We start from the raw sequence: 57,671 nt of genomic DNA on the forward strand, positions 1-57,671 counted from the left end.
GGGGCGGGAGGCCGGGAGCCGGGGGCACGGGCAACCCGGCCCCGGGCATCCGGTCACTCGAACGCGACGATGAGCTCCACCTCGACGGGCGAGTCGAGCGGCAGAACGGCGACACCCACAGCCGAACGAGCGTGGATGCCCGCCGCCCCGAACACGTCGACCAAGAACTCCGAGGCGCCATTGATCACGCCCGGCTGACCGGTGAACGACGGGTCTGACGCCACGAAACCGGTGACCTTGACCACCTGCGTCACCCGATCGAGCGAGCCGATCACGCTCTGCACCGCGGCCAGAGCGTTGATCGCGGCCGTCTGGGCGAACGCCTTCGCATCTGACGGGTCGACGAGACGCAGCGCGCCGCCCGACGACATGGCGCCGGCACCGGCACCGGCACCGGCACCGGCACCGGATGCTCCACTCGAGCCGCCCAGAACCCCGACCTTGCCGGTCTGGCTGAGCACCCCGTTCACAAACGGCAGCTGCCCGGCCGTGTAGACCATCGACCCCGCAATGACAGCGGGCGTGTACGCCCCGGCCGGCGGCGACACAGCCGGAATCTCGATTCCCAGCTCGGCGAGCCTCTCGCTCACAGTGCTCATGACGCGTCGCCTTCGGTCTTCCACGAGCCGGCCGCAGCGGCAGCCGACGCAGCGGCAGCGGCTGGCTCAGCACCCTGCAACGGCCGCTTCAGATAGGCCACAATGCCGCCCTGCTCATTGGTGACGATCTGAACGAGCTCCCACCCGTCAGAGCCCCAGTTGTTCAGAATGGCCGCCGTATTGTGAATCATCAGCGGTGTGGTCACGTATTCCCACGTAGTCACGGGGTCTCCTTCTGGCACTTTTTCAGGTTTGTCACCTAGGGTCGATCATATGTCTGCCCCCAAACGTAAGGTTAGCGGCGCGGTCGGAGCCTTACTGGGCCTTGTAGGCATTAGCGCCATCGCTGGTGTCTTGGTCACTGCTATGGTCACGCCCGCTCTCGCCGTCACCGGTCTCGCCGCGAACAACACCATCGGCGTCTTCGAGAACCTCCCGAGCTACATCAAGCCCGACGCTCTCTCACAGACCTCCAGCATCTATGCGAAGAACGCCGACGGCTCTGACGTGCTGCTCGCCTCGTTCTTCGACCAGAACCGCCAGACGGTCGGCTGGACCGACATCTCGCAGAACTTCAAAGACGCCATCGTGTCAACAGAAGACCCGCGTTTCTATGTGCACGGGGGCATGGATGTTCAGAGCACCGTTCGCGCACTCGTCGCGAACACCGTGTCGGGCGGTATCACCTCTGGCGCCTCGACCATCTCTCAGCAGTATGTGAAGAACATCCTGGTGCAACGCGCCGAGGCCATCTCCGACCCGGTCGCCCAGAAGGCCGCCTACGACGACGCCACGGCCACCACGACAGACCGCAAGCTCAAAGAGATGAAGCTTGCCATCGGTCTCGAGAAGGAGTATTCGAAAGACGACATCCTGCTCGGCTACATGAACATCGCACTCTTCGGAGGCCAGATCTACGGCATCCAGGCGGCTTCTCGGTACTTCTTCAACGTCAACGCCGACTCGCTCTCCATCGCGCAGGCCGCGAGCCTCGCCGCCATGGTCAACGAACCTGAGGGTCTTCGCATCGACGATCCCACCAAGATCCAGGCCAACAAAGACCGGCGAGACAAAGACGTTCTCGCGTCGATGCTCAAAGAGCACGCCATCTCGCAGACCGAGTTCGACGCTGCCGTCGCCACTCCTGTCGAGCCGCACATCACACCGCCTTCCACCGGCTGCCAGACCGCCTCGAACGGCGCCGGTTTCTTCTGCGACTACGTGAAGCGCATCATCGAGCAAGACCCCACCTTCGGTGCCACCCAAGATGAGCGTGACCACAATCTGAACACCGGTGGTTACAAGATCTATACGACCCTCGACACGAACCTTCAGGCTGCCGCCAACACAGCTGTCAGTGATTACGTGCCCCAGTCGATGAGCAGCGTCGACATCGGTGGCGCGTTCGTGACGGTTGAACCCGGTACCGGCAAGATTCTGGCTATGGCTCAGAACAAGACCTACAGCCAAGACCCATCGGCCGATCCTGCGACAAACACAGCGGTGAACTACAGCACCGACTCTGCTTTCGGTGGCTCAACGGGCTTTCAGAACGGCTCGACGAGTAAGCTCTTCGTCATCCTCGACTGGTTGAAAACCGGCCATTCACTGGGCGACATCGTCAACGGCGCCAATAACCAGAAGTTCACGACAGCCAATATCCACAACAGCTGCGGTGACACGGTGAACGGGGTATACACGGCAGGAAACGATGCTGGCGAAGCTGGCGGCCGCGCCTCCGTGCTGACCCAGTTCGACGACTCCGTCAACAATGCCTTCTTGAATATGGCAACACAGCTTGACTTGTGTGACATCAATGCAATCGCTTCTTCGTTCGGTATGCACCGGGCCAGCGGCAAGCCAATGGATACAGGGTTGTACGCCACGATTCTCGGTGGCAACGAGGTCGCACCTCTGACTATGGCCGCGGCTTACGCGGGTGTCGCCAACAAGGGAGCTTTCTGCACCCCCGTCGCTATTTCGAGCATCACTGACGCGACCGGTGCCGCCGTTGACGTTCCAAAGACGACCTGCACGCAGGCCATCGACCCGAAAATCGCCGCTGCTGCACTGTACGCAATGCAGAGCGTTGTGCAAAACGGCACGGCAACAACAGGAAACCCGAACGACGGCACCCCGCACTTCGGCAAGACTGGTACTACTGACATCGAGAAAGACGTTTGGATCGTCGGAGGCACCTCGAAACTCGTGTCTGCATCATGGGTCGGCAACGTCAATGGCTCGGTCTCGATCAGACACACCACCGTCACCGGCAACAACGGGCAAGCGGTCGGCAGCGGCTACTCGCGGCTCTATGTCTGGAAGCAGTTCTACAAGGGCACAGCAGACGCCTATGGCGGCGACAGCTTCCCACAGCCCGACTCGAGCCTCACCAAGACGGCAACGGCCACCGTTCCCGACGTCTCCGGCGGCACCATCGACCAAGCCCAGTCCAAACTCACATCAGCGGGCTTCGGCTTCAGTGACGGCGGCCAGGTCGACTCCGACAAACCCGCGGGTCAGGTCGCAAACACCAACCCGTCGGCCGGTTCCAGCGTGGCTAAGGGCTCCAGCGTCACCGCCTACACCAGCAACGGCAAGCTCACCCCCCTCGGTGACACCACCGGCCAATCCACGGCAGCCGCCGCCGCAGCCCTGGCCGGCTGGAACGTCACCACCACCGTGAGCCCAGACCCGAAGTGCACGAGTGACACCATCGTCAGCCAGAACCCCGGCGCGGGCTCCTACAACAAGTCGACGACCACCGTCGCTGTTGTGGTCTGCCCGAAGAAGTAAGGCTGCGGTGACGTCTGTCACCCGCGTGGCGCTGACCACCCTCGGGTGGTCAGCCGCCGCCGGGATGGGTGCGCTCGCATGGGGCACGCTTGTCGAACGTAACCTCTTCACACTACGAAGAGTGGATGCCCCCGTGCTCCCGCGCGGCGCGACACCGCTCACCGTGCTGCACCTCAGCGACCTGCACCTCGCCCCCTGGCAGCACGAGAAGCAGCGCTGGGTGCGCGCTCTCGCGGCCCTGGAGCCCGACCTCATCGTCAACACCGGCGACAACCTTGGGCACACCGACAGTTACGACGCCCTCACCCACACCCTCGCACCTTTCCACGGCATCCCCGGTGTCTTCGTGAACGGCAGCAACGACTACTGGGCACCCGGCTTTCGCAACCCGTTCCGGTACTTCATGGGCCCATCCAACTCGTCGCCGGAGCCGGTGAAGCTCGACCTCGAACGCGAGCAGGCCATCTTCGCCGCCCTTGGTTGGAAAGATCTCAACAACCAAGCGGCAACCCTCGACATCAACGGCACCCACATCGAGTTCTTCGGCGTCGACGACCCCCACCGGCAGTACGACAAGCTCGCCCTCATTCCCCGCGCCCTCGACGAGATGCGCGAAGAGAACGATGACGACTCGAACCGCAACGAGAACTCGCCCCGCCAGGGAACAGGCCAGACTCTCACCATCGGCGTGGCGCATGCCCCCTACCAGCGCGTACTGAACTCATTCGTCAACAACGGCGCCGAGCTCATGTTCGCCGGCCACACACACGGCGGCCAGGTCTGCGTGCCGGGTTTCGGTGCCCTGGTCACCAACTGCGATATTCCGCGCAGACAGGTGAAGGGGCTCAGCACGTGGCGAAACGGCCGCCGTTCGGCCTACCTGAACGTCTCAGCCGGGCTCGGAACATCCATCTATGCCCCCGTACGGTTTGCCTGCCTTCCTGAGGCAACCCTGCTGACCTTGACCCCCGTGCAATGAAGGTCAGAAAAATCAGCTATTCTAAATAGGTTGTTCGGGCCGGTAAAACAGCCCGGGTATCGATCGGGGTATGGCGCAGCTTGGTAGCGCGCGTCGTTCGGGACGACGAGGTCGCAGGTTCAAATCCTGTTACCCCGACAAATGTAAGGGCCGGGATCATTCCCGGCCCTTTTTCTTTGGCAACCAATCCGTTCCCACGCTTACTCCGAATTTCTTATCGTGGCCTTACAGAACCACCGTAATGAGAGCGTTTTCGATGAGCAATCACACACCCGACACCAAAACCCACGGTTCGAGCGCGAACCGCGAGAAGAAGGCTCACCGGCGCGGCCAGTTCTACCGCCCGGAGCTCAGCACCCCGTGGCAACGCTTCACGCACAATCTGGCCGTTAGGGTCGCCGCCGTCGTTCTGGTGGCCGGTGGTACCGCTGCACTGGTGGTGGCAGCCGTCACCCGCTAGCGCCGTCACACACCGTCGGGCAGGATGACCGTCACTCCGTGTCGCTGCAGCGCAGCCGCGATGTCGGCTGGCGGCTCCTTGTCGGTCACGAGGTAGTCGGCACTGCCGAGATCGGCTATGCGCGCGAACAGGGGCGCACCGAACTTCGACGAGTCAGCGAGAATGGCTACGCGGGATGCCCGTGAGATCATTTCGCCCATCATCACGGCCTCGCCCACATTGCTGGTCGAGTACCCCCCGTCGGCCGAGACCGCGCCGACCGAGATCAGCGCGAGGTCGCAGCGCAGCTCGAGGTCGCTGTCACGGCCAGCGACCCGAAAGCTGACGGGCCCGACGGTCGACTGGCCGGCCAACCGAACGGCGCCGCCGAACAGGTAGAGGTCATTCACCGCTTTGGGCGACACCTCCGCCGGAACCCGCAGGTTGTTGGTTGCGATGGTGAGTTCGCGATGGTTGCCGAGGTGCCGGGCCACGGCCAGGCACGTCGTGCCCGCGTTGATCATGATCACCGACGCATTGTCGACGAGGTTCGCAGCAAGCTCACCGATCTTCTCTTTTGCCGAGGTGTGCAGCTGCATGCGCACATCGAGCTTCTTCTCGGTGACGAGCATGGCCGACCGGCTCACCGCCCCGCCGTGGGTTCGCACCAGAATGCCATCAGCATCCAGGTGGTCAAGATCACGGCGAATCGTGTCTGACGACACACCGAAGCGTGCAGAGAGCATGGCAACGGTGACCTGGTCGACCTCCGTCACGAACGCGGCGATCTCGGCCTTGCGGCCCGCAGGCAGACGGACGGTTTGCGCACTCTTCTCAAATGCAAGACTCTCGCTCATACAGGTATGTCTAGCAGCTTGTTGCGCTCGTGCGCGTATTTATGCGTTTCTTGACACCCAAAGAACTCACACTCAGCATTCAGCATCCGATCGAGCCGACATTTGCTGTCTTTTGCTGCTATTTCCTTATTGACGCCGCATCAATCAGCGAATAACATCAGATTCTGCGCTAATCCGCATAAAACAGCAATAGTTCTTACCGCAACCGCAATCACCGAAGATTGGATGAACATGAGCAACGTCGCTCGAGGCCGTCGGGTCAAAATCGCAGGGGTAGCCCTCGCGACGATGACGGTACTACTCGCCACCGCATGCAGCAGCGGCGGCGGGGGGTCAACAAGTGCAGATGGCAAAGTATCCATCGATTTCTCCCAGTGGTGGGGCTCTGAGCTCCCCGACGGCGATCTGCAGAAGATCGTCACCAGTTTTGAGGCCGCGAACCCCAACATCACGGTCAACCTCCTTACCCAGCCGTACTCAACGCTGCAAGACCAGACCACAACTGCCGGCGTCTCTGGCACCCTGGCCGACGTTGTCGGCCTCGACGGTGCCTGGGTGAACAACCTCGTCAAACAGGGCGCCCTCGACAACCTCAGCACCGAGATGACGTCGACCAGCTACGACGCCAGCCAGCTTTCAAGCCAGGTGCAGATCAAAGGCTCCACGTACATGATCCCCGTGGTCAACTTCGTGTACCCCTTGTTCACGAACGACGCTCTGCTCGCACAGGCCGGGGTCACGACTCCGCCGGCGACGCGAGACGAGTTCCTGGCCGACGCCAAGGCGATTTCGGCCAAGACCTCAGCGAAGGGCTGGATCCTGCCGCTGGGAACAACGAACCCCAACGGTGTACAGAACGATGTCATGTCGTGGCTCTGGGCATCGGGCGGCAGCATGATGAAAGACGGTCAGCCCGACCTCACCAACGACGGCGTCTCGAGTGCCGTCAACTACGTGAAGTCGCTCTACGACGCGAAGGTTGTCGCTGACGGCACGTTCACGCTGCAGGAGCCCGACAAGGTCACCCAGTTCACGAACGGCCAGGTCGGCATGATGGTCGACTCGCTGGCGCACATCACGACCATTCAGAAGGCGAACCCGAACCTGAAGTTCAGCATCTCCGCCATTCCGGCGACAGATGGTTACACGGGCAAACGCGGCATTCCGTACGCATCCTGGGGCATCGGTGTCTCAGACAAGTCGGCTCACAAGGCTGAAGCGTGGAAGTTCGTGCAGTACCTGATGAGCAAAGACGTGAACGCCAACGTGTCGAGCCTGGCCCACGGCTTCCCCGGCAACAGCACGGCGACGCCCGACTTCACCGGGTCTGACCCGCTGTACGAACAGGCCTTCAAGATCTACCAGGCCGGCTACCCCGCCAATGAGTTCGTGGGCCTGCCCACCTCCGACCAGCTCATGCGCGACTTCGACACCGCTTTTCAGAAGACCCTGAATGGTGACGGCAGTGTGAGCGACATGCTCTCGGCAACCCAGGCGAGCTGGAAGAAAGCCTTCTAGCCCGCCGAGCCACACCGGTGCAGTTCGGTCGCGCCACAGGTCTCACAGATTCCGTGGCGCGACCGCCCCCTCTTGAAGAAAGAACGGTCATGACAGCTCTACGAACAGGGCGAGTATCGTCGCGGTTCGGATCGTCGCGGCTGGCGAGAAAAGCCACTCCCTACGGATTCGTCGCCCCCACCGCGATTCTCCTCATCGCACTGATGGTGGTGCCCATCGTCTTGGTGATCAGCTACTCGGTCTCGACCGGCTCGATCACCAGCAAAGATGCACCGTTCACCGGCATCACCAACTACGTCACACTCCTGACGAATCCAGACTTCTGGAACGCGGCCTTCAACACTCTCGTCTTCACCGTCTCGAGCGTTGTCGCCCATCTGCTCATCGGGTTGGGCTTCTCACTGATGCTCAACTCGCGGCTACTGGGTTCGGTGCCACGAGCCATCTTCAGGGTCATCTATATTCTGCCGTGGCTGTTCACAGCGGCGATCATCGCCGTCTTGTGGCGGTTGCTGCTCGACCCGCAGGGCGTCGTCAACTACCTGTTGCAGGCCGTTCACCTCGCCGGCAGCCCCATCGCCTGGTTCGGCGACCCGGGAGCAGCGTTGTTCGCCGTGACGGTCATGAACATCTGGGCGGGGTATCCGTTCTTCATGATCAGCCTTCTCGCAGGCCTGCAGGGCGTGCCCGCTGATCTGTATGAGGCGGCACGGGTCGACGGTGCATCCGGATTCCAACAGTTTCTGAGTGTCACGCTGCCGCAACTGCGGCCCATCATCATCTCGATGGCCATGCTCGATGTGCTCTGGACCACCCAGCAGTTCGCCCTCATCTGGCTCACCACCGGCGGCGGGCCCATCAGCGTCACCGAGATGCTGAGCACCTTCACCTACAAGCTCGCCTTCACGGGCTTCGACTTCTCGATGGCCGCAACGAGCGCCGTGATCGTGCTGATCTTCTCGCTCATCGTCGCCATCTTCTACGTGCGCTCACAACGATCGGAGAGCTGACATGGCTACCGTCACACCTCACCGCCGCCCGCGCAAGATCGGGCTGCGCATCGCGCTCGCCATCGGTCTGCTGGCCGGCGGTGTCTTTGCTGGCTTCCCGGTGTTCTGGATGCTCATCAGCTCGTTCAAGACGAACACCGAGATCTTCGCGTACCCGCCGAAACTCATCACCGAGGGGTTCAGCTTCGATGCCTACCTCGCCGTGCTGGGCGACCCCGAAGAGATTCGTTTCTTCATCAACAGCTACGTCGTCGCACTCTCGGTGACCGCGCTCACAGTGGTGTTCGCCATCCTGGCGGCATATGCGTTCAGTCGGTACGAGTTTCGTGGCAAGAAGGTGCTGAACGTCATCATCATCGGCACCCAGGCTGTGCCGCCGATCGCGCTCATCATCCCGTTCTTCGGGTTGATGGTCTCGCTCGGTCTGTACAACACCTATGCCGGCCTGATTCTCACCTACATCGTGTTCACGCTGCCCTACGCGATCATCATGATGACGGCGTACTTCAACACCCTGCCGAAAGAGCTCGACGAAGCTGTCAAGGTCGACGGGGCCGGTGCGTGGACAGCGCTGTGGCGCATCCTCGTACCCATCTCAGTGCCCGGCATCGTCTCTGTCGCGGTGTACACGTTCATGATCTCGTGGAACGAGTACCTGTTCGCACTGACCCTGACGCGCACCAACGACCTGCGTACGGTGCCCGTCGGAATCCAGCTGCTGATCGGCCAGAACACTTACCACTGGAACCAGATGATGGCCATCTCCATTCTCGGCAGCATCCCGGTTCTCATTCTCTTCCTCGTTTTTCAGCGCTACTTCATCGGTGGCCTCACCTCTGGCTCAGTCAAAAGCTGAGCTTCGCGGCATCCGTCGCACCATCCCCCACTAAGGAGCAATACCCGCAATGTTGATGAACGGTAAAGACCTACTCGCTGTCGCGAATGCCAACAACTTCGCCGTGCCGGCGTTCAATGTCAGCGATTACGCCATGATGAACGGCCTCTTCGAGATCAGCGAAGAAAAGAACGCCCCGATGATCATCGCCATTCACCCGGATGAGGTCAGCCACCTTGGCGTCGAGGCGATTCTCGCCATTCGCGAGCGTGCCCACAAGTCGAGCGTTCCCGTGGCCATCCACTGGGATCACGGCGGCTCGTACGAGCAGATGCTCACGGCGATTCAGGCCGGCTTCACGTCGGTGATGATCGACAAGTCGATGCTCCCGTTCGACGAGAACGTGGCCGTGACCAAGCGCGTCGTCGACACGGCGCACGACGTCGGCCTCTCGGTCGAGGGCGAACTGGGTACGATCGGTAAGCTCGACGAAGAGGCCGAAGAGGGCGGGGAGATCATCTACACCGTTCCCGCAGAAGCCGTCGACTTCGTCAAGCTGACCGGCGTCGACAGCCTGGCCATCGCCATCGGAACGAGCCACGGCCTGTACCCGCAAGACCTCGAGCCGAAGCTCCGCATCGACCTGTTGCAGCAGATCAAGGCTCTGCTGCCCATCCCCCTGGTGCTGCACGGCGGGTCGAACAACCCCGACTCCGAGATCGCCGAGGCCGTGAAATACGGCATCAACAAGATCAACATCTCGAGCGACATCAAGGCGGCATACCACGACGCCATGCGTCTTGAACTCGCTAACAAGAGCCTCCGCGAGCCGAATACCATTCAGCCGCCGGCCATCGCTGCCATGAAGAAGGTCGCCGCACACAAGATCGACCTCTTCAACGCCGCCGGCAAGGCTGAGCTGTACTAGCCGCCATGGTGAGCTCCGAAACCGTACTGGGCCTGGGCGGCACGGTCGACTACGAAATCGACTGGAACTCCGCTGTTCTCGAAGGCCTCGCCGCCGAGTACGGCGTCACGGTGTCGGAGCTCACCACCGATCATCCGATCATCACGGAACGCGACCTTCTGGTGTCGGTTCTCGCGATGCTCAAGACCGGTTCCGGAGGAGAGCGCTTCGTCGCCTCCTCCGGCATCGTCGAAACCTTCGCCGCCCGCTTCACCAGCCGAGTCACCCTCGGTGGCACCGGTGTGCGGGCGGCGCTGGCCATGAGGGTGCTCGGCGTCACCAGCACGCTGCACCTGGTCAGCATCGACGACCACGTGCGGCGCCTGCTGCCGCCGGGAATCGACTTCATCAGCAGCGCCGTCACCGACACCACAGACCCGCACCTGATCATCCAGTTTCCCGTCGGAGCCACCGTCTGCCTCGGCGGCACCCTGCTCACCGCGACCCATGCCAACCGACTCATCTACTCGAACGACCCGCCCAACCAGACCCTCTACCTCAGCGACGAACTGCCGTCGGCACTCAGCACCGCGACCCTCTTTCTCATCTCCGGCTTCAATTCGATGCAGGATGCCCAGGCCCTCGACGAGCGCCTCGACCAGCTGCGCTCAGCCCTGTCTCGCCTGGCCCCCGGCTCGACCGTGTTCTACGAAGACTCAGGCTTTCACCGCCCCGAATTCAGCCCGCGCGTGCGCGCCGCGCTGCTCGACGCCATCGACGTGTACTCGCTGAACGAAGACGAACTCGAGACCCACCTCGGCCACCCGGTCGACCTGCTCGACCCGCACGCCGTGCGCTCTGCGCTCGACGACGTTGCCCGCCTTATCCCCGCACGTCACCTGATTGTGCACACCAAATACTTCAGCGCCGCCATCGGCGAACGCCCCGAGCTCTACCGCGAGGCACTGCGTGGGGGCATCCTCATGGCGAGCACCCGCTACCGCTTCGGCGACGGCTTCACCCGCGCCGACTACGACGGCATGGCCGCCGAGCGCGTCAGCCCCGCCGGGGCTGCCGTCGCGGCAGCGCTCTCGCCTGACGTGCCTCCGGCTCTAGCCGGGGCCGCCACACCGGCGGTTTCGGCACCCGGCGGCCCGCCCGAGGCGGCCACGCCCGAGCCCGCCCTGCCCGACGCATCCGCGCCCTTGGGTGCTGCACGAACCATCGTCTGCATCCCCGCCTTTCAGCTCGACGACCCCACCCCCACCACCATCGGCCTCGGCGACTCCTTCGTGGGCGGCTTCATCGCGGCCCTTCGTCGCGGCCGCGCGCTGTAGCCCTCCTCGCGCACCCATGCCCTCGAGGCTTTTCGAAATGCGACTCAACGGTGGTTGAGTTGCGCCCTGCGGCTGCTTCTCGCGCCCAACTCGACACGTGGGCGCAACTCAACGTCGCGCAGAGCCGCCCGATCGCGGGGTGGCACGAGGAGAGCGCGCGCGGCGCCGAAGAATGCCGAAAGTAGCAATGGTGAGGCCTGCGACGACCGCGACGAGCCCGCCTGCCGCCACGGGCGCGACGTCGAGCCCCGTTTGAGCGAGGGCGCCCCCCGAGCCGCCCGCACCGCTGCCATCCGATCCGCTACCGCCAAGCCCACTACCACCAGACCCGCTACCGCCTGTTGCGCCGGAGCCCCCGCCCGTACCGCCACCCGGCACCGGAGGCTGAGACGTGGTCGTGGGAGTGGCCGTCTCAGTAGGAGTGGGCGTAGAAGGAGGCACCGCGACGGCCAGCGTACGTTCGAACACCTGCAGATGCGTCGACGGTTCACCCGTGAGTGGAGCGAAGCTTGTCATCGTAGCGTGCAGGCCGTCAGCAGACAGCGTGCCGATCACCGTGTCGAGAGCACCCGCAGCGCCAGCAGCGTCGACGCTGACCAGCTCCAGCGCGTGCGCAATCGCCGACCACCGGTACGCCTGTGACTTTCCCGAAGAGGGCTTCGTCGACAGGTTGCCTGCACCACTGAGAACCAGTACGTAATCGCCATTCACCGAGACCGATGTCGCAACCGCATCGGCATCGGCCGCCCTCGTACCCGCCGGATCCAGGCTGATCATCTGCGGTTCGCTGCTCGCCAGCCGTTCGAGATAGACCTCCGCGTGCCCGCCGTTTGCCGTGCTTGTAAGGTGCGCCCTCGACGTAAAAGCGACCGTTGTTCCGTCGGCTGAGATCACGGGCAGAACCGAATCGCCATCACCGGCAGTCGACGAGCTGCCGGGCGCCGTGCTCAGCAGTCTGGCCCGGCCGCCTGCCGCATCCGCCACGTAAACCTGCGACGACGCTCCCGGCGCGATGTTCGTCACATCGCTCGCGAGCGTGGCGAAGACCACAAGGCCCCCGTCACCCGAAATCGATGGTGCCCCATCCGCATCGGCATTCATGCCGGTCGCAGCCGCCGCAATGCTCGTTGACGCTAGTCGAGTCGAGCCCGATACGAGGTCACGCACAAACACTTGCGCATAGCCGCCCGTCGCGTCTGAGGTGAGGTCTGTAGCTTTCGAGTCGAAGACCAGATGGCTTCCATCGGCCGAGATCTCACCGAATTGCGAATCACCATTGGCTCCGGTGGGAGTCACAACGCCCACTCCCGCCACGCTGGCAAGGCTCGTCGTATTCAACACGGTGTCGCGCACATAGATCTGGCTGTGGCCACCGCTCGGCACCGCGGTCAGATCGGTCGCATCCGATTCGAAGACCACGTACCGACCGTCGGCCGAGATCGACGTGACCTCTGAATCGCTGTTTGCGCCGTCGACCGAGCCGGCGGCCGACGTCACGAGAATCGTCACACCGGTTGACTGGTCACGGAGGTAACCCTGCCGGTGGCTGGCGGTCGACACCACCACGAGGTCGGTCGCATTCGAGTTGAACGCGACGAAGCGACCGTTCTGAGATACGAAGCTCTGCACCGAGTCTGCGTTTCCGCCACCCGTCGCATTCGCCGCCTGGTCGGTGCTCATCATGACAGTGGTGCCGGTCGTGACCTTTTCGGCGTAAACCTGAAGGTACCCATTCGACGAAGTGGAGCTGACGTCGTTCGCCGCAGAAGTGAACGTCACCGTCGACCCGTCCGCTGACACCACGGCCCCGAACGAATTGTCGTCACCACCTGCTGCCGTCGAGCCCACCCGCCGGCTGAGCACGACGGGCGCTCCTGACAGGCCGGCAGAATAAATTTGAGCGTGGCCTGCCTGAGGCGGATCAGTGAGGTCGGTCGCAGTCGAGCTGAACGTGACGAGACCTCCGTCGTCAGAGATGCTGATGTCGATTCCGCCCGCATCAGAGTCGCCCCCGCTCGGTGTGGTTGCCGTCGAGCGGCTCAGCAGAGTGGTGGATCCGGCGCTCACGTCACGGCGATACACCTGCTGATGCCCGCCCGTGGCAATGGTGGTGAGATCGGTGGCTGACGAAGAGAACGACACGATTCCGTTCTCCGAGATCGCCACGCCCACCGAGTCGCCATCGGCTCCCGACGACCCGGTTCTGTCGAGGCTGACGAGAGTTGTGGCAGAGGCAGTTGTGTCTCGAACATAGATCTGCCGAAATTTGTGGGTGGCGAAAGGCGTCAGGTCTGTCGCGGCCGAGGCGAAGGCAATACGACTCCCGTCCTTCGAGATCGCCAGTCCGGCCGCGCAGTCGCCAGCGCCGCCCGACGGAATTCCAGCGTCACTCAGGCTGATCATCGAGGTGGCATGTGCTGTCACGTCGCGCTCGAAGACCTGCGAATAGCCATGTGTACTGACGCTCGTCAGATTGCTCGCGGCTGTCGTGAACGCGATGTCGTGTGCGTCTGCCGAGATCACGGCCTGCAGCACGTCATCTGAGGCACCTACCGGCGTGGCCGTCTGGCTCACGCTGGCCAAGATGGTGGTGGAGGTCGTCAGGTCTCTGACAAACGCTTGGATGTGACCCCCGGTATCTTCGGTGACGGCATCGGTGGCCGCTGTGAGATACGAGACGAATCGCCCGTCGGCTGAGATACTCGGCGACTGGGTGTCGTTGTTCACACCCGTACCGTCGGTGAGATTCACACTCACGAGCACTATTTCGCCCGTGAGTGTGTCGCGGCGAAAGATCTGTCGGTGGCCGTGGGAGTCAGACGAGGTCAGGGTCGTCGCGGTTGAACCGAACGCAACAAAGCGCCCGTTCGAAGAAATTGCGGAGACGGCTGAGTCGGCGTTGCCGCCCGCCGGCAGGTGAGCACTCACCAACGCTGTCGTGCCGATCGTGGGAACGGATGCCGCGGCGTTCATCGCCACTGCTGCAAGCGATCCGACCAGCGCGATCGACGCAATAGCAGCGACGGCGATCACATGCCCGAACGACCCAATGCGATGCGTAGACGAAGCAGACACGAGACTCCCAGCGTGGTGCGGCCCCCGGGCAGAGTGCCCCGAAGTGATGACCCCTCACCTTATGCCCAATACCAACTTATTCTCAACTTCATCCGACGTCAACGGTCACGCGGCGCGACGTCAGACGCTCACGTGGTCGCCGAGGCGACCGTCGCTCTCCTCGAGGTAGCAGGCGCCGCAGAGCGACTCGTAGGTCACGTGGTCACCGTCGATGGCGACCTGGTCGCCGTCGAAGACGAAGAAGCCGTTCACGAGGCGGGCGTTGAAGATGGCTTTGCGGCCGCAGCGGCAGATGGTCTTGAGTTCTTCGAGGCTGTGCGCGACTTCGAGCAGGCGCCGGCTGCCCGGGAATGCAGCGGTCAGAAAGTCGGTGCGAATGCCGTACGCGAGAACCGGGATGCCGTCGACCAACGCGATGCGCAAGGCATCGTCGACCTGCGAACGCGACAGAAACTGCGCCTCATCGATGAGCAGGCAGCTGACGGGTTCGGGGCCGGGAGCGGCTTCGGCCCGGCTCCAGAACGCCTCACGCAGCGACTGACCCGGCTCGATGAGAAAGTCGACCGCGCGGTTCACTCCGAGCCGCGACACGATACCGTGGTCGCCTTTCGTGTCGGTCGCCGGCTTCGCGATGAGCACGCGGTGCCCACGCTCTTCATAGTTGTAGGCGGCCTGAAGCAGCGCCGTGCTCTTGCCGCTGTTCATAGCCCCGTACCGAAAATAGAGTTTTGCCACCTGTCAACCTTAAAGCCCTTAGAACAGAGTGGGCGGATGCCCAGCCCCAGCCGTGCCGTCCGCACCATCGCCGCTCGACACAGAAGCATCACGACGATGTGCCGGCCGCGACGAGTCGAACCGGCCCGTGCCGCTCGCCACATCGGCCCACTTCAGCCCCGGAGCGCCCGCCAGCGCCACCCCCGACCCCTCCTCCACGCCGTCGAGCCGATGCCGCGCCATGAGCGGCCGAATGCGCCGTCCCAGCCACGCGCGGTACTCCTTCGGCGCATACGACGACGCCCCGAAGTACATCGAGCGGTACTCCGCCACGAGCTCCGGACGCTCCCGCCCCAGCCACTGCATGAACCAGGGCTTCACCCCGGGCCGCAAGTGCAGCGCCGAGTACATGACGCCGGTCGCCCCGGCCTCTTTCACCATCGCCAGCGCACGGTCGAGGTGTGTGGTGGTGTCGGTGAGGTGCGGGATGATCGGCATCAGAAAAACCGAACACGAAAGCCCGGCATCCCGAACCGCCCGCACCGTGGCCAGCCGCGCCTTGGCCGACGGCGTGCCCGGCTCGATCGACTGCTGCAGCTCGTCGTCGTACACCGCGATCGACATGGCGATGTCGACCGGAACCGCCCGCGACGCTTCGACCAGCAACCCGAGGTCACGTCGCAGCAGCGTACCTTTGGTCAAGATGGAGAACGGCGTGCCCGATGCCGCGAGCGCTTCAATGATGCCGGGCATCAGCTTGTAGCGGCCCTCTGCCCGCTGGTACGGGTCGGTGTTCGTGCCGAGCGCCACCGGATGCCGCCCCCAGCTGGGCTTCGCAAGCTCGCGCCGCAGCACCTCGGCCACGTTGATCTTCACGATGATCTGGCTGTCGAAGTCGGTGCCGGCATCAAGGTCGAGGTATGTGTGCGTTGGTCTCGCGAAGCAGTACGTGCAGGCATGACTGCAGCCCCGGTAGGGGTTGATCGTGTACCCGAACGGCATGGCGCTCTGGCCCGGAACCTTGTTCAGCGCCGACTTCGCCACCACCTCGTGAAAGGTCATCCCGGCGAACTCGGGCGTCTGAACCGAACGCACCAGGTTGTTCAGCCGCGCGAGCCCGGGCAGGGCGGAGTCGTTCTCGACACCCAGTTGCTGCCCACTCCACCGCATGCCCTCATTCGAACATACTTTCGAATGTCGCGCAAGCTACGCGTACCGGGGTTAACAAAATCAAGCGCTCCATGCGGCTGAGGGGTGTCAGCAGCACAGAACGCTTGACTTCTAGAAGTGTGCAGAGGTGCGGGCCCCATCGCAGTTAGAGCCTTCACTCTCTGCACAGGAAGGGATTCGAAACCCTCCCCCCATCGGATTGGTCGACTCTGAAAAGATTTCAGAGTTTTTTCGAGGCCCGTTCCCGTCGCCGCGCACGAACGAGAACAACGGCGACCCCCGCAATGGCGAGCAGCACGATCACACCCGCAATCGACACGATCAGCACCGCATTCACCCCCGCCTCAGACCCGCCCGCTGCCGCGTTCGGCAGCGCCGTGATGCGCGAATTGTCGACTGCCCCGCCGCACGAGGGCGCGGTGGCACTGCCCATCGCCGCGGCGGTTCCGGCGGGCGGGCTGTACGTGAACCCGATCGAATTCGACACCGGATGCCCGTCTGACGACACGATCTGCCACGTCATCGTGTACCGGCCAGCTGCCCCCAGCGCCACGGGCACGCTCACGTCGTGGCTCAGGATGCTCGCGCACCCCGTCTCGTAGTGCGTGGTCTGGGCATCCGGCCCCGTCACCTCGAGAATCGCCGACGAGCTGTCACCCGAAAGGTCGAGCACCAGGTCGTTGAACGTCAGCGAGACCGAGGTGAGGGGCGTCGTGACCGTGGAGTCGGCCGTGGGCGTGCTGCTCACCAGGTAGTCGTGGGCGCTGGCGCTGGTCACGGGAACCAGAGCGAGCGCGCCCGCAAGCGCAGCACCGAGCAGAACCCCAGCAACCGTACGTCGACTACGCAACGTTCGCCCCGCGCTTCTTCGTCACCGCGAGCACCGCGACGACGAGCGCGATGGCGCCGAGCGCCAGCCCCGCGATTCCGAGCCCGATCGCGAGCGCCGACGTACCGTCGCCCGTCGCCGCAGCAGCAGTCGTGCCAGCCCCCTGCGTCATGACGGCTCCCGCAGCCCCCGGCGACGCCGTCGCCGTCACCGACGCACCAGCCCCGGCACCGGCACCGGCACCCGAAGAAGCAGCCGCAACCGGCGGCGCATCGTTCACGTACACCGTCGGTGCCGGGTTCTCCGGTTCCACCCCCGAAGCGGGCGTCGGCTCGGCCCAGTCGACCACGCTGCCATCAGAATACGTCTGGTGCGTCGGCAGCACGATGCTTCCCGTGCTGGGTATGGGCCCCGCCGAGATGGCGAACGTCAGAAACTGCCCCGGCGCGATTGCCGCGGCAGCACCAGTAGCCGTCCAGGTGATCTTCGTGGGGGCCTCCGTCACCGTGCCGTCATCGGTCTTCACCGGCGTGGCCAGTGTCGACGAGGTCACTTCGGTCGTCCATCCGGCAACCGGCTCGTACGAAACGCTGCCGAACGGAGTGTCGGTGGGCAGATCGACCTCGAGTTTGACCGTGCTGGCCGTGGCCGACTCAGTAGGAACCTTGAACGTGAGAGTGCTGTAGCTGCCCGCCGCCGCCTGGTCGGGGTCGACGTGCACGTGGGCGCTGGCCGCAAGCGGAGCCCCCACAGCGAGGGCGAAAGCAACAGACGTGGTGCAGATCGCGCGCGCGATCGAAATCTTCTTCATGGTGAATCCGTTTCTCAGCCGCCACTTCGGGCGACCGGCAAGTGTGAACAGGGTCTACGCAGAGACGTGCTGCCACACCGGGGGGCCACGATGCCGAAGTGAACCCAGAAACACGCCGAGGTCGAGCGGATGATCGGGGGCCCGCGTACCGTGCGGCACCGCCCGGGCATCCGGTGTCGCCGGTTCGACGAAAACCAGCTGCCTGAACCGCCGCACCCGAAGGGCAGCGGAGTTGTACAGCCCCCAGAACGCCAGCTCACCACGGCGAAGCGCCACGATCGTGACGAGGGCGGCGACGGCGTGCGCGAGCCACATCCATGAACAGGGCTGCATCGCCGAGCCGGCCCCGATGCTCGCCGCTCCGGCCGCGCTCTGGTCGAAGAGCATGCTGACGAGGGCCGAGCCGTGGCTCATGCCGGCCATCTCGCCGGTCATCGGTTCGCTGGGCGACAGGGCAGCGCTGCCGGCGCCCACGGTGAAGAGCAGATGAAGCGCAACCTGGCTGAAGGCCACCGAGAGGGCCAGCCGGGGCAGCGACAGGCGCTTGCCGGCGAGCGCCACGCACACCAGGCTGGAGACGGCGAGGGCCAGGGCGAGGCCCACAGTTCCGGGCGCCATGCCGCCGGCGGCCACGTGCGAGAGGGCGGCCACGAACACCGAGACGCCCGCGGAGATGAGCCCACGGAGCACCCGTGCCGCTCTGCTCGTCATGCCGCTCCTGCCGTCGTGCTGCCGCTTTTCGCCCCAGTCTACAAAGCGTAGAACACAGAGCCCAGCCCTGTCGTACAGCCTCCCGCACGGCCCAGCCGATATTGTGTTGCCGACGACGCGCGTGCGTCGATGCACCGCACCGCAGGAGCCCCATGTTCGACTCGTTACTCAACCTCAACATCGTGCAGGGCCCCGTCATCATCGGCTTCGCGGCCACCGCCGCCGTCTTCGGTCTGTACCTGCTCATCCGCCGCCCCGGCCGGCGCTGGATCGTCACCGCAGCATCCGGCCTCGTCGGCGGCGCCCTGGCCGGCATCGTCACCCTCGTCATCACCGTGTACCTGCTCGACCTGTTCGGCACCCGCCTGTCGCCTTTGGTCGACTCCGTCATCGTTCTCACCTTCGCTGCTGTGGGCCTCGCCATCGTCAACCTGTGGCTCTCGAGGTGGTGGCGCAAACTCATCGCCGTGCTCGGCATCGCGGTCTTCATCGCCACCGGAACCCTCGGCGTCAACGCCGTCTACGGCCTCAACAAGACCGTCGCTGCCTTCTTCGGGGTCACCAACGCGAAGCCGCTCGTACTTCCGTCGGCATCGGGAACCCCCACCCCGGCACCCGTCGTCGACCCGAATGCACCCCTCTACGAGAGCTGGATGCCCCCGGCCGACCTCCCCGCCACCGGTCAGCTCGGCACGGTGAACATTCCCCACGACGTCTCGGGCTTCATCGCACGAACCGCGCTCGCGTACGTACCCCCGGCGGGGCTCGTGGCGAATGCGCCGGCACTGCCGGTGATCATCCAGCTGAATGGACAACCGGGAAGCCCCGGCCTTGACGACCCCAAGGTCATTCTCGACAAGCTCGCCGCGGCGAACAGAGGCCTCGCCCCCATCGTGGTGAACCCCGACCAGCTCGGCGACGACACCAAAGACCCGCTCTGCCTCGACACCTCGAAAGGTAACGTCGAGACCTACATCATGAAAGACGTGGTTCCGTGGGTGAAGGCGCACTTCAACGTGCTCTCAGATCCCAAAGACTGGACCATCATGGGGTTCTCGAACGGCGGCATGTGCGCGTCATACTTCGGCGCGAAATACCCCAGCACATTCGGCAACTTCGTCGACATCTCGGGAGATGAATACCAGGGCGTCGACGACAAGTCGACCCTGAAGAAGATGTTCGGCGGCAACCAGGCGGCCTACGAGGCGGTGTGGCCCACCACCATCATGTCGAAGTCGACGTACCCCGATTCGTGGGCGGTGTTCGCTGTGGGAGCTGACGACGCCGAGGCCATCCCGGGTGTGAAGACGAACTACGACGCCGCTGTGGCGGCCGGAATCCACGCCACATACACAGCCATACCCGGCAGCGGGCACGACAACACCGCCCTCGACGGCGGGCTCTCTGCCGGCTACACCCTGATCTACCCACGCGGTGGGTTGTCGGCGCCGCCGACGGGCTGATCACGCGGTGAGCGCGCGGTGAGCACGGGCACGGTAGCGTGAACCTATGGTGTCGCTCGTATCGGTAGTCGCGCTCGGCACGCCGTTCGTCGTGGAGCTTGACGGCGTCACCCCCACCGAGGTGTCGCAGTTCGTCGAGTCGTGGGCCTGGTGCTCTGGTGAGCTCGTCAGCGAGGCCCCCGAAGGCGCCACAGTGTTGCGTGCTACCGTGACCGCTCCCCATTCGGCGGCCGCTCCGGATGCCCCGCTCGAGAGCCCCGTCTCCGCACCGTCCGGCGCAGCCGTGCCCCCACCCTCAGCCGAGCCGGCCCCAGGCCTCGCTCCAGCCCCAGCTCCAGCTCCAGCTCCAGCTCCAGCTCCAGCCCCAGCTCCAGACGTCATCACCGCCGTGTCGTTCCGCGCCCTCGCCGACCAGCTCTCCGGCCTCATCACCCGCACGGCCATCGATGCCCAGCGCAACTCGCTTCTCATGCTGCACGCCGGTGCGGTCGCCGACCCGGCGACCGGCAACGTGGTCGCCTTCCTCGGCCCATCGGGCCGCGGAAAGACCACCGCCTCCATCGCCCTCGGCCGCGCCTTCGGCTACGTCACAGACGAAACCCTCGCCGTGCGTGACGACCTCAGCGTGCTGCCCTACGGCAAGCCGCTCTCGGTGAAGCAGCCCCCGCCCGAGCGATGGAAAGACCAAGTGAGCCCGGCCACCCTCGGCCTGAGGGTGCCGCCGCCGGCACTGAGGCTGGTCGCCGTGCTGCTTCTCGACCGGAGACCCGCGTCGGGGAGCGACGTGGAGCCGGGCATCCGGAGCGTGAGCCTCACCGAGTCGATCGGCGAAGTGGTCGAACAGATCAGCTACCTCTCGCACCGCGACCGCCCGCTCGAGCGCCTGCAGGCCGTCTTCGCCGCGTGCGGCGGCCTCCAACAGGTGACCTACAGCGAAGCCGAAACCCTCGTACCCCTCGTGCGTTCGCTCTTCGCAGACGCCGAGCGCGCCCGCGGAACCACACCCAGCGTTCGCAGCATCGCCACCGACATCATTCGCGACGGCGACTCGGTCATTGCACTCTCGGGCACAACTGTGCGCGTGATCTCGGGCATCGCCCCCACGATTCTCGAGCACGCCCGGCTGCCGCGAACCCTCACTCAGCTAGAAACCGCGGTCGTCGAGGCGCACGGCGAGGCCCCCGGCGACCGCACGGCCGAGCTTCTCGCTGCTGCCGTCGCCGAACTCGTCACCTCAGAACTGCTCGAATGGATGCCCGGCGAGCCTGATCCTGACCGGCCCTGAGCCCGGCCACCACCGGCCGCCGGTGGCCGGGTCAAACCCTCAGCGGCGAACCCTCGCCCGCCGCGCACCCGCTGCACGCAGAGTGCCGGGCCGCATGGCGACGGGGCGGTACCCGTCGGTCAGTACCTCGATGAACGTCGCAACGATGGCCGCAACGGCCAACACGACAAGAACGATGATGAACAGCATGGTCTTCTCCTACCTGAGTGCGAATCGGTATGACCGACAGTCGTCTCTAAGCGGGGTTCGCGTCATGCAGCGATCGCCCTATTCTGCGGCTGTTCGCGCGCCGGGTGCTGCCTCTCGTCTACGCATCGCCCGGCTACACCCCGCTGCGGGCAAGGTACGCGGCCTCGGTGCGCGTCGCGGCACCCGTCTTTCGCAGAATGTTCGACACGTGCACACTCGCCGTCTTGGTGCTGATGAACAACTGTTCAGCGATCTGCCGGTTGCTCAAACCCTGGGCGAGGAGCACGAGCACCTGCCTCTCGCGTTCGGTGAGCAGTGCGTCGAGCGACGTATGGTCAACGATGGAGCCGGCCCCACGCCCGGCCGACCCGGTTGACCCTCTTGATCCGGCCGACCCGGTCGACCCGGTCGACTCTGCTCCGACCCTGTGTTTCAGATCGATCACCCGCTGCGCCACCGAGGTGAGGCCGATGCGGTCGGCAGTGGAGTGCGCCTCGTCGGCCCAGCGGCGAGCGGATGCCCGATCACCCGCATTCGCGTACGCTTCGGCCAATCGAGCTTTCGTGTACGGACCGAGTTGAGCCGGGGCGGTGGAGGCTGCCGAGGCAGCGACCGCGAGCATCCACAGTTCAGGGTCTGTTCCAGAACCGCGCGGGCCCCCGAGCTCGGCATCGAACACCGCGACCGTTGCCGCCGCTGTCGGCCAGGCGGCAGCGGCGGCGAGCACCTCACGGAGTTCGGCCTCGAGAGTCGAACCAGAACCAGAATACGAAGCGGCACCAGCGGAGCGCGGCGATACCAGCTCGATACCGCGACCGCGGGCGGCCGCCAGAACACGCGCCGCGACCGGCAGCACCCCGAGGTCGTAGGGAGCGAACGAGCGGTGTTCACTGTCGAGCAGCACGCTCACCTCGCTCCACGCCTCACGAATCTCGCCCCGAGCCAGAGCTATCTCACCGGCGACAGCCGCAAACCCCAGCCGGGACTGCATGTCGATGCGCAACTGCAACCGCAGCCCCTTTCGCCAGCCCCGCAGCAGACGTTCGGCCTGCGCCGAATCGCCCGACCACAGCACCGCCCGCAGTTTGAGGCGCTGGAGGTGGGCGCTGTATCCGATAGGCGGATCGAGTTCGAGAGCGCGCTCGAGCAACTCGTTCGCCCGCGTCGACTCACCGAGGGCGAAAAGCGGCTCAATGATGTTCGACAGCAGAATGATGCCGGAGGTGCGTTCGACTCCCCGTTGCCGAGCGTGCTCAGCCCCCTCTTCAGCGGTGCGAATCGAGTCGTCGAAGCGGCCCAGAAGGTTGAGCGCGCCCGACTGGTTCACGAAGTAGCGCAGTCGTGCCGAATCGTTGCCCCCGGCAAGCTGGCCCGCCAACGCGAGGTCGGCCAGCCCCGCCTCGACGTCACCGCGACCGAAGCGGGAGATTCCCCGAATGTTGGCCGCCACCGATTTTCGCGGTTCAGCATCGACCGCGACAGCTTCGGCAAGCGCGCGGTCGGCCGTTTCGATCGCTTCGTCGAACCGTGCCTCGAGCATCAGTCGCGCAGCCAGCTCCCCGAGAATATTCGCGCGCAGAACGCTCTGCGGCCGCAGGTGCAGCACGTCGAGCGCCTCCCGAAGCAGCGCGATCGACCCCACCTGCCCCACATTCGCCAGATACGAGGCTTTGTCTCGCAGCATTCGCGCGTAGGGCTCGGCGTTGCCCGACGGCCCACACAGCGCGAGCGCCTCGTTGATCAGAGCGATGGCGCGCTCGCTCTCGCCGGCATTTCGCAGAAGGTACGAGGTCTCTGACAGTAACTCGACGCGGCTGCGCCCTGCCAGTCCCTCGGCGTCAGCCACCTGATCCCAGAACTCCAGGGCTCGCTCACCGAGCCGCGCCGCTGCGAGAAACGCGAACGAGTTCTTGGCCTGCACCATCGCGGTGATCGACCACTCGAACGCCTTGTGGGCATTGTGAGCGAGCATCCAATGGTACGAAATCGCCGTTGCGTCACCGGGACCCAGAGCGTTGGCATAGCTCGTGTGAAAGCGCACCCGTTCGCCCGGCAGCAGCTGTTCATGCACCGCCTCCCGCACCAGCGAGTGCCGAAACCGGTACGCCGTGTCGTCGACGACCAGCACATTCGCGGCCACCGCCTCGCTGGCGGCGGCGTCTATCTCGTCGGCGCTCTGCTCGCTGACGCGCGAGAGCAGCTCGTGCTCGACGCGCACTCCCCCGGCGGCCAGCAAGCGGGTGAGGCGCTCTGCCCCTTCACTCATCGTTTCATAGCGGGCCAGCAGAATCTCTCGCAGCGTTTCAGGAAAGCTGTCGGCCCTCAGGTACGCCTCGCAGCCGACCAGTTCTTCGATGAAGAACGGAACCCCGTCGGTACGCTCGAAGATCACGCCGACGTCGGAGCTGTCAAGCGGCGCCCCGTTCAGCGCGGTGATGAGTTGCCGCGACTGACGGCGAGTGAGCCTGGCCAATTCGCGTCGAGACACCCGCCGGTTGCGGTCGAGCTCGGGCAGCCAGGCTCTCAACGTGCCTCCGCGTGCCAATTCGTCACTTCGAAAAGTGAAGACGAACAGAATGCGGCCATTCTCGATGACGCGCACCAAGAATCGCAACAGCGCGAGCGTGGCTTGGTCGGCCCAGTGCAGGTCTTCGATGATGACGACCAGTGGATGCTCGACGGCAGCATTCTCGAGCGTCGCCGCCACAGCATCGAACAGCAGCCCGGCGCCGGCCTGCTGCCCTGTTTCGGGCGCCACGACCCGACCGCCAAGCTCTGGCAACAGAACGGTGAGCGCATCGCGCGAAGACCCCGCGACGGCTTCGAAGGGGTCGGCGCCGAGCTGGCCGACGAGCGCGCGCAGCACTCCGATGATCGGGGCGTAGGGCGGCGCCGTCGAGTCGAAATCGATGCACTGGCCCCGAAGAACCCTGGCTCGCGAACCCACTCGCTGGCTCACGAACTCGTCGACGAGTCGTGTCTTGCCGATACCTGCTTCGCCACCGAACAGAATGGTGGTGGTACTCGGCTGCGGCGCCTGCTCTGACTGCAGCGCGGCTGCCGTCGACCGTGCGTTGGCGCGTGGCGTGGGCGGGCCGAGAGCACTGGGTGTGCTGAGAGCACTGGGCGCGCTGAGAGCACTGGGCGCGCTGAGAGCACTGGGCGCGCTGAGAGCACTGGGCGCGCTGAGAGCAGTGGGCGCGCCGAGAGCAGTGTCGAGCGCGCCACCGAGCGCCTCGAGGTCGCTCTCGCGCCCTACGAGAATGTCGCTGCTGATGATCTGCACTCCCTCATCGTGTCATCTGCCGCCGACACGATGTGCGGTCTCAGCGACGACGCCCGAACCGACTCCACCACGATGAGTCGCTGCGGCGGGCGGCACGCTGCTCGTCGAGGCGTTCGGCGGCGACACGGCGGTACTCGAGTTCGCGCGTGAAGCGTTCTTCGTTGGCCTGCTGCAGCCAGAGAAAAGAGGTGTCGGTGACCTGCATGATTGGTGCCCTTCTGTGACCCAGAACCACCGCTCTGGTACAGATGACATTTGCCTCTAAGACCCCCACTCCGCATGAGGAGGTCGCCCTATCTTGCAGAACTCTGCCCGCACCCGGGCGAGCCCTAGCCCAGAATCCAGCCGTCTTTGATCATGCGGCGGCGCAGCTCCATCTTCGAAACCGAGTCGCCGTCGGCGCCAGTGTATTTACGCCGTGCGTGCGAAATATGGGTTCGAACCGTCTCGCTTGAGAGTCCGAACCGCGCGGCGGTCTCGGGCACAGAGGCACCGGAACCCGACACGTATGCCCCCACCACCTGCAGCTCGCGCGCGGTCAGAACAGGAACCGCGACCGGCTCACTGTCGCCGAAGAGTTCGGTGATGCGAACCGGCCGCAACACCGTGTTGCGGTACGCCGACCAGATGGCCGCTGCCACCGCCTCTGACGGCTCTTCGGGCAGCAGGTACGCATGCGCGCCCGCCTCGTAGATGCGACGAATGGCCGGAACATACAGTGACCGCCCCAGCACCACCACCCCGGTGCCGTCGCGCACCAGCGAGCTGACCTTGAACGCCGTCGGGCCCCCGTTGCCGAGCTCGTTGTCGATCACAACCACGTCGGCCACGCCGCCGCTGCGGCTCACATAGGTCTCCCACGACTTGGTCCAGCCGTCGACAGAGGCCCCCGGCAGCAGCGTCTTCAGCTGCACGCTGATGGCCTCGGCGACCATACGGCTCTCGTGCACCACGTGCACCCGTATTCGTTTGGGCTTCACCGTCGGCGCCGAGACCCTACCCACGCTCCGGATGCCCAGCCACAGCATGAACGTTAACTGCCGGCATATCTCACCTGCTTTCGACCCCAGCACACGCGTTGCCGCGGAAAATCACTGTAGCAACGGAGCCCAGGCTCGCTCAGCGTGCTCAGCCCATTCGGCAAGATCTGTCGCAAATGGGCGCACGATGGGCCTTGACATGAACCATTCAGCGCATGTCTACTACTGTTGAAGCGATGCCAAAACGCGCAATGGGTCCTTTTCCGTGGGTGATTACCGCGATCGTGGCCTTTGTCGTGCTCGATGCGGCGCTCGTCTACTTCGCGCTCTCCCCTCCCCAGCAGCAGGCCCCGGCCGATTCCGGCAGCGCCCTCGAGACCTCGCTTCCCTCCACGACGGCGACCCCGGTACCGGCGGTCACCGCGACTCCGAGCGCTTCACCGGCGGCCAGCACCGCGCCGACACCCACTCCGACTGCGGGTACCTCGCTGAAAACGGGCACGAGCACCCCCACGCCCACTCCCACCCCCGGCGCAGCAGCGGGGTACATCACCGACTTCAGCTCCGCGCTCGTGGGCTACCGAGCCACACCCGGCAGCTGCGCCGGCACAAGCACCAGCACGGCAACTGATTCCGTGCTGCAACGCACCAGTGACGGCGGCGCCACCTGGACAACCGTCTCACCCACCAACATCCGCGTTCGCCAGGTCGAACGACTCGTCGCCGTCGACGACGCGCACGTCGACGTTCTGGGCCGGTACGGCACCGCCTGCACGCTCAGCGACATCTCCAGTTACACCAGTGGTGAGTTCTGGCAGGTCTACCCCGACCGCACCGCCACCTTCCCCAACTGACCCGCAGGGCTCTCGTCGCGCCCGGGCGCATCACCCCGCCCAGGCGCATCACGCTGCTTGGGCTCGTCACTCGCGGTCGGGCGCGTCACCCAGCCGCCATCGCCTCCGCGATACCGTCGACCAGGGCGCTGATCGCCTCGGAGCCGAGCTCGGGGCCCGCCGCCACCGTCGCATTCGTTCCGAGAAGCACTGCGGCCGGTGTCCCTTCGAAGCCGAGAGCCGCCATTGCCGGCTTCGCACCGAACAGCGCGCCCTCCACCAGCGCCGGGTACGCCTCCGCAAACTCCCTGGCAGAGCCCGCGGTGGCCACCACGATGTCGACCGACGGGCCGAGCCGATGCCGCCACTCGGGTACCTCCGCCGCCACCACGCGGCACGGGGTGCAGTCGGGTTTGACGAACAACACCAGTACTGCGCGCTGCACCGAGAGGCTTCGAAGCGGGTGACCCACCATTTCGGCATCGAGCAGTTGAGCATCCGGAATCTCGGGCCCCACCACCACGGGAGCGCCTGATTCAGAACTCGGGCCGGCAGCACTCGCACCAGCACCCGCACCCGCACCCGCACCCGCACCCGCACCCGCAGAACCCTGCCGCACCCACGTCAGCACCAATGCCACCATGGCCGCCAACAGCACCACGAACCACGTGACGTCGTCGCCCGTGAACCCCGAGATGCTCGCCCCCACTCCACGGCTGCCCGCAAGACCCGCGGCCACCAGCACCCATCCCCCCAGCAGTACTGCGTTGCGCGCCACCGTGCGCCAGCCCACCGAGGCACTGCTCAACACCCCGAAACAGTTGCAGTCGACCGCCTCACCGCGGAGTACCACTCGCAGTAAAAGCCCCGTCAACGCCACCAGAAACAGCACACTCAGCCACGAAACCGCCACAAACGCGGCCCCCGGCAGCACCAGCGCACCGAGCCCCAGCGCGATCTCGCCCCACGGCACCACGGCGGCAACCAACGGCCCGCGCAACAGCCGCGGAACCCCCAGCGCGACCATGGCCGCAGAGGTCTGCCTCGAACGGCCGAGCTTCGTCACCCCGCTCGCCAGCCATACCGCCGCCAACACCACGGGCAGCACGGTCAGAGCTCCGGGGTTCATGAGAACGGGCTACTTGCCTCGCTCGATGGCTTCGATGAGGTACGTGCCGTAACCCGACTTCAGCAGCGTGTTCGCTCTGACACGCAGCTCGTCGTCAGACAAGAATCCCTGGCGCCATGCCACCTCTTCAGGAGCGCCGATCTTCAGACCCTGCCGCCGTTCGATAGTGCGAACGTACTCGCTGGCATCGGTCATCGAATCGAAGGTGCCGGTGTCAAGCCAAGCGGTTCCGCGCGGCAAGACCTCGACCTTCAGCAGCCCCGCCGCGAGGTATGCCTTGTTGATGTCGGTGATCTCATACTCGCCGCGAGCCGACGGTTCGAGACCCGCCGCGATGTCGAGAACGTTGTTGTCGTAGAAGTAGAGCCCGGGCACCGCGTAGTTGCTCTTCGGTTTGACCGGCTTCTCTTCGAGCGACAGCGCCACGCCGTCGGCGTCGAACTCCACCACGCCGTACGCCGAGGGCTCAGCCACCCAGTAGGCGAACACGGCACCGCCCACGATGTCGGTGAAACGCGAGAGCTTCGAGCCGAGCCCGGGCCCGTAGAAGATGTTGTCGCCGAGCACGAGGGCCACGGTCTCGTCGCCCACGAATTCGCGGCCGATCACGAACGCCTGCGCCAGGCCGTTCGGTTCCGACTGCACCGCGAACGACAGCTCGATGCCGAACTGCGAGCCGTCACCCAGTAGACGTTTGAACTGGTCAGCGTCATGCGGGGTCGTGATGATGAGAATCTCGCGGATGCCCGCGTTGATGAGAGTCGACAGCGGATAGTAGATCATCGGCTTGTCGTAGATGGGCACGAGCTGCTTTGATATGCCGAGCGTGATCGGGTGAAGTCGCGTTCCCGAACCGCCGGCCAGAATGATTCCCCGCATGAACCCCATCATGGTGGGTTCGCGCCTCGCGCGACAAATCGAATCGGCGAGGCGACCGGTTCGGTCGTTTCTGAGGCCGATGCAGTACGGTATTGCCCACACGGCGCCGTGTTCACCCCACCCGCCGATCTGACCGAGGTTCTTCGTGCCACGTCACATTCGCAATGCCCTCATCGTGGCCGTCTCTCTGATGCTCGTGGTGACCGGTTCGTTCGCCGCATTCAGCATTCACGAATACGTCTACCCCGCCTCAGACCAGCCCACGAAGAGCGATGTCATCGTCGTGCTCGGCCCTCCGGAGGCGACGCGCATCGCCATTGCCCAGAAAATGCTTGACGCCGGCCTCAGCCAGAATCTGCTGGTATCCGTTCCGGCCTGGGGAGTGCAGAGCAAAGACGAGTTGCCCATCTGCAGCACCCAGGTGAAGCACACCTACACGGTGACGTGCTTCACCCCCGCCCCGTTCACCACGCGCGGCGAAGCACACGAGCTGCAGGCGATGGCGGCAGAACACGGCTGGAAGAGCGCCACTGTCATCACCTATACGCCGCACATCGATCGCGCGCGCATCATCGTGAGCCGCTGCTTCAGCGGGAAGCTGAGCATGGTCGAAGACCGCAAGCCACTGAGCTACGCCGAGTGGGGCTACGCGTTCTTCTACCAGACGGCCGGGTTCGTCAAACTTCTCCTCGACCAGAACTGCTGAACGGGCCGGTCAGCTCAGCCCGCTGCCGAGAGGTACGCGATCAGGGCCTGATCGGCATCCGGTGGCACGAAGCCGGTGGCCTTGATCTTCGCGAGGTCGAGAGCGCTGTTCAACGGCCGCGGAGCCGCCGCCTTGCCCGCAAAATACTCCTCGGTCGAGACGCCCGTCACGCTGGCCGGGTCGTGCCCGGTCAGCTCATAGACCCTCGCCGCGAGCGCCGCCCACGACTGCGGCTCGCCGTCGTTGCTCAGGTTGTACACGCCGAAGGCAGCGTGTGTCTCGAGCAGGTGCCGGATGCCCGCGGCAATGTCGCTCGTAAAACTGAGTCGCCCCACCTGGTCGTTCACCACTTTTGGCGCAATTCCCCGCGCAGCGAGTGACGCCATCGTTCGCACGAAGTTGTTGCCCTCACCGATGACCCAGCTCGTGCGCACCACGTAGTGCCGTGGCACGGTCGCCACGATCGCGTCGGCCGCCGCCTTCGTCTGGCCGTACACCCCGAGCGGGCTGAACGGCTCATCTTCACCGTGAACGTCTGCGGTGCCGTCGAACACGTAATCGCTCGACACATGCACCAGCGTGATGCCGTGGGTGGTGGCAAGCGCGGCCAGCAGCGCAACGGCCGAAACATTTGCCGACCACGCAGCCACCCGACCCTCGGCCGTCTCTGCCTCGTCGACTTTCGTGTAGGCCGAGGCATTCACGATCACCGAGTAGTCGCCCCAGTGACGGCCTTCGTAGCTCGAGGGCGCCGCCACATCGAATTCGGTGCGCGTCACGAACTCGGCCGCCGGCAGCGCTTCTCGAAGAGCGAGCCCCAGCTGGCCAGACGCGCCGAGAACCAAGGTCTTCGCCCCCTGCATGGGCACCACGTCGGCGAGGCGTGGGTGCGCAATGTCTTTCGCACTCAGCTCGACAGCGTCGCTCGACAGTGCGATGGGCCAGTCGATGGCCACCGTCTCGTCGGCCAGGTTCAGAAAGGTGTACGAGGCATTCGGGCTCCAGTGATCGTTCACCAGGTACGAGTACGCCGTGTTGTCTTCGAGGGTCTGGTACGAGTTGCCCACTCCGCGAGGAACGAAGATGGCCTGCCCTGGCCCGATCTCGGCCGTGAACACCGAGCCGAACGACTCACCGGCGCGCAGGTCGACCCACGCCCCGAAAATGCTGCCGGTGGCAACCGAAACAAATTTGTCCCATGGTTCGGCATGAATGCCACGCGTGGTGCCACGCGAACCATTGAACGAGACGTTGTTTTGCACCGGAAGGAAGTCGGGAAGCCCTGCGGCGACCATCTTCTCGCGTTGCCAGTTCTCTTTGAACCAACCGCGATTGTCGCCGTGAACCGGCAGTTCGAACAGCAGCAGACCGGGAATCGTGGTCTCTGCCTTCGACAACAGAGCGGTCACTGGCCCTGCTCCTTGTAACGCGCCTCGGCAGCGGCCTTCTCGGGACCCCACCAGCCGGTATGCGCTCGGTACCACTCGATCGTGTCTGCGAGCCCCGATTCGAAATCAGAGAACTGGGGCATCCAGCCGAGTTCGGTGCGCAGCTTGGTCGAGTCGATCGCGTACCGCATGTCGTGCCCTGGCCGGTCGACGACGTGGTCATAGGCGTCGGGCTCCTGGCCGAGCAGCTGCAGAATCAGCTCCACGACGTCTTTGTTGTTCTTCTCGCCGTCGGCGCCGATGAGATAGGTCTCCCCGATGACGCCTTTCTCAAGAATGGTGAGCACGGCCGACGAGTGATCGTTCGCGTGGATCCAGTCGCGTACGTTCTCGCCTGCTCCGTAGAGCTTGGGGCGTTCGCCGGTCAGCACGTTCGTTATCTGGCGCGGAATGAACTTCTCCACGTGCTGAAACGGCCCGTAGTTGTTGGAGCAATTGCTGATTGTGGCCTGAACGCCGAACGAACGCACCCAGGCGCGCACGAGCAGGTCAGAGCCGGCTTTGGTCGACGAATACGGCGACGACGGGTTGTAGGGAGTGTCTTCGGTGAATCGGGCGGGGTCGTCAAGCTCGAGGTCGCCGTACACCTCATCGGTCGAAATGTGGTGAAATCGAGTGCCGTGCCGCCGGGCCGCTTCAAGAAGCGTGTACGTGCCGATGATGTTCGTTTCGAGAAACGGCCGCGGGTCGTGCAGGGAATTGTCGTTGTGCGACTCGGCTGCGTAGTGAACCACGAGGTCATGGCGCGCGAACAGTTCGTCGACGAGTTCAGCATTGCGAATGTCACCGTGAACGAATTCGAAACGGTCTGCGGGCAGCCCGTCGAGTGACGCCCGATTGCCGGCGTACGTGAGCGCGTCGAGCACGGTCACCGTGTGATCTGTGTTGGCCAGTACGTAGTGCACGAAGTTCGACCCAATGAACCCTGCTCCGCCTGTAACGAGAACTCTACTCATACGTTTACTTTCTCCGCTCTAGTGCTTCGATCACGTAGGCGCCGTAGCCCGATTGGTTCAGCTTATTGGCACTCGTGCAGGTCACACCGCCGTAATAGCAGCCCACTAGTATCAACTGACATCGCCGATCGCAGCGGATGGTGTGCCTCTTGAGCCTTGCTCTTGCGAACGATATTCATCCAACGCAGGAGACAACCATGGCAGGTCGACGCAACCATCGAATCTCGGTCAACATCCCCGAAATCGACGAACTCGGCACGATCCCCGTACACAACCTTGTGAACTTCGAAGGCATTCACAAGGTCTTCGACACGCAGGCGACATTCGGCGGCGATGTCAGGGCCCGCCTCGTTGTCGACACGGTCCATGGCCGCAAAACGGTCACCGTGGTGTTGCGCTACACCTCTTACAAGGTCAGGGTTGGCGAACTCGATCCTGCCATCGTGCGCCTCGTGCGCCGACGAATCAGATGGCTGAACCTTCTCAACCGCGTCGTTGTCTGCGAGGCACAGATCGTCGCCGATCCCAAGAATCCTGCCCTCTACACAGTGCTGTTGAACCCGACGCACAGTGAGGCTCGCCTACAAGAGAGGGCTGCCCCCCTCGGCCGCCCGCCGATTGTTCGCTGAACATTCGCTGAACAGAACGTGAGCGTGCTCGCAGACTCGCTCTCTAGTTTCCGATGCGTTACGTGATGGTCATTTGCACGACACATTGCGCATTTACGCTTGAGGCACACCAACACGGTCGCAGCGTTTGGTGGGCACCATGACCACAATCCCTCCTGCGATCGCGATTATTTCCAACGCTGGAGGCTCTCATGGCCCGTCGCCGCCGCAAACGACCTGTCGCGCTCCCCGAGTTCGAGGAGTTGGGCACCATCATCGTGCCCAGTATTTTCAATCGCGAGCGTCTGGCTGAGCTCGCCGCCGCACAGAAACTCTTCGGCGGCACCATCAGGGCCCGCCTGGTGAACGACCGTGTCGACGGGCGCAGACACGTCACCGTCGTTCTTCGCTACACGTCATTCCGGGTGACAGCCGGGGTGCTCGACGATCAGCTCTCCCGACGGTTTCGCTCGAAGATCTGCTGGCTGAACGCCGTCAACCGTGTCGCTGTCTGTGAAGCACAGCTTGTCGGCGACCCCACCGCACCCGATTACCTGACGGTCTGGCTGAACCCGCCCCGCGACGAACATCAGCAGCGGGAACACATGGCCAGGGCTGGGCTCTGAGCGCAGGCGACCAACCCCATCACTGCACGATCACTCGTTGATCTGCAGCACACTGGCTGTTGCAGCGATCTCTTTCTTCGCGCTCACAGGCGTCTCGTTCAGTTTGGTGCCGAGAGAGGGAATCATCTTCTTCAGCTGCGGCTGCCACCCCGTGTACTGCTCCGGGAAGCACTTCCAAATAAGGTCGAGCATGATCGGCACCGCTGTCGACGCGCCGGGTGATGCACCCAGCAGCCCGGCGATGGAGCCATCAGCTGAGGTGATGACCTCGGTGCCGAACTGCAGTACCCCGCCCTTCTTCTTGTCTTTCTTCATCACCTGCACGCGCTGGCCGGCGGTGATGAGGTACCAGTCTTTGGGGTCAGCCGTGGGCATGAACTCCTGCAGAGCCTTCATCTTCTTCGCCCGGCTCGCGAACACCTCACCGATGAGGTATTTCATCAAGTCGAGGTTGTCGCGCGCCACTGCGAGCATCGGCCCGAGGTTGTGCGGGCGAATGGAGCGCGGCAGGTCGAGCCACGAACCCGACTTTAAGAATTTCGGGCTGAAGCCCGCGTACGGCCCGAACAACAGTGAGCCTTCGCCGTCGACCACGCGCTTGTCGAGGTGCGGCACAGACATGGGCGGCGCGCCGACCGCGGCCTTGCCGTACACCTTGGCCTGGTGCTCGCGCACAACAGCCGGGTTGTCGGTGCGCAGAAACTCGCCGCTGATGGGAAACCCGCCGAACCCTCTGATCTCGGGAATGCCCGACTTCTGCAAAAGGTGAAGGGCTCCGCCACCGGCGCCGACAAAGACGAACTTGGCGTTCACCTGTGCGGGGGTACCGCCAACCAGGTGTTTGAAGCTCACATCCCACGAGCCGTCGCGCTTCTTCGTGAGGTTGGTCACCGAGCGGCCGGTGAACAGGTGACCGCCGTTGCCTGTGATGTACGAGAAGAGCTGCTTCGTGAGCGAACCGAAGTCGACGTCTGTTCCCGCGGGCACACGTGTGGCGGCGACCTTCTCGCCTTTTTCACGCTCGCGCATCAGCAGCGGCGCCCACCCGTAGATCGTGCGAGGGTCGTCACTGAACTCGATGCCCGCGAACAGCGGTTCGTTGACCAGCGCTTCGTAGCGACGGCGCAGGTATTCGACGTTCTTCTCACCCTTCACAAATGTCATGTGAGGTGTCGAGTTGATGAACGATTCGGGTTCCTGAAGCAGACCCTGCTTGATGAGAAAAGACCACAACTGCCGGCTCACCTGAAACTGCTCGTTGATGGCGATGGCCTTGCTCGGCTCCACCGAGCCATCGGGCGCCTCAGGCATGTAGTTGAGCTCGCACAGGGCGGCGTGCCCGGTACCCGCGTTGTTCCACGGGTTGGAGCTTTCGAGAGCGACGGCACCGAGCTGCTCGTACACCTCGATCGACCAGTCGGGTTGTAGAAGCTTGATGAGTGCGCCCAACGTGGCACTCATGATGCCTCCACCGATGAGCACAACGTCAACAGGTTTCGCGGTATTAGTCACACAACAAGTTTATGACTCTCAACCAGCTCTACCGACATTCCAGCCGATTACGGCCTGCCCATTCCCTGATAGACCCAACCGGCCGCTCGCCAGGCAGCCGGATCGAGACAGTTGCGGCCGTCCACGATGTAGCTTCTGTTCACGAGCTCTGCGACCCGCACGGGGTCGAGCTCCCTGAAGGCCTTCCACTCGGTGACGACGATCACGGCGTCCGCTCCGGCGAGCGCGGCTTCGATGTCGTCGGTGAATTCGAGCTGTGGATGCGCGCGGCGAGCATTCGCGATGGCCTCAGGGTCGGTCGCGATGACCTGCGCTCCAAGCCCTTTGAGCTGGGCTGCGACATCCAGTGCCGGAGAATCACGAATGTCGTCGGAGTCAGGCTTGAACGCGAGCCCGAGCACCGCCACGCGCTTGTTGAAGACGTTGCCATCGAAATGGCTTACGACCAGATCGACGGCCTTCTGCCGGCGACGCAGGTTGATGGCGTCGACCTCTTTCAGAAATGCAACCGACTCGCCGCGCCCCAACTCTTCGGCCCGCGCGGTGAAGGCGCGAATGTCTTTCGGCAGGCAGCCCCCGCCGAAACCGACTCCAGCGTTCAGAAACCGTCGACCGATGCGGGCGTCGAGCCCAATGGCATCGGCGAGCTGCGTAACATCAGCGCCGGTGGTCTCGGCAATCTCTGCCATGGCGTTGATGAACGAGATCTTTGTCGCGAGAAACGCATTCGCCGACACCTTCACCAGCTCGGCCGTTGCGTAGTCGGTGACCACCAACGGCGTCTCACGCGCGAGTGCGACCGCGTACACCTCATCAAGGGCAGCCTTGGCCGCCGCGGCGCGCTCGCCCTGCGGCAGCCCGTATACAAGGCGGTCGGGGCTGATCGTGTCTTGAACCGCGAAACCTTCACGCAGAAACTCGGGGTTCCACGCCAGCATCGCTCCCGGCGCTGCCGTCGAAACCCGTGCAGCCAACCTGACTGCAGTACCGACCGGCACCGTCGACTTGCCGGCAACCAGGTCACCTTCGCTGAGGTACGGAATCAACGACTCGATGGCGGCGTCGACGTACGTCAGGTCGGCAGCGTTCGAACCCTTGCGTTGCGGGGTGCCCACGGCGACGAAATGAATCTTCGCGCCCTTCACCTCTGCCATATCGGTGGTGAAACGCAGCTTGCCCGACGCAATGCCACGGCTCAGAATCTCGGGAAGCCCGGGCTCGAAAAATGGTGCCGTACCGGCAGCGAGCTGTTCGACTTTGTTCTTGTCGACGTCGACGCCCACCACGTCATGCCCCAGCTCGGCCATCGCGGCTGCGTGCACTGCGCCCAAATAGCCGCACCCGATCACAGAAATCTTCATACGAGCTACTTTCATAGTGCTTACGAAAACGCTCACCGCGCTGTGCTGTCGCTCATTTGTATCAGTTGGGCTCAACGACCGCACAATCTGAGCGACCGACATCGCGCTGCAAGGCTCAGAAACATCGCTGGCTAGACTTCCAACCATGAGCACCGACGATCGCGCGGACGCCGAATACACTCTTGGGCGGTCTGAGGCAGTAGAGCTCGCCACCGCCTGGGCGAGCCATCGTGCCGCTCGTATCGGCGTTCGAATCCTCGTTCTCAAGGGCCCGCTCGCGCACACGCAAGGCATCCGCGCGAAGCGAACCTCGTCAGACGTCGACATCCTCGTTGAGCCCGGCCGCTCCGAGGCTCTCATTTCTGAGTTTGGTCTCGGCGGCTGGCATGAGCGATTCGCCCCCGACATCCCCTGGTTGATCGAGCTCCACTCGACAACGCTGTTTCATGCGAGATGGCCGATCGATATCGATGTTCATCACTACTGGCCTGGTTTTCTCGTAGACAGACAGGCAGCGTTCGAGACGATGTGGGTCGATCGGGAGCAGCACGAACTGGCCGGCGTATCGGTCTTCACGCCCGACGCACTGACCGCCTCATTGGTCTTGGCGCTGCATTCGTTACGCCGACCGGCCAGCGAAGATCATGCAGGAGACATCCCGAACCTTGTGGCGAAGCTTCGCCGACTGTCGCTAGACAACCTTCCCGCGCTGATGACAGATCGAGCCAGGCTGCTTGGCGCCACCCAGACATCTCGCCCCTTTTTGGTGGCCCTGGGCGCCGACGTCGCCGAGGAGCTGAACCCCGACGATGACCTTCGCCTGTGGAAACTCAATGCCTTGGCTCGAGGCCATACCAGAGCATGGGCCGCAGCGATTTCCAATGCCCCGTTGCGAAAGAAACCGGTGTACCTGATACGCGCGGTTCTACCGAGCCCCCGCGAGATGAGAGGCCTTCATCCTGAACTCGCGCCCGGCATCACAGGGTTGGTTCGCGGCTATTGGAGACGGCTCGGTAGCGGCGGCCGCGAGCTGACAAAAGCCGCACTCCAATGGGCACGACGAAGCGGCCGGGCCGATGTCTGACGCGCGGCGGGAAGCGACAGTGAGACGGGCCCCCTCCGTGGCGGAGACCCCCAGAGACGAGACGGTATTTTTGCTCGCTATGGACAACGCGCTCTGTGTTCCCGTCGCGCTCGCGGGTTCGGCAGCCGCAATCTGGCAGCTCATTCCGACCATGGGCACCACGCTCACCCACATCGCCGAGGTTCTGTCGTCTGAAAGCGGTGTCGCCACGGTCGAGATCACCGCTCATCTGCGAGATTTCGTGACTTCTCTCGCATCGCAAGGGCTTGTTCTATTCGACGCAGTCGACTGAAACATCATGGCGCCTGTTACCTCGTCATTTGATCGCAACAATGCACCACTATGCTCTGGGCTATGTCGAAATCAGTAGCAATTATCGGCACACGGGGCTATCCCAGTTATTACGGTGGATTCGAAACGGCCGTCAGGAAACTGGCGCCCTATCTGGCCGAACAGGGCTGGGACGTAACCGTGTACGGGCGCGAGGGTTCAACTCGGCCCGACGATGACGGTCGCGACCCCCGCGTGCACACCGTGACCACACGAGGGCTTGAAACGAAGTCGGTGAGCACGCTCTCGTACGGCTTCACTGCCACCCGCCATGCCGCGAAGGCTAAACCAGACGTCGCCCTCGTGATGAACGTTGCAAATGGGTTCTTCTTGCCAACACTCACCAGAGCGGGAATTCCGTCGCTTGTCAACGTCGACGGCATTGAATGGGATCGTGCGAAGTGGGGCCGAATCGCGAAATTCGTCTTCCACACCGGCGCCAAGTGGACTGCGACGCACGGAACGCGAATGGTCTACGACGCAAAAGCCATTGCGGCGCGCTGGAAGTCGGAATTCGGGCTCGATGGGGATTTCATCCCGTACGGGGGTGACGTTCCTGGCGAATTGCCTCTTGAGTCGGGGTTGGAACACCGGAGATACGCCCTCATGGTTGCCCGATTCGTGCCAGAGAACACGGTTGCCGAATTCATCGACGCGGCTGAACAGATGGCCACCTACTGCGATGTCGTCATCGTGGGATCGTCGGGTTACGGCGGAGAGCTGGAGGAGAAGGTCGCGGCGCTTTCTGCCGCCAACTCCCGGGTCAAGTGGCTGGGCCACCTGAGCGATGATCAGCGTCTCCTCTCGCTCTGGCAGCATGCGGGCGCATACTTTCACGGGCACAGCGTGGGCGGCACAAATCCTGCGCTTGTCCAGGCGATGGCATGCGGAGCCCCTGTTATCGCTCGCGATACCATCTACAACCGGGAAGTACTCGAAGGGGCCGGCGTACTCGTTCAGCCAGATGCCAACGCAATCGAAGCGGCAGTGAAGGCTCTCTTGAACGACCCCGAGAAGCAGCAAGCACTAAGCGAAGCCGCCCTGGCCCGGGCGGAAGAGAGCTACAGCTGGCTCGGTGTCTGCCAGAAATACGAAGCAGCGCTGCTCGAGCTCATCAAACAGAAATAGGCGCGCCTCCATGTCATCGCGTATTCGAATCATCCCGGAGCTCCGTAACTACCACGTTGCCTCGCTCAGCGAGATGGCACCGGCTGCGACCTACTACTTTCTCAAAAAGTACGACCTCGACACCTCGACAATTCCCTCAACGGTCAACCAAGTAAGCCTGAAACAGCTGCTGGGCATTGTGGCTCGCTCGGATGCCTCGGTACTCGAGATTTGGGAGCCGCTGTGGATGAGACTTCTGCACAAGCACATTGCAGTGTCACTTGTGTACAAGCTGTCGAGGCCGCTGAAATGGCGACGACGCGAAGTCGTCTCATATGCGATGGAGAATAACGACATCCCGCTGCTTATGACGGGCTCGAATAAAACCCCGGCCGCTGTGTCAGCTTTTTTCCGTTTCGCGTTGGGCGCGTATCTCAGAGCAATTTATTCCCGCATCGCTTACGCGAGCGAGGGGGCGCAAATCAGCTATTTCACTGCACCTGGCGTCTCAAAGATTCAACATCGCCTCTTCGAGAACCTGCCTCAGCGTCCCACCGCCAACGATGTCGCGGAGCACACGGCCTTGCACGTCGTACTTCTCGCCCGCATGGAGGTACGCAAGGGCACAGACATAATCATGGCCGCATGGCCGGCGGTCGAGCGGGCTCTTCCCGGTGCTCACCTCAGTGCCATCGGTGGCGGCCCAGAATCTGCCCAGATGCAACAGTGGTGTGCTGAGGCCGAGAGTTCTCGCTCGTACCTCGGTGAGATGGCGCACGCTGACGCCATGCGAGTCGTGGCGACCGCGTCGGTTCTCGTTTTACCCTCGATTAGAGAAGGTCGGTGGAGAGAACAGATTGGCTTGCCGATACACGAAGGATTGCTGGCAGGCCTCACCATCGTTACAACTGACGAGACGGGTTTGGCCGACTGGTTGAATGCACGCGGCCACAGCGTCGTAGCGACCGACAGATTGCCGGAAAGCCTCTCTGACGGCCTCCTCCTCGGTCTCCAACATCCTCTCGCTCCGCACGAAGTGATCGACTCACTGCCTCTTGAAGAGGCACGCATCGCCGCAAACCACTGGCTCAACTCCTACTCGAAAGAGAACGCCAATGCCGACGAATAAGTCTACGAGGAACGTCATCATTCTGAATACACTCGGGGGTGCCCTCGATCACTATTCGAGTGCCTTGCGAAGTGTTTTGAACGAAACAGGCACGAAAGTGGAGACAATTACGATCTTCGAACCGTCAAGGAGCGACGGCGGAAGCAAGCAGTGGCTTTTCTCCTATATAAAGTCACTCGCCACCGCTCGTCGCATGAAGCGCGCCAGCTCCAACACCGAGCTCATTGTGACGTGGCCGTTGCTGGGCTATCTTGATTCTCTTATCGTGGGGTTACTTTTCGGTCGCAACAGCTGCGTGGTCGTGCACGACACCAAGCCTCTGGTCACCGCGGTGGGCTACGGCAGGGTCAGCCAGCTCTTGTCATCTGTGTCACTTCGCACGGTCAGCTTGGTCATCCACAGCACCCAAGCCCGAGTCGACATTGAGAATGCTCGACTCCGACACGCGGCCATCCTGCTCCCGCTTCCGATCCACCCCCTATCGCAGAGGCGCCGGGAGAACGAACCCCGCACGGCCGTTCGGGTCGTCGGCCAATTCAAGCCCGATCGTGATGTTGAGGGGCTCGTCGAAGTCGCTCGGCAACTCAATGGTCGCCTCACTCTCGAGATCGTGGGCAGGAAGTGGCCCGCCGTCGAAGGGTGGGCCGTTCGAGACGCCTTTGTTCCCGAAGAGGAACTCGACAACCTGATCGAGACCAGTACCGCCATCGTGATTCCGTACAAGCGCTTCTACCAGAGCGCCATCGCAATTCGCGCTTTGGAACGAGAAACCCCCATTGTCGGCCCTGCGGGCACGAGCCTCGCCGATCTCCTCGGGCCTGACAGCGGTCTGCTCGTTCGAGATTCGACAGACTGGGCTCGCGCGGTCGGCTACGCGACATCGCCCGAGGGTCACGATGAGGTGGTTGCCGCCGCAACGGCCTGGCGGGAACACAGCCTCACCGCATGGCGAGAAGCACCACCTCACTCTGCTCGCTTTGCGGCGGCCATCGGTTCGGCACCGATCGAACCTCGCAGTCAGCTCTGAATCACGTAGTCTGCATCTCATGGCCGAAACCCCGTCGAGCGTCTTGCAATCTTCAAGCGCGAATGATGTAGTCGAAGACGTATTCGTTCGCCCCTCAACACCCATAGCGTCTATCGTTGTCGCCATCGTGGGCGCGTTGTTGGCCGCCGCGGCTGGTGCGCAGAACCCTCTGGTCATCGGGCTTCTTGGGCTAGCCGCCTTGATCATGCTGCTGAGCGTGCCCGCCGAGACTGTGCGTGGCGTGTCGGCAGCACTCTCGCTGGCCGTTGCATTCAGCCTTGCGCCGAACAACGCGACACGCGGAACGATCTACATCGGCGTCTACGTGGCTCTCGCAATCATCGTCGTCGGTCTCGTGAGGGGTCGACATATGCAGAAGCAGAAGGGCTTGCGGCCCACAGCCCTGATTCTCGGTATCACGTATCTCGCCGTCCTCTTCTTCTCCACGCTTTTCAGCGCCGTCGCATCTGACCCGATGGAGCAACTCCTTCTGACGGTGGCACCGGGGCTCGGCATGATCATCCTGGGTCGCAGGTTCACCAAAGACGACATGCGAGTCTTCTGCAGGGGCTTCGTCGCGTTCGCGATGTTGCAAGTCGTTGTCGCGATCATCGACTTTCTCGGCGTACCGATTCCCTTCCTCGGGTACTCGATTTTCGCCGGCGACCGTCTCTACAACAGCCTTCTCGGCAACTCGGTGCCCCGCGAACAGGCGCTCGCCGGGCACCCGATCATTTTCGCCCTCATTCTCATCATTGCTGTAGTCATGCTCTGGCGAAACGAGGTTCACGCATCTACCATCGTCAGGCTGACACTCTTCGTGGCGCTTGCAGTCGGACTCATTCTCTCAGGCACCCGAAGCGCAATCCTGGCAATGGTCGTGGGCGTGCTCTTTCTCGCTGTCGTGAACGCACGCTCAACAGGAGCTCGTCTGCGAAACATTGCGTTCATCATTGTTGCGGGTGCCATCGGCCTGACGAACTCAACCCTCGCAGGTTACGTAGCAGGAATCATTTCTGGCCTAGGCGACTCTGGTTCCTACTCGCACAGAGCGGGTGCCTTCGAAAGCGTTACGCCGCTGGTCACCGGCGAGCCGACGGCGAACCTTCTCTTCGGCCTAGGTGCAGGCTCGGAGCCCTCGCTTTTTGCACGCGGGCTGCTGCAGCAAGACGGCTTCAACATCATCGACAACCAGTTCGTGACAAGTATCGTGGTCGTCGGATTCTTCGGCCTCGCCCTGATTCTGGCCATGATGCTGCGGTCTGCGATCTGGGGCAACCCGTTCGTGCGAGCCCTCATGCTCATGCTCATGGTCATGATGAACTCGTTCGACATGCTTCGATGGGTAGCACCTGCGATGTCCTTCTTCTTGGTCATCGGCTTCGTCGACAATCCTCTCTTCAGGTCGCGATTCGTGGCCAGCGAAGCGGTGCCCGACTCAGCGTCGCTCCTGCCTCCTCAAGAGACCACGTCGCGCATGGGCGGATTCTAGCCCGCCAGAGTGCGGACCTCACGGGCGTGGGTTCTCCCATTCACGCTGTTCAGCGCGACGGAACGCTGTATGGGCGAATTGGCGCCGACCGCCGCAGCACCTTCCACGGGCCGCTACCGAGCCATTGCTCGCTGCTCCGAACCGCTGCGCGACCATGAGAACAGCTGATCGCCGCAGCTGTACCGCAATCAGAGCAGAACTCCCACGTGCATTAGCGACGAGGTCTTGACCAAGCCTCGCCAGAGGCGCCTCGCCGGAATGATCTTCTTCCCTCTAGAAGGATGATCAAATTCTCGAAGAGAAAATGCCACCTTTCGAGCCTCTCGACCAGTCAGCCACCGAAAAGCTTTTTCGAAGATCAGTCGTCGAGGGTGTCTCGGCCCCTGATCCAGCGGTGGCCGAAGTACAAAATGATGGCCTGCACGAGAAGGCCGGCGACCTCTGAGGCCAGCTCCCCGAGAATCGCACCCGGTGCACCCAGAAGAGACGAAAGCGAGAAGATCGCGCCGACGCCGACGAGGGCAGCCACGATGTTAGCGGCGGCGATCCAGTTCGACCGCCCCTCGGCTACCAGCGACAGACCGAAACCGCGAGACGCGCAGATTGTCAATAACACGCAAGCCGACAACGCCGAAATGCTGAACGGTATCGGAATTCGCCCGGCAAAGACAATACTCGCGACGAATGGCGCCACCAACGCGAACCCGACGGAACACACCAACCCAAGAGCGACGTTCATCAGAATCGACAGACGACTCCGACGCAGGCGCTCTGCACCGGTAGCCACACCGATCCAACTCTGCAACCGGCTGGGAACACCGCTCAGAATGCTCAGGGCCATGCGCATGAGCCGCTCCACGGCCCCGTAGAGGGCAACTGCACCAGGATTCACCACACCCACGATTGCGATCGGCAGCGACGTGTAGATGACGCTCACCATTCGCCCGAACGTGAGCGGCAGCTGCTCACGCAAAACGGCCCGGCCGGTGCCAAATGATGCGCGATGCGGGATAACGCGCTCTCCCGTCGCTCGGGAGACGAGGCAGAGGGTCACCACAACGGCGACGAGGGTCGCGATTCCATACAATTCGAGGGGGGCACCGAGCGCAATGCCGACTGCGGCCCCAACGAGCATCACCGTTCGAGGAATACCCTCGGTCCACAAGATGGTGAGGGGGCGGTTGGCCCCCACCAGATACCAGCTCGGGCTGAGAGCCATCGTCACTGTCGCGAAGGCCAGAATGCCCGCCGCCAACTGGTGATCTGTGACAATCAGAGCGGTCGCGATTGCCGCGAGCGGAGCCACAATCAGCGACGCCGTTCCCTTTGTCGCTAAGGCAGACCCGTACAGCGACGCCCGACCGGCCTTGTCGGCCCGTGCGATGCGCTGCGGGCCGAGAACTCCCCAGCCGAGCTCGGCGATCACAGAGCCGGCATAACCGATCGACTGCGCGATCGCCACGCTCGCAAATCCGTTCTCGCCGAAACGAATTGTCAACGCGGGGTATACGAGCAGCGGTGTGACCGCGCTGATACCGGGTATCAAGAAATAGAACAGAAGGGTTCGAAGCTGCTTCAGCCGTGCCATCTATACACCGTTACTCTCAGGCCTGAACGCCGCGACGAAATCAACTGAACATCGCCGAAACCGTCGACGTCACAACATCGTTCAATGGTTCGCCCAAGCGACGAACGAATTCTGCGTCGAAAACAGCAGGCTCAGAATCTCTGCTCGCGTCGGCAGCCTCGATGAGGCGGCTGGCGAGAGCACTCGGATCAGGTTCGGCCACGAAAAGCCGGGGATGGATCGCAGCACGCGTGCCCCCGAGTTCGTTCGTCACCGCGAACGCTCCAGCGGCCACCGCGTCGAGAGGGGGATGCGAGGGGTGCGGGCTGTGCTGCAACGACAGCAGAACATCTGAACTCGCAAGTAGCGCGAAGTAATCGTTCCACGGGACCTTGCCACGCACATCCAGTATCTGCCCACCCGCCAGCGCAGTCGAACGATGCGACTCACCCGCCGAGATGAACGATGCGGAAATACCACGACGATCGAACTCGGCGGCGGCGATCTGAATGGCAGACATTCCGATATCGAAGAGATTGCGTGGCTTGCTGGGCCGACCGTAGAACATGATCTGCGAGTTCGGCGACCGCTTCCGCTGATGTGCAGCCTCTTCAAGCCTGGCCAAATCGAGGCTCGGAGCGAAGACTCGTTCGTCGGGCACAAACAGGCCCTCGGCCTCGCTCAAATAGTTGCGCAGGGGGGTCGAGTTGACCACGAAGCGAAAACCAGCATTATAGGTGGCACGAGCCAGCGCGAACTCACTCGACCACGCGTAGAAACCGGGTTCGTAGTCTTGAACCAAATAGATGATCTGCTCTTTTCGAAGCACACCGAGGCGGCAGGCAATGTCGAGCGGGTGCGCTGTCGACCAGTGGGTTCCGATCCAGACGTCGTCGTCATTCACTGAAAGGTTCACCAACGCGTCGATAGAGATTACTTCTGCAGCGTCGGCCGGCCCATCGCCGAATTCACGCCTCAGGTAGCTTCGAATCTCCGGCAGGTCAGCGGCTTCTGGCGCCGCCCAGACGACCACGAGGCGAAGGGGCAAGTCCAATTCGGCAGCAGCCTTGTAGCCGAACTCCAACGCCGTACGAACGCCGGCAAAGATCTGTCTGGGCCGCAGCTCCGGCAGCACTAGCGTCACCGCACGGGGAGTCGACCGGCCCTTCGCCACTGAGGCAGCAGCGAGACTAAAGGTCTGCAGATGGGCGAAGGCTTCGGCCCCGGCAACACCCGAAGCACCGCGGGCGAAGTTCTCAGCACGACGCCGAACACTGCGGGTGTGGCGAACATCTTTCAGCACTCTGACTGCGCTGGACACGACTTCACTCATTGCTCAGACCACCCTTGTCTTGTCGGCATAGATGTACTGGCCAGCGTTCGAGCCGCTAACGCTGAAACCAACTATAGTCAGTGACGCACCCGCCTCAGACAGACCGTCTACTCATGCATCAGCCACTGCCCGACAAAATCAGGAGCAGACTCACGTGATCACCTCCGGCCGGCCTCGGATCATCTATTTCGCGATCCCTTCCCTCGACTATCCGCGCAACAGTCGCATCCGCGCGTATCTAGCAGAAACGGGCGCAGACGTCGTCATTCCCGATCTGGGCATCGACCACCAGGGCTGGAAGGGTACGATCCGCCGATTCTTTTCTCTCGTGAAAGAGTCACGCGGCGCCTCCGTCATCGTGCTCGCCGAGTTCGGAACCAAATACGCGCTGCCCGCGAAGATTCTTGCCCGATTCAGAGGTGCGAGACTGATTGTCGACGGCTTCGTCGGGATGTACGAGACCCACATCGGGGACTGGGCAGATCACTCCCCCAGCTCGCTGAAAGCCAGACTCTACCGGTTGATCGATTGGGTGGCGTTTCGCGCTTCAGATCTGTACCTCATCGACACCGAGGTTCGAGCCGAAGCAATTCGATCGCATTATTCGTTGAGCCGCCTCGTCATGTCGCTTCCCGTCGGAGCTCCCAGTTGGGCAGTGCCGGCTCCGCTCCGGGATCCAGCGGCTGGCAAGCTCAGGCTTCTGTACTACGGCAACTACATCCCCCTGCACGGCACTGACACGATCATCGAAGCTCTGACGGATCCGAGGGTGCGAGAAGCAGTGTCTGTCACCTTCATCGGAGACGGCAAACTTCGCGCTCGTGCAGAGCAACTTGTAGTCGAACGAGGCCTGTCGGGCATCGTCACGTTTGTCGACGCAGTACCGTCTTTCGAGTTGGCCAACGCCATTGCCCGACACCACGTGGTTCTCGGCGTCTTCGGCACATCTGACAAAGCAGGTTCGGTAATCGCGAACAAAGTCTGGCAGGGCCTGGCCAGCGGGCGAATGGTCATCACGCAGCAGAGTAAAGCCCTGCTCGAGATCGCCCAATACTGCGGCCCGCAACTCAGAACCACAGCGCCCGGAAACCCGGTGGCGTTGGCAGACGAACTCGCAGATCTTGTCGGTCAGCTAGACCCGGGCACTGACTGGGTCTTCTCCGGTGCCGCCCAAGCTCTCGAAACATACGTCGAGGAGAAATACTCCAGCCTCCGCTTACAACTGGCGACCTGGCAGACCTAGAAGCTACTTCGACAGAATCACCAAAGTCGCCGGAGTCGACGACTCACGCGAGCGCAAAAAGATCTGTGGCCCGATGCCTCCGGGTGGTGCATCCTGCCGAAACCCGAGTGTCGCATAGCCGCCCGCCATCTGACGGACGAAGTCGGTGACATCCATCTGCCTAGATTTTTCAGTTGAATCAATCGGAACAGTGCCGGCAACAGATGTCATCGTCGGCTGGTTGTTAAACGTCAGGGCATTCTCGCTCCAGTTCCCCGTCGCAGCATATGCCGACAGAGTTGCGGTGGAATCTGATGGGCCCACCCACGAGGTGAAAACTAGCGTGGCCGACTGCACTGTCGCTGCGGACACATTTGCCAAAGAGAAACCAACATACGAGCTCTGCTCATATGATGCGTACGCTGGCTTCGACAACACCTGCATATAACTCAGCGCTCCGTAGTTGTTGTCCGAGCTGCTGCCCCCGACTACGAACGAGTCGGCGGTCGTCACGACAGTGGTCTTCGCCGTCGCTGTGGGGTCTTGTGCGACTTGCTTGCAGCTCGAGACAGCCGATCGATTACCTGCGACAGTCGCGGTTCCGAGAACAAAGTCCCCCACAGCGAAGTTCCCGGCAACCGAGTATGACGCGGAACCGCTGGAGTTGGTGCGAACTGTTGTCGCCGGTAATGCCGCGCCATCGAACAGTGACGGGGCGCACTGCTGCCGGTTCGACGAGACAAAATTCAGAACAACATCCGTTGCCGGTGGCCCGGAGACGCTACCGGTGATCGATCCCGCACCCGATGCACTCGAATATGCAGTAGAAATCGTCGGAGCAGCCGTGGCGACTGAGTTCTTCGCACGGATTACGATCTCCAGGTGGGCCGGAGCAGCGGATCCCTGCGCGCGGATGAGAACCGAGGGACCAACTCCACCTGGAGGGTTGTCTTCTCGAATGCCGAACGACGCAGTTGTACCGAGCCGAGAGCGAACGAAGTCGGTGACATCGGTCTGCGTCGATGCCTCAGTTGAGGTCACCTGGGTCGATCCCACCCGGAAGTCCATCGGAGGCTGATTGTTGAAGGTGAGTGTCGATTCCGACCACGCACTGTTCACTGCATATGACGTCAGGATGGCACTGGACCCGCTGGTAGTCGCCCAAGCGTTATAGACCAACGTCGCAGATACGATGTCGGCGTTTGCGAGAGAGGCAAGTGAGAAACCAACAAACGCGCGCTGTTCGAAGGAAGCATAGGCAGGCTTCGAGAGCTCTTGCATGTAGTTGGCCGAACCGAAATTGGAGGCCGATCCATTCCCCCCCATCACGAACGAATCGGCATTGACGGGAATCGAAGCTGTGGAAGTAGCATTCGGATCCTGAGTGACCGGCACGCAAGCTGAGACAGCCGAGCGATCGGTTCCGGCTGTTGCCGCAGCGATGATCCACGACCCTACGGCAAACGTGCCCGTCGTACTGAATGATGCCGATCCGCTTGAATCAGTGGTGACCGTCACGCTCGCGAGCTGCGTTGCGTCAATCATTACGGCTGGACACTGCGCCCGCGTCGAGTTACCCAAACTCACAATGACCGAACTGTTCGCTGGCCCCGTGACAGTGCCAGTGACTGTGCCTTTGTTGGTCGGTGACGACACAGCCGAGGTGACAGATGGCGGCGTGACCCCAGCTACACCGGCTGGCCTCAGCCGCACATCGATGTAGGCGGGAGTCGATGACTCCCTGCTTGATACATAGATCTGTGGCCCAATCACTCCACTCGGGAGGTCCTGGCGAATCGCAATCGTCGCCGGTTGACCGGCTCGCTGTCGAACGTAGTCTGTCACGTCCATTTGACGAGACTGGGCAGTGGAATCGATTCCGGTAGTTCCGACCCGGAACTCCATGGGAGGTTGATTCGCAAAGGTGATACCTGACTCTGTCCAAGCACCGTTTGCCGCGTATCCAGCAATATTTGCCGTGGTGGATGCCGGCCCGACCCAAGCGTTGAAGACCAGTGTCGCGGATTGAACTCTTGCGGGGTCAATTCCACTCAAAGAAAATCCAAGAAAAGCGTTCTGCTCATAGGTGGGGTAGTCCGGCTTCGATAGCACTTGCATGTACGTCAGAGAGCCGTAATTCGTCGAAGTGGCTGAACCGCCTTGCACATAGGAGTCCGACTGCACCGGCACCGAGACCTTCGACATCGCTCCGGGATTCTGCGCAACAAGTTTGCAGGCAGACACTACCGATCGGGATCCGCTAGAGGTAGCTGTCGCGATAATGGAAGCGCCAACCGGGAAGGTGCCGGTCGCAGCGAAGCTCGCCACACCAGAGCTGTCGGTTTGCACGAGAACAGTTGGAAGTGCTGCCGCGTCAAAAGCAACCGGAGGGCATTGCGAACGGCTGGATACTCCCAGATCTATAGCCACAATGCTAGAGGGTGCTCCAGAGACGGAGCCGGATATGGTTCCCTCATTTGCAGCAGTCGAGTAAGCGGTGCTGACAGTTGGCGCTGGTATGGGAGCTGCGCCAGCCGGTCTGAGCCTGATTTCGAGCCGAGGAGGAGCCGCAGAGCCTTTGCCGCGAATAAATATCTGCGGGCCGAATCCGCCGGGAGGATTGTCTTGACGAATTCCAAACGAAATAGAGCTACCGGAGCGCTGGCGAATGAAATCTGTTACGTCCATTGTGCGGCTGGCCTCAGTGGAGTCGATGGTCGTCCTCCCCACCCGATATTCCATTGCGGGTTGATTGTTGAACGTAACCGTCGACTCTGACCAAGCTCCATTCACCGCGTACGCCGTGAGATCAGCTGTAGAGTCTGCCGGATCAATCCACGAAGTGAAGACCAGTCTCGCCGACTCGACGTTACTGGCTGTGACACTGTTGAGGGAGAACCCGATGAATGCATTCTGCTCATAGGCCGCGTAGGCCGGCTTGGACAAGACCTGCATGTAGTTTTGCGAACTGTAATTGTTTGCAGAACTGCCGCCCCCGATTACGTACGAATCTGAACCCACAGCGACGGAAACAGCCAGCGGATCTGTCACTGTGACCGGTTGAGTCGCCGTGACCCAGTCTCCCGCTATGACAGTTGAGGCGCTTACCCTGGTGACGCCACCGATACCGCCCGTGACCACCCCGTTCGAATCTATGGCGGCAACTGATGGATCGGCAGACTGATAGCTGATCTTGTCGTTGGAGACTGAAACATTGGTTCCATCACTTTTTGCAAAGGTGACACCGAGAGTATTCGACTGGCCAGAGTTGAGAGCGTTCCATGTGCTCCCTACCGCCGCAGTGGCGTGAGGAGTAGATGAAGGAGGGTTTTCCGCCACAGTGTTCTGGCTGAAAGCTTGAAACTCCGACAACACTGTGTTCAGGCTTGACTGCTTGTCTCCGTGCACCGCCAGCTTGACGTAACGATATGCCTTTAGTGGCGTGTTCAGGAACGTTGTTCTGGTTGAGTTGCCGACCCAATTGCTTCCGACGAAAGCGGTCGCCCACGTCAGGTTGTCGTTCGATCCGTATATCTCGAAGAGCGCACCCTTCGTCGGAATAGCTGGCCAGAACGTTTCGACATGCTTGATTGTGACGGACCGACCGTAGTCGAAGACCACAGACTGATCACCATTGACGTTCCATTGAGATTCGATGTTGCCGTCGACAAGATTGCTGACCGTCGACTGCGCTGTGGTTGCCACAACGTTCACTGGAGGAATTGCGCCTACAAAGAACACGATCCGGTATAAAGCCGTCGAAAGCCCTGACTTCGACACCGTCATCGTCGCGGTGCCCGGCACTGAAGAGGCTTGAGCTATGGTCACGGTCGCACCTGCCACTGCGGTGGCGGCGACGACCGGAGGTGCGTCTTGGCTTGACGCTCCGCGCGAGTAGGCAAGGACCGCGGGGGTGAAACCCGACAATGCGCCACCGTCGACAGTCACACTCGCCAATTGAGCCGAGCTCGAAGTTGCGGTCGGCCACTGGCTCAAAGCAACAACCGGCTCCAACGCAGGTGTCGCGCCACCGGTGATAAGAGGAGTGAAATCAACTGCGAATGTTAACGAGGAATTGCCCGTCAGATGCACGGCCAGTTTTCCTGTAGACGGTAGCTGTTGACCCGCAGGAGAGGGAGACACTGGCAATGGCGCGTCGGACATGTACGTGAAGGTCGACGAGTCTGTTGAGGCGATCCTCGCCAGAAGTTGTTGACCGTTTTGAGTGAGTACCGCTGAGCGGCCGTCTGAGGCTATCGCGACATCGGCGTTGGTGTGCATGAACCACCACGCATCAACCGCGGTATTTGACATCACTTCATCTTGAACCAGTACTCGCTGTCTGGAATCGAAGAGACTGATGCCTCGCTTCCATGAAGATACTCCCGAGTAAATGCCGCTCAAATCGGCAATGGCAGCAGCTCCGGCGGAATCAGAATGTGAGATGGAAATCGAAGGATTTGCCGTGATTGACTGCCCGGAGCTGAGATTCGGGTTCACGACAAGCGTGTTTTGCGCTTCAGCCCTATTACGGTAATAGTCCCACCGTTGACCCGTCTGTTTGGAGTCCAGGTATCCCGGAAGATCGTATTGATCAGTTCCCCCGGTCTCGGTAGCCCAGTTGACGCCGAGCGAGTCGAGCGTGAAGTCTCCTCCATCGAGATTTGCGTGGGAGGAACTATCGTTTGGGCTCGCTCGCATTGCGATCGACGTGCCATTTCGATCGGACCACGACGAACGCATCGTCGTGACACCCACGTTGCTGAACGTGGCATCCAGTGGCTTTGACTGAGCTGCTTGGCCAGTGACCGCCGTCTGTGGCACCGCCCACAACATCGCCCGGGCGGAGATTTCTTCCTGGTCTGCACCTGTCGACCCCGTCAGCGCCCGAGAGACTAAAGAGGGGTCGTTATACAGACGCGACAAGCCGAGAAGCGGCATTGTGAGCGGGGCGTTGCTGTAAGCGTCACCGTAACTGAATGACGCACCGCTCGCTCCAGTGAGATTCACCGCAAAGTTGCCGGTCGCTGAGAGCCCGGGAGCCTGCAGTATTCCGTACGTCTTACCGGTCGATGACAACAGGGCGGAAGTGAAAGTAGTTAGATAACCGGTTGCGTACGACCAGTAGGAAATTCCCTCCTCATACCCACCATCAGGCCCATATGCGCTCAACCCATTGCCGATGCTCGTACTGACATCTCGGAGCACAGCATCGGTTGGCCCCGGGAGGGCACCCGAAAATGCCAAAGCGGCCAGCCCTATTCCGCTGTTGGAAATCAGGTTCCAGTTCGTGGAGGTCGTCACCCAAGACGCGTTTGCCGAAAACTGAGAGAGGGCTGGTGCAAACGATTTCGCGTTGATCCCGTTAGACATTTCCTGGAGTTGCGCAGGAGTCCAATACGAGTAAAGCCAGTCGTACCCAATGGCGTACCCCTGCGACATTTCGGCGACATCGAGGAAGTGGCTTGGATTCCAATCGGGGAAGTTTGACACGGCATGTAAGTCTGCCCACAGCCGATCGGCATATCGGCTGTCACCTGTCATGCGCCAGACAAACCCCAACGTGTAAGCCCGATCTACAAGGCTCTCGCTGACAGCCAGCAATCTTCCCGAAGTGACGGTGTAGTTGAGCACTGGCGCTGAAAGCATCTGGTTGGCCCGATACACCAGAGTGGGATACCAACTGTTGAGGGTCGAGTCTGTAGATATCCGCGACTTTATGTCGGCGAACCCCGCATCGCTGGCCAGCAGCTTGGGATGGGTGCTTGTGACATCCGACGCAGAGATGGGGGACACCAGAGGAACCGCAGTGGCCATTTTTGAAGACGATGTAGAAGCCTTCGCTTCCAGCGAATCGACGAACGAAAGAAGCCCAGAAAAGATGGCTACCAACAGCACGGTGCCTATAATTCGAGCGGCAACCCTGCCTCTGAGAGATTGATCTCTGATGTCGCCCTGTTGCGCCGAATGTCTCTCAGATAGCCGTGCACGGCTCACGCTGCCCCCAAAGGTAAGACACAATCAATCTGCCCCCCTTCCGAGGGGGTATGTGCCTCAGACTAGTCGTATACCCCTACAAAGAGTTACAAACGACTAAATCGTCGCGGCGCATTCAATACATGGTTCCCAAGAGATCGCTGTGCGGTTCATACCTTCTGGTCAGCAGTCGGCCCCGATGAGCTCACGACACATCCGCAGGACGTAGCGCCTTAAGCAGAAAACTTCCCCTTTACGGGAACCCCCAGTGACTCAGCCGCGTTCCTCAAGGAGGCGTGACTCGGTGGCGCGGCCGTCGTTCACGACGAAAACGCGATCACGGTGCGATCTTTTGTGAAAACTCCTACATCCCACTCCGAGGGGATCAACACGATGACCGCACCCCACATCGCTTGCCTTGCTACCCTGCTCCGCGAAGCGCTGAGCGACACGGTTCCGAATGTGATGCACAACCTGCTGGCTACGATGATCAACACGCTCCCCTCAGCTGCCGCTGTCGTCCGTGCCTACCGGAACAAACCGAGCCAGGACCATACGGCTACGCAAGCCCATCGCGTTCGTCGAGGCCGACGGGTTCTCCATACACGTGAGCGAAGGAGGCCCAGTCATCGACGCCGCCGGGCTCGGTGCGAATGGAGGAAACGCTGACGCTGTGAATGCCCGGCATGCGAGTCGCGACGCCAATGCGAGCGTGGCGAACCTGCCGGCGGCACCTTTTGATTCGTACCCAAAACAGGAAACGGCGTCACAGAATCCACCCTCCTTCTCTGCACCTAAACCTTGGAATTGAAGGATTCACCGCTAGGCCTCCATCTATGGCTGAGCGCTTCTGTTCACGACATCAGCCAGAACAGTAATCTGGTCCCGGGTCGTCACGGCCATCACCGATCCGAGAACAGAGGACAGAGAACCCATCTAGCCGCCTCACGCTAACTGCGTCGAGGCACACCGGTCAGCGACAGAACTGGCGCTGGTAACTACCTCACCTCGCAGGCTCTCTACCAGGAGAACTCGCTCAGGTATGATCTGAGCAGGCAACGACGGGGGGAACGTTATGTCTGGGAATCCGTTTTCGGATCCGGTCGAGGGGATCAACGGCGGGAATTCGCTCCGCTTGAACTCTCGTGAAGCCGATCGCATCTGGGAAAAGACGCACAGCTTTCGCCAGCTCGACTGGAACCGCCATCTCCGTATTGCCCCGGCAGTACATTTATTCGCCCTTCTCGCAGCGGTGGTTTTGGTTGGATTCGGCGCTGCCAAGCTATCTATCCTCATTAGCTCGCAGATCCTTATCTGTCTCGGATCGAGCGCCGTGCTCCTGCCGAATTACCGCCCCGACACTTGGGATCACACCCGCACCGGCTCAATGAACGACCCGCTCTATGCGATCCCAGTGGAATGTAGCTTCTACCTGGTTGCGCCGTTGTCGCTGCTCTATCGCACGTTCATAGAACGTGGCGCATGCTTCGCGATCGGAGTTTTCTGGGCGAAGTATCGGGGCCGCATCCCGGTGAAGAGGTGGATGGTTGTACCCATGACGGCGCAGCATCTCGGTATGAAAGTGTTTGCCGACGGACCGTTTTATGCTACTTTCAAGCCCCTTCTGATATCGATACCCCTCGGCTATCTCATCGTTGTCCTCGGATACATGGGGCCGAGGATCCTATTTCGATTCACAGAACGAATTGGAGATGTCAGATTTGCCGCATACATCTGGCAATATCTCGTAATTGACTTGGTGGTTTGGTTCGGTTTGCGCGGTGGATGGTGGCAGGCTTTGCTGGTCTGCGCGATCACCCTGGGTGTGGCTTGGCTGTCTTTCCGTTTTATTGAGCACATCGTGGACAGGTTCAAAAAACTCGTCCTCCGTGATGCGATGTCACGTCGCACGCTTTCTGGTGCTGTCGGGCAGCCGGACGTTTCACGAATCTCGTGCACCGCACGTAGTCCGAGAAGCGACACCTACCGCACGAAGATCTATCTTCCAACGCCAACCGCCCTCTAGGGTCGCCCAATTCCACATCAGAAGAAAGCCGCAATGTCTTCAAGAACTGTTTCAAAGAAGAAGTCAAATCTTCGCTTGGATATTCAGGGGCTTCGCGCACTAGCGGTCGTCGCAGTGATTTTTGATCACCTCATGCACTGGCCCGCGGGCGGCTTTGTTGGCGTTGACGTTTTCTTTGTCATCTCGGGATTCCTCATCACGGGTCTCCTGCTGCGCGCGCACGAGAAGACGGGCACGATCTCTGCACGTGATTTCTATACGAAGCGGCTACGCCGAATCGTGCCCGCGGCCACCGCAGTGCTCATAGTCACCGCAATTGTGGGCAACATTCTGTTCAACAAGGCACGGGCGTTATCTACGGTGTGGGACGCAATTTTCTCGTTCTTTTTCGCCGCAAACTGGCATTTTGCTGCCGTCGGTACCGACTACTTTCAAGCGACTGGGCCAGCTTCGCCGTTGCAGCACTACTGGTCGCTTTCAGTGGAAGAACAGTTCTACCTAGTGTGGCCGTGGCTGATGCTGCTCACATTATTCGTCGCCGCGAAGGCCGTTAAGAAGCCCGACCACAATCGAATAATAGTCGGCGTAGTCATGGGCATCATAGTAGTTGCGTCGTTCATGTTCGCGATGTGGGAGACGGCCACGGACCCAAATTTCGCCTACTTCTCTACGTTCTCCCGCGCTTGGGAACTCGGCCTCGGCGCCCTTCTCGCAATTGCTACGCCTCTATTCCTGAAGGTTCCCCTTCCTGCCCGCACAGTGACCGGATGGGTGGGATTGACCACCATTGTCGGTTCGATGTTCGTGATCGACGGCTCTGCCGCATTTCCTGCACCGTGGGCACTGCTGCCGGTTCTCGGGGCGCTAATGGTCATTGCCGCCGGCATTGGCGGCGAACAGAAATATCTGTACCCGATCAACAACTCGGTCTCGACGTTCCTCGGCAAAATCTCGTATTCCCTATATCTCTGGCATTTCCCGATCATCATCTTTTCGCTGCTACTGCTTCCGGAGCAGACCTTCAGCGTCAATCTCATTATCTTCGGCCTCACCTTGGCGCTTTCGATCGCCTCGTACTACTTCATCGAGGAGCCACTCCGGCTCTCTCCTTGGTTGGGAAAATTCGGGTCACCGAACCGGAAACGCCGAGCATGGAGAGAGTGGCGAGCGAGGTTCTTCCCTCAGTTCAAGTGGGCAGGCTTCGGGCTGGTAGCGGCATTCGCGGCGATAATTTTACCCGTGGCCTTGCTCGCCAGTTCACCTACCCCTGCCCCTATCGCAGCCGGGCTGATACCGACGGCCTCGACGACAGGAAGCGCGACGGCTGGGACCTCGATGCAGACGGGAGGGCCTGAACAGCAAGCTCTAGGTATTCTGATTGACGCTGCCTTAGCATCGACCGACTGGCCGCAACTCACGCCAACGATCGACGACGTCATAGCAAACGATCCGATCCCCCCAGGGATCTTCCCCTGCGGCGACTTCGTGCCCCCCTCCCCAGACAAATGTACTTTCGGCGATCCTAACTCGTCGAAAGAAGCTATTCTCGTGGGCGACTCCGTGGCTCAAGCATGGATACCCGCTCTCAAAGGGGTTTACGCACAGGGTGGCTGGCACATTCGCGTCATGTCAATGTACGGTTGCCCTTTTGCCGATGTGAAGACGAAGTTACCCGACGACAAAGCTGCAGCTTGCGAGACTCGAAAAGCAAACGCTGCTACGGCAATCGCTGCTTCGAAGCCGGATCTCGTCATCGTCGCCAACACTTACACCCTCGCCGAACTTCAATCGACTGGCAAAGCGATGTACGTGGCTGATTGGCAAACGGGCTTCCAATCGATCGTCGAACGGATTCGTCCAGATGCCGGAAACGTCATGACCCTGTCTCCTCCGCCTGCCGCAACGAATGTTCAAGATTGCTATACCCCAACGAGCAAGCCGGCTAGCTGCGTCTCCAAGGTAACCGGTCAGTGGTCGAGTATGGCCGCCGCCGATGCCGCAGTCATGACTGCCAATCAGGGCCAATATGTGGATACCCGGCTGCTTTTCTGCTCGACGGGCGATCTCTGCCCTGAGTTTGTCGGCACGACCCCGGTCAAGCGAGATCTGGTGCACATGGTGCCCACATATGCCGCTCTAATCACTCCCGCGTTCCTTGAAATGCTAATCGCCAAAGGACTCGTTTGATTGAATCGCCGCCCGGCTGAATCAAACGTACGCAGACCCACCAGAGTTCTGCCCGGCGGCGCGGCCTCGCACGATCCTCACCCGCTACGCGGTGGTCGCTTCGTCCAGCCCTCGCTGTGGTTCGGAGGAAAGTAGCCAGAGTCTAACGAGGCCACGGGAGACGAGGTCGGTGAAGAAGCTGATCTACACCGCCCCGGTTTCTTCGCGTTCGCCCTTGCCACCGAGGACGTTCCAGTTGCCGCCTGCGTTGAAGCGGATCACGACGAGCACATCAGCGTTGATTGCCCGGCCGCCTTCGCGCACCTTCGTCGTGAGTGAGTCGGCGACCACGAATGTGAACGGGACGCCACCGCAGGGAGACCCGCCACAGCGAGTCCGAGCGGCGCAGTACCCAGCTCTTTACACAGGCGTTCTACTCGTGAGTATTAGCGCTTTTGGGGGCCACCGTTATTGACCTTGGGGGCCACTGGTCGATGTGGCTAGTGGTGTCGTTGGGGGCCACCGGGTATAGCTGTTGGGGGCCATCTGCTTAGCTCCTTCCGCCGCGTGTAGGGGCACGCGGCAGAAGGAGTAATGAAATGGTACGAAGGATTCAAGCGAAACTGGTGCTTCGACTCCGCGCCGAGGGCATGACGGGGCGCGCGATCGCTGCCGCGCAGGGCATGTCACGCAAAAGCGTACTGGCAGTGTTCGACGCCGCTGAGAAGGCTGGCATCAGCAGCAGCGATCTCACTGACCGCAACGATGCTGAGCTTTATGCGTTGCTGTTCCCGGGTCGGGGGGAGCACGAAAGTGTATTCGTGCAGCCCGGTTGGGAAGCGGTGCATAGGGAACTCGCCAAGGTCGGGGTGACCTTGAAGCTGCTGCATGGCGAGTATGTCGATGGGTGCGCCGTGGCGGGACGGCCGGCGATGGGTTACGACCGATTCTGTAAGGCATATGCAGCACATGCCCTGGTCACGGGGGCGGCGTCGCGGGTGGGTCACAAGGGTGGGAGGACGGTCGAGGTCGACTGGACGGGGCCGACGATGCAGCTCATCGATCAGGTGACGGGTGAGTCGTCGCGGGTATATTTGTTCGTCGCGTGCCTGCCGTTTTCCCGGTATGCGTTCGTGGAGCCGGCGTTGGATATGAGGCAAGATACGTGGCTACTGGCGAACGTTTCGATGTTTGAGTGGTTCGGCGGAACGGTTCCCCGGATCGTGCCCGACAACTTGAAGACCGGGTTGATCAAGCACCCGCGCGAGGGTGAGATCGTGTTGAACGACGCCTACCGTCAGATGGCTGCGCATTACTCGGTCGCGGTGCTGCTGGGCAAACCTCGGGCACCAAAAGATAGGCGT

Annotated in this window: 47 protein-coding genes, 1 tRNA gene and 1 pseudogene (1 of these 49 running past the window's edge); 25 read left to right on the forward strand and 24 right to left on the reverse strand. The window is 62.2% G+C overall.

What is annotated here, in order from left to right; translation table 11 throughout:
• Positions 1–53: 53 nt before the first annotated feature.
• Positions 54–599, reverse strand: coding sequence for a RidA family protein (locus D4765_RS10785; RefSeq protein WP_136642311.1), 546 nt, complete (start codon positions 597–599; stop codon positions 54–56).
• A complete protein-coding gene (locus D4765_RS10790; protein WP_136642312.1) occupies positions 596–823 on the reverse strand; it encodes a Sp36 family protein in 228 nt (75 codons plus the stop codon). Before D4765_RS10790 ends, D4765_RS10785 begins: the two co-directional genes overlap by 4 nt.
• Positions 824–965: 142 nt before the next feature.
• Here D4765_RS10790 and D4765_RS10795 point away from each other — a divergent pair, with 142 nt between their 5' ends.
• The 4 genes from D4765_RS10795 (at position 966) to D4765_RS10810 (ending at position 4,834) form a co-directional block, all read left to right on the forward strand.
• A complete protein-coding gene (locus D4765_RS10795; protein ID WP_161580417.1) occupies positions 966–3,395 on the forward strand; it encodes a transglycosylase domain-containing protein in 2,430 nt (809 codons plus the stop codon).
• A gap of 64 nt (positions 3,396–3,459) precedes the next feature.
• Positions 3,460–4,374, forward strand: coding sequence for a metallophosphoesterase (locus D4765_RS10800; protein ID WP_136642361.1), 915 nt, complete (start codon positions 3,460–3,462; stop codon positions 4,372–4,374).
• Between the two features lie 64 nt (positions 4,375–4,438).
• A tRNA-Pro gene (locus tag D4765_RS10805) sits at positions 4,439–4,512 on the forward strand.
• Between the two features lie 118 nt (positions 4,513–4,630).
• A complete protein-coding gene (locus D4765_RS10810) occupies positions 4,631–4,834 on the forward strand; it encodes a hypothetical protein (protein WP_136642314.1) in 204 nt (67 codons plus the stop codon).
• 5 nt (positions 4,835–4,839) lie between these two features.
• On the opposite strand, the gene D4765_RS10815 is transcribed toward D4765_RS10810, so the two are convergent.
• Complete coding sequence (locus D4765_RS10815; protein ID WP_136642315.1) at positions 4,840–5,670, reverse strand: DeoR/GlpR family DNA-binding transcription regulator; 831 nt, start codon at positions 5,668–5,670, stop codon at positions 4,840–4,842.
• Positions 5,671–5,901: 231 nt separating this feature from the next.
• On the opposite strand from D4765_RS10815, the gene D4765_RS10820 reads away from it, so the two are divergent.
• The 5 genes from D4765_RS10820 to D4765_RS10840 all read left to right on the forward strand — a co-directional run bounded on the left by D4765_RS10820 (position 5,902) and on the right by D4765_RS10840 (position 11,277).
• The gene (locus D4765_RS10820) at positions 5,902–7,188 is read left to right on the forward strand and encodes an ABC transporter substrate-binding protein (RefSeq protein ID WP_136642316.1); all 1,287 of its coding nucleotides are present in this window, start codon (positions 5,902–5,904) and stop codon (positions 7,186–7,188) included.
• Between the two features lie 89 nt (positions 7,189–7,277).
• The gene (locus D4765_RS10825; RefSeq protein ID WP_136642317.1) at positions 7,278–8,198 is read left to right on the forward strand and encodes a carbohydrate ABC transporter permease; all 921 of its coding nucleotides are present in this window, start codon (positions 7,278–7,280) and stop codon (positions 8,196–8,198) included.
• Between the two features lies 1 nt (position 8,199).
• On the forward strand, positions 8,200–9,054 hold the full coding sequence (locus D4765_RS10830) for a carbohydrate ABC transporter permease (protein ID WP_136642318.1): 855 nt from the start codon (positions 8,200–8,202) through the stop codon (positions 9,052–9,054).
• A gap of 49 nt (positions 9,055–9,103) precedes the next feature.
• Positions 9,104–9,961: a ketose-bisphosphate aldolase gene (locus tag D4765_RS10835; RefSeq protein WP_136642319.1), complete on the forward strand. Its 858-nt coding sequence runs from the start codon at positions 9,104–9,106 to the stop codon at positions 9,959–9,961.
• 5 nt (positions 9,962–9,966) lie between these two features.
• A complete protein-coding gene (locus D4765_RS10840) occupies positions 9,967–11,277 on the forward strand; it encodes an ADP-dependent glucokinase/phosphofructokinase (protein WP_237280384.1) in 1,311 nt (436 codons plus the stop codon).
• A gap of 108 nt (positions 11,278–11,385) precedes the next feature.
• On the opposite strand, the gene D4765_RS10845 is transcribed toward D4765_RS10840, so the two are convergent.
• The 6 genes from D4765_RS10845 to D4765_RS10870 form a co-directional block, all read right to left on the reverse strand.
• On the reverse strand, positions 11,386–14,352 hold the full coding sequence (locus tag D4765_RS10845; RefSeq protein ID WP_136642320.1) for a TolB-like translocation protein: 2,967 nt from the start codon (positions 14,350–14,352) through the stop codon (positions 11,386–11,388).
• A 120-nt stretch (positions 14,353–14,472) separates the two neighbouring features.
• Positions 14,473–15,087 carry a thymidine kinase gene (locus D4765_RS10850; RefSeq protein ID WP_136642321.1) on the reverse strand — a complete coding sequence of 205 codons (615 nt, stop codon included), beginning with the start codon at positions 15,085–15,087 and terminating at the stop codon, positions 14,473–14,475.
• An 18-nt stretch (positions 15,088–15,105) separates the two neighbouring features.
• A complete protein-coding gene (locus tag D4765_RS10855) occupies positions 15,106–16,236 on the reverse strand; it encodes an Rv2578c family radical SAM protein (RefSeq protein WP_136642322.1) in 1,131 nt (376 codons plus the stop codon).
• 220 nt (positions 16,237–16,456) lie between these two features.
• Positions 16,457–17,086, reverse strand: coding sequence for a copper resistance CopC family protein (locus D4765_RS10860; protein ID WP_201799291.1), 630 nt, complete (start codon positions 17,084–17,086; stop codon positions 16,457–16,459).
• On the reverse strand, positions 17,079–17,876 hold the full coding sequence (locus D4765_RS10865) for a YcnI family copper-binding membrane protein (RefSeq protein WP_136642323.1): 798 nt from the start codon (positions 17,874–17,876) through the stop codon (positions 17,079–17,081). The genes D4765_RS10860 and D4765_RS10865 overlap by 8 nt, the downstream gene beginning before the upstream one ends.
• Before the next feature lie 54 nt (positions 17,877–17,930).
• On the reverse strand, positions 17,931–18,587 hold the full coding sequence (locus D4765_RS10870) for a hypothetical protein (RefSeq protein WP_136642324.1): 657 nt from the start codon (positions 18,585–18,587) through the stop codon (positions 17,931–17,933).
• Positions 18,588–18,739: 152 nt separating this feature from the next.
• On the opposite strand from D4765_RS10870, the gene D4765_RS10875 reads away from it, so the two are divergent.
• A complete protein-coding gene (locus D4765_RS10875) occupies positions 18,740–20,050 on the forward strand; it encodes an alpha/beta hydrolase (protein WP_136642325.1) in 1,311 nt (436 codons plus the stop codon).
• 46 nt (positions 20,051–20,096) lie between these two features.
• Positions 20,097–21,335 (forward strand): hypothetical protein, encoded by a 1,239-nt coding sequence (locus D4765_RS10885; RefSeq protein WP_161580418.1) that lies wholly within the window; start codon positions 20,097–20,099, stop codon positions 21,333–21,335.
• Positions 21,336–21,374: 39 nt separating this feature from the next.
• Here D4765_RS10885 and D4765_RS19200 read toward each other — a convergent pair whose 3' ends face one another.
• The 4 genes from D4765_RS19200 to D4765_RS10895 all read right to left on the reverse strand — a co-directional run bounded on the left by D4765_RS19200 (position 21,375) and on the right by D4765_RS10895 (position 25,838).
• Complete coding sequence (locus D4765_RS19200) at positions 21,375–21,524, reverse strand: hypothetical protein (protein ID WP_161580419.1); 150 nt, start codon at positions 21,522–21,524, stop codon at positions 21,375–21,377.
• Between the two features lie 133 nt (positions 21,525–21,657).
• The gene (locus D4765_RS19980; RefSeq protein WP_136642328.1) at positions 21,658–24,810 is read right to left on the reverse strand and encodes a helix-turn-helix transcriptional regulator; all 3,153 of its coding nucleotides are present in this window, start codon (positions 24,808–24,810) and stop codon (positions 21,658–21,660) included.
• 40 nt (positions 24,811–24,850) lie between these two features.
• Positions 24,851–25,015, reverse strand: coding sequence for a hypothetical protein (locus D4765_RS19205; RefSeq protein WP_161580420.1), 165 nt, complete (start codon positions 25,013–25,015; stop codon positions 24,851–24,853).
• 124 nt (positions 25,016–25,139) lie between these two features.
• Entirely contained in the window at positions 25,140–25,838 is a 699-nt protein-coding gene (locus D4765_RS10895; RefSeq protein WP_136642329.1) for a helix-turn-helix transcriptional regulator, read from the reverse strand.
• A gap of 188 nt (positions 25,839–26,026) precedes the next feature.
• Here D4765_RS10895 and D4765_RS19210 point away from each other — a divergent pair, with 188 nt between their 5' ends.
• Positions 26,027–26,644 carry a hypothetical protein gene (locus D4765_RS19210; protein ID WP_161580421.1) on the forward strand — a complete coding sequence of 206 codons (618 nt, stop codon included), beginning with the start codon at positions 26,027–26,029 and terminating at the stop codon, positions 26,642–26,644.
• Between the two features lie 85 nt (positions 26,645–26,729).
• Here the strand turns inward: D4765_RS19210 and D4765_RS10910 are convergent, their stop codons facing one another.
• A complete protein-coding gene (locus D4765_RS10910) occupies positions 26,730–27,752 on the reverse strand; it encodes a MauE/DoxX family redox-associated membrane protein (RefSeq protein WP_136642332.1) in 1,023 nt (340 codons plus the stop codon).
• A 9-nt stretch (positions 27,753–27,761) separates the two neighbouring features.
• Positions 27,762–28,631, reverse strand: a complete 870-nt coding sequence (gene rfbA / locus D4765_RS10915; protein ID WP_136642333.1) for a glucose-1-phosphate thymidylyltransferase RfbA — start codon at positions 28,629–28,631, stop codon at positions 27,762–27,764.
• 145 nt (positions 28,632–28,776) lie between these two features.
• Between rfbA and D4765_RS10920 the strand changes: the two genes are divergently transcribed.
• Positions 28,777–29,337, forward strand: a complete 561-nt coding sequence (locus D4765_RS10920; RefSeq protein ID WP_136642334.1) for a YdcF family protein — start codon at positions 28,777–28,779, stop codon at positions 29,335–29,337.
• Between the two features lie 14 nt (positions 29,338–29,351).
• Here the strand turns inward: D4765_RS10920 and D4765_RS10925 are convergent, their stop codons facing one another.
• Together D4765_RS10925 and rfbB are read right to left on the reverse strand one after the other, a co-directional pair.
• Complete coding sequence (locus D4765_RS10925) at positions 29,352–30,746, reverse strand: sugar nucleotide-binding protein (RefSeq protein WP_170225118.1); 1,395 nt, start codon at positions 30,744–30,746, stop codon at positions 29,352–29,354.
• Positions 30,743–31,741 (reverse strand): dTDP-glucose 4,6-dehydratase, encoded by a 999-nt coding sequence (gene rfbB / locus D4765_RS10930; RefSeq protein ID WP_136642335.1) that lies wholly within the window; start codon positions 31,739–31,741, stop codon positions 30,743–30,745. The genes D4765_RS10925 and rfbB overlap by 4 nt, the downstream gene beginning before the upstream one ends.
• A 197-nt stretch (positions 31,742–31,938) precedes the next feature.
• Here rfbB and D4765_RS10935 point away from each other — a divergent pair, with 197 nt between their 5' ends.
• Together D4765_RS10935 and D4765_RS10940 are read left to right on the forward strand one after the other, a co-directional pair.
• Positions 31,939–32,370, forward strand: coding sequence for a hypothetical protein (locus tag D4765_RS10935; protein WP_136642336.1), 432 nt, complete (start codon positions 31,939–31,941; stop codon positions 32,368–32,370).
• A gap of 191 nt (positions 32,371–32,561) precedes the next feature.
• A complete protein-coding gene (locus D4765_RS10940) occupies positions 32,562–32,975 on the forward strand; it encodes a hypothetical protein (RefSeq protein ID WP_136642337.1) in 414 nt (137 codons plus the stop codon).
• A gap of 30 nt (positions 32,976–33,005) precedes the next feature.
• On the opposite strand, the gene D4765_RS10945 is transcribed toward D4765_RS10940, so the two are convergent.
• Both D4765_RS10945 and D4765_RS10950 read right to left on the reverse strand, forming a co-directional pair.
• Positions 33,006–34,487 carry a malate:quinone oxidoreductase gene (locus D4765_RS10945; protein ID WP_136642338.1) on the reverse strand — a complete coding sequence of 494 codons (1,482 nt, stop codon included), beginning with the start codon at positions 34,485–34,487 and terminating at the stop codon, positions 33,006–33,008.
• 47 nt (positions 34,488–34,534) lie between these two features.
• Complete coding sequence (locus tag D4765_RS10950) at positions 34,535–35,848, reverse strand: UDP-glucose dehydrogenase family protein (protein WP_136642339.1); 1,314 nt, start codon at positions 35,846–35,848, stop codon at positions 34,535–34,537.
• 145 nt (positions 35,849–35,993) lie between these two features.
• Between D4765_RS10950 and D4765_RS10955 the strand changes: the two genes are divergently transcribed.
• The 6 genes from D4765_RS10955 to D4765_RS10980 all read left to right on the forward strand — a co-directional run bounded on the left by D4765_RS10955 (position 35,994) and on the right by D4765_RS10980 (position 42,017).
• Positions 35,994–36,932 carry a nucleotidyltransferase family protein gene (locus tag D4765_RS10955; RefSeq protein WP_136642340.1) on the forward strand — a complete coding sequence of 313 codons (939 nt, stop codon included), beginning with the start codon at positions 35,994–35,996 and terminating at the stop codon, positions 36,930–36,932.
• Positions 36,933–36,969: 37 nt separating this feature from the next.
• Positions 36,970–37,224: a PqqD family protein gene (locus D4765_RS10960; protein ID WP_161580422.1), complete on the forward strand. Its 255-nt coding sequence runs from the start codon at positions 36,970–36,972 to the stop codon at positions 37,222–37,224.
• A gap of 62 nt (positions 37,225–37,286) precedes the next feature.
• The gene (locus D4765_RS10965) at positions 37,287–38,390 is read left to right on the forward strand and encodes a glycosyltransferase (protein ID WP_136642342.1); all 1,104 of its coding nucleotides are present in this window, start codon (positions 37,287–37,289) and stop codon (positions 38,388–38,390) included.
• A 10-nt stretch (positions 38,391–38,400) separates the two neighbouring features.
• Positions 38,401–39,498 (forward strand): glycosyltransferase, encoded by a 1,098-nt coding sequence (locus D4765_RS10970; RefSeq protein WP_136642343.1) that lies wholly within the window; start codon positions 38,401–38,403, stop codon positions 39,496–39,498.
• Between the two features lie 97 nt (positions 39,499–39,595).
• Positions 39,596–40,525 carry a glycosyltransferase gene (locus D4765_RS10975; RefSeq protein ID WP_136642344.1) on the forward strand — a complete coding sequence of 310 codons (930 nt, stop codon included), beginning with the start codon at positions 39,596–39,598 and terminating at the stop codon, positions 40,523–40,525.
• Positions 40,526–40,544: 19 nt separating this feature from the next.
• Positions 40,545–42,017: an O-antigen ligase family protein gene (locus tag D4765_RS10980; protein ID WP_136642345.1), complete on the forward strand. Its 1,473-nt coding sequence runs from the start codon at positions 40,545–40,547 to the stop codon at positions 42,015–42,017.
• A gap of 358 nt (positions 42,018–42,375) precedes the next feature.
• Here D4765_RS10980 and D4765_RS10985 read toward each other — a convergent pair whose 3' ends face one another.
• Both D4765_RS10985 and D4765_RS10990 read right to left on the reverse strand, forming a co-directional pair.
• A complete protein-coding gene (locus D4765_RS10985; RefSeq protein ID WP_136642346.1) occupies positions 42,376–43,605 on the reverse strand; it encodes a lipopolysaccharide biosynthesis protein in 1,230 nt (409 codons plus the stop codon).
• A 40-nt stretch (positions 43,606–43,645) separates the two neighbouring features.
• Complete coding sequence (locus tag D4765_RS10990; protein WP_136642347.1) at positions 43,646–44,917, reverse strand: glycosyltransferase family 4 protein; 1,272 nt, start codon at positions 44,915–44,917, stop codon at positions 43,646–43,648.
• Positions 44,918–45,071: 154 nt separating this feature from the next.
• Between D4765_RS10990 and D4765_RS10995 the strand changes: the two genes are divergently transcribed.
• On the forward strand, positions 45,072–46,160 hold the full coding sequence (locus D4765_RS10995) for a glycosyltransferase (protein ID WP_161580423.1): 1,089 nt from the start codon (positions 45,072–45,074) through the stop codon (positions 46,158–46,160).
• A 3-nt stretch (positions 46,161–46,163) separates the two neighbouring features.
• On the opposite strand, the gene D4765_RS11000 is transcribed toward D4765_RS10995, so the two are convergent.
• A complete protein-coding gene (locus D4765_RS11000; RefSeq protein WP_136642349.1) occupies positions 46,164–52,037 on the reverse strand; it encodes a CBM96 family carbohydrate-binding protein in 5,874 nt (1,957 codons plus the stop codon).
• Between the two features lie 637 nt (positions 52,038–52,674).
• Positions 52,675–52,803: a hypothetical protein gene (locus D4765_RS19985; RefSeq protein WP_272898621.1), complete on the reverse strand. Its 129-nt coding sequence runs from the start codon at positions 52,801–52,803 to the stop codon at positions 52,675–52,677.
• Positions 52,804–53,190: 387 nt separating this feature from the next.
• On the opposite strand from D4765_RS19985, the gene D4765_RS11005 reads away from it, so the two are divergent.
• A complete protein-coding gene (locus tag D4765_RS11005; protein ID WP_136642350.1) occupies positions 53,191–54,141 on the forward strand; it encodes an acyltransferase family protein in 951 nt (316 codons plus the stop codon).
• Between the two features lie 33 nt (positions 54,142–54,174).
• The gene (locus D4765_RS11010) at positions 54,175–56,328 is read left to right on the forward strand and encodes an acyltransferase family protein (protein ID WP_136642351.1); all 2,154 of its coding nucleotides are present in this window, start codon (positions 54,175–54,177) and stop codon (positions 56,326–56,328) included.
• A gap of 183 nt (positions 56,329–56,511) precedes the next feature.
• Here D4765_RS11010 and D4765_RS11015 read toward each other — a convergent pair whose 3' ends face one another.
• Positions 56,512–56,658, reverse strand: a complete 147-nt coding sequence (locus D4765_RS11015; protein ID WP_136642352.1) for a hypothetical protein — start codon at positions 56,656–56,658, stop codon at positions 56,512–56,514.
• A gap of 248 nt (positions 56,659–56,906) precedes the next feature.
• Here D4765_RS11015 and istA point away from each other — a divergent pair.
• Positions 56,907–57,671 (forward strand): annotated as a pseudogene (istA, locus tag D4765_RS11020) (IS21 family transposase); it runs 806 nt beyond the window's last position.

Source organism: Subtercola vilae, assembly GCF_004923255.1.
GTDB classification, from domain to species: Bacteria; Actinomycetota; Actinomycetes; order Actinomycetales; family Microbacteriaceae; genus Subtercola; species Subtercola vilae.

Bases quoted from the DNA above. Each gene is read 5' to 3' on its own strand.
- D4765_RS11005 (WP_136642350.1), top strand. From the start codon at position 53,191: ATGTCTGGGAATCCGTTTTCGGATCCGGTCGAGGGGATCAACGGCGGG.
- D4765_RS10855 (WP_136642322.1), bottom strand. From the start codon at position 16,236: ATGCGGTGGAGTGGGCAGCAACTGGGTGTCGAGAACGACTCCGCCCTG.
- D4765_RS10795 (WP_161580417.1), top strand. From the start codon at position 966: ATGGTCACGCCCGCTCTCGCCGTCACCGGTCTCGCCGCGAACAACACC.
- D4765_RS10910 (WP_136642332.1), bottom strand. From the start codon at position 27,752: ATGAACCCCGGAGCTCTGACCGTGCTGCCCGTGGTGTTGGCGGCGGTA.
- D4765_RS19210 (WP_161580421.1), top strand. From the start codon at position 26,027: ATGCCAAAACGCGCAATGGGTCCTTTTCCGTGGGTGATTACCGCGATC.
- D4765_RS10810 (WP_136642314.1), top strand. From the start codon at position 4,631: ATGAGCAATCACACACCCGACACCAAAACCCACGGTTCGAGCGCGAAC.
- D4765_RS10965 (WP_136642342.1), top strand. From the start codon at position 37,287: ATGTCGAAATCAGTAGCAATTATCGGCACACGGGGCTATCCCAGTTAT.
- D4765_RS19985 (WP_272898621.1), bottom strand. From the start codon at position 52,803: ATGCCGGGCATTCACAGCGTCAGCGTTTCCTCCATTCGCACCGAGCCC.
- D4765_RS19205 (WP_161580420.1), bottom strand. From the start codon at position 25,015: ATGCAGGTCACCGACACCTCTTTTCTCTGGCTGCAGCAGGCCAACGAA.
- D4765_RS10885 (WP_161580418.1), top strand. From the start codon at position 20,097: ATGGTGTCGCTCGTATCGGTAGTCGCGCTCGGCACGCCGTTCGTCGTG.
- D4765_RS11010 (WP_136642351.1), top strand. From the start codon at position 54,175: ATGTCTTCAAGAACTGTTTCAAAGAAGAAGTCAAATCTTCGCTTGGAT.
- D4765_RS10820 (WP_136642316.1), top strand. From the start codon at position 5,902: ATGAGCAACGTCGCTCGAGGCCGTCGGGTCAAAATCGCAGGGGTAGCC.
- D4765_RS10940 (WP_136642337.1), top strand. From the start codon at position 32,562: ATGGCCCGTCGCCGCCGCAAACGACCTGTCGCGCTCCCCGAGTTCGAG.
- D4765_RS10955 (WP_136642340.1), top strand. From the start codon at position 35,994: ATGAGCACCGACGATCGCGCGGACGCCGAATACACTCTTGGGCGGTCT.
- D4765_RS10835 (WP_136642319.1), top strand. From the start codon at position 9,104: ATGTTGATGAACGGTAAAGACCTACTCGCTGTCGCGAATGCCAACAAC.
- D4765_RS10815 (WP_136642315.1), bottom strand. From the start codon at position 5,670: ATGAGCGAGAGTCTTGCATTTGAGAAGAGTGCGCAAACCGTCCGTCTG.
- D4765_RS10970 (WP_136642343.1), top strand. From the start codon at position 38,401: ATGTCATCGCGTATTCGAATCATCCCGGAGCTCCGTAACTACCACGTT.
- D4765_RS10825 (WP_136642317.1), top strand. From the start codon at position 7,278: ATGACAGCTCTACGAACAGGGCGAGTATCGTCGCGGTTCGGATCGTCG.
- D4765_RS10980 (WP_136642345.1), top strand. From the start codon at position 40,545: ATGGCCGAAACCCCGTCGAGCGTCTTGCAATCTTCAAGCGCGAATGAT.
- D4765_RS10895 (WP_136642329.1), bottom strand. From the start codon at position 25,838: ATGCTGTGGCTGGGCATCCGGAGCGTGGGTAGGGTCTCGGCGCCGACG.
- D4765_RS10785 (WP_136642311.1), bottom strand. From the start codon at position 599: ATGAGCACTGTGAGCGAGAGGCTCGCCGAGCTGGGAATCGAGATTCCG.
- D4765_RS10875 (WP_136642325.1), top strand. From the start codon at position 18,740: ATGTTCGACTCGTTACTCAACCTCAACATCGTGCAGGGCCCCGTCATC.
- D4765_RS10840 (WP_237280384.1), top strand. From the start codon at position 9,967: ATGGTGAGCTCCGAAACCGTACTGGGCCTGGGCGGCACGGTCGACTAC.
- D4765_RS10985 (WP_136642346.1), bottom strand. From the start codon at position 43,605: ATGGCACGGCTGAAGCAGCTTCGAACCCTTCTGTTCTATTTCTTGATA.
- D4765_RS10865 (WP_136642323.1), bottom strand. From the start codon at position 17,876: ATGAAGAAGATTTCGATCGCGCGCGCGATCTGCACCACGTCTGTTGCT.
- rfbB (WP_136642335.1), bottom strand. From the start codon at position 31,741: ATGAGTAGAGTTCTCGTTACAGGCGGAGCAGGGTTCATTGGGTCGAAC.
- rfbA (WP_136642333.1), bottom strand. From the start codon at position 28,631: ATGCGGGGAATCATTCTGGCCGGCGGTTCGGGAACGCGACTTCACCCG.
- D4765_RS10950 (WP_136642339.1), bottom strand. From the start codon at position 35,848: ATGAAGATTTCTGTGATCGGGTGCGGCTATTTGGGCGCAGTGCACGCA.
- D4765_RS10935 (WP_136642336.1), top strand. From the start codon at position 31,939: ATGGCAGGTCGACGCAACCATCGAATCTCGGTCAACATCCCCGAAATC.
- D4765_RS10870 (WP_136642324.1), bottom strand. From the start codon at position 18,587: ATGACGAGCAGAGCGGCACGGGTGCTCCGTGGGCTCATCTCCGCGGGC.
- D4765_RS19200 (WP_161580419.1), bottom strand. From the start codon at position 21,524: ATGCTGTTCATCATCGTTCTTGTCGTGTTGGCCGTTGCGGCCATCGTT.
- D4765_RS10830 (WP_136642318.1), top strand. From the start codon at position 8,200: ATGGCTACCGTCACACCTCACCGCCGCCCGCGCAAGATCGGGCTGCGC.
- D4765_RS10800 (WP_136642361.1), top strand. From the start codon at position 3,460: ATGGGTGCGCTCGCATGGGGCACGCTTGTCGAACGTAACCTCTTCACA.
- D4765_RS10990 (WP_136642347.1), bottom strand. From the start codon at position 44,917: ATGAGTGAAGTCGTGTCCAGCGCAGTCAGAGTGCTGAAAGATGTTCGC.